This is a genomic window from Micromonospora sp. LZ37 (assembly GCF_059359015.1).
The window spans coordinates 57,672-115,342 of sequence record NZ_JCADBL010000014.1 but is presented as its reverse complement, the minus strand read 5'-3'; the positions used below and the strand labels follow the sequence as shown (position 1 = coordinate 115,342).

The 57,671-nt window shown below is 70.8% G+C and carries 32 protein-coding genes (2 of these 32 cut by a window edge); 22 read left to right on the top strand and 10 right to left on the bottom strand.

Going from position 1 to position 57,671, the window contains the following annotated elements:
• The 3 genes in view from AC5L3Z_RS25260 to AC5L3Z_RS25250 are tightly spaced (at most 22 nt apart) and all read left to right on the top strand, a layout consistent with a single transcriptional unit that may run on beyond the window.
• Nucleotides 1–342: the final stretch of a sugar transferase gene (locus tag AC5L3Z_RS25260; RefSeq protein WP_494845645.1), read on the top strand. The gene continues 345 nt to the left of window position 1, outside the view; 342 of the gene's 687 nt are visible here — the last part of the coding sequence; its start codon lies beyond the left edge, outside the window; the stop codon is at nucleotides 340–342.
• A 22-nt stretch (nucleotides 343–364) separates the two neighbouring features.
• Nucleotides 365–1,510: a DegT/DnrJ/EryC1/StrS family aminotransferase gene (locus AC5L3Z_RS25255; protein ID WP_494845520.1), complete on the top strand. Its 1,146-nt coding sequence runs from the start codon at nucleotides 365–367 to the stop codon at nucleotides 1,508–1,510.
• A complete protein-coding gene (locus AC5L3Z_RS25250) occupies nucleotides 1,507–2,151 on the top strand; it encodes a NeuD/PglB/VioB family sugar acetyltransferase (protein ID WP_494845519.1) in 645 nt (214 codons plus the stop codon). The genes AC5L3Z_RS25255 and AC5L3Z_RS25250 overlap by 4 nt, the downstream gene beginning before the upstream one ends.
• Before the next feature lie 82 nt (nucleotides 2,152–2,233).
• Here AC5L3Z_RS25250 and wecB read toward each other — a convergent pair whose 3' ends face one another.
• Entirely contained in the window at nucleotides 2,234–3,346 is a 1,113-nt protein-coding gene (gene wecB, locus AC5L3Z_RS25245) for a non-hydrolyzing UDP-N-acetylglucosamine 2-epimerase (protein WP_494845644.1), read from the bottom strand.
• Nucleotides 3,347–3,589: 243 nt separating this feature from the next.
• Here wecB and AC5L3Z_RS25240 point away from each other — a divergent pair, with 243 nt between their 5' ends.
• From AC5L3Z_RS25240 to AC5L3Z_RS25230, 3 genes are read left to right on the top strand one after another with little or no spacing between them, the layout of a single operon-like run.
• The gene (locus AC5L3Z_RS25240; RefSeq protein ID WP_494845518.1) at nucleotides 3,590–4,633 is read left to right on the top strand and encodes a polysaccharide biosynthesis protein; all 1,044 of its coding nucleotides are present in this window, start codon (nucleotides 3,590–3,592) and stop codon (nucleotides 4,631–4,633) included.
• Nucleotides 4,630–5,943 carry a glycosyltransferase family 4 protein gene (locus AC5L3Z_RS25235; RefSeq protein ID WP_494845516.1) on the top strand — a complete coding sequence of 438 codons (1,314 nt, stop codon included), beginning with the start codon at nucleotides 4,630–4,632 and terminating at the stop codon, nucleotides 5,941–5,943. Before AC5L3Z_RS25240 ends, AC5L3Z_RS25235 begins: the two co-directional genes overlap by 4 nt.
• Nucleotides 5,940–6,854 (top strand): dTDP-4-dehydrorhamnose reductase family protein, encoded by a 915-nt coding sequence (locus AC5L3Z_RS25230; RefSeq protein WP_494845515.1) that lies wholly within the window; start codon nucleotides 5,940–5,942, stop codon nucleotides 6,852–6,854. The genes AC5L3Z_RS25235 and AC5L3Z_RS25230 overlap by 4 nt, the downstream gene beginning before the upstream one ends.
• A 177-nt stretch (nucleotides 6,855–7,031) precedes the next feature.
• Here the strand turns inward: AC5L3Z_RS25230 and AC5L3Z_RS25225 are convergent, their stop codons facing one another.
• Nucleotides 7,032–8,681: a hypothetical protein gene (locus AC5L3Z_RS25225; RefSeq protein WP_494845514.1), complete on the bottom strand. Its 1,650-nt coding sequence runs from the start codon at nucleotides 8,679–8,681 to the stop codon at nucleotides 7,032–7,034.
• Nucleotides 8,682–8,724: 43 nt separating this feature from the next.
• On the opposite strand from AC5L3Z_RS25225, the gene AC5L3Z_RS25220 reads away from it, so the two are divergent.
• Together AC5L3Z_RS25220 and AC5L3Z_RS25215 are read left to right on the top strand one after the other, a co-directional pair.
• Nucleotides 8,725–9,936: a glycosyltransferase family 4 protein gene (locus AC5L3Z_RS25220; protein ID WP_494845512.1), complete on the top strand. Its 1,212-nt coding sequence runs from the start codon at nucleotides 8,725–8,727 to the stop codon at nucleotides 9,934–9,936.
• 187 nt (nucleotides 9,937–10,123) lie between these two features.
• Nucleotides 10,124–11,359: a polysaccharide biosynthesis protein gene (locus AC5L3Z_RS25215; RefSeq protein ID WP_494845511.1), complete on the top strand. Its 1,236-nt coding sequence runs from the start codon at nucleotides 10,124–10,126 to the stop codon at nucleotides 11,357–11,359.
• Between the two features lie 64 nt (nucleotides 11,360–11,423).
• Here AC5L3Z_RS25215 and AC5L3Z_RS25210 read toward each other — a convergent pair whose 3' ends face one another.
• Nucleotides 11,424–12,722, bottom strand: a complete 1,299-nt coding sequence (locus AC5L3Z_RS25210) for a phenylacetate--CoA ligase family protein (RefSeq protein WP_494845510.1) — start codon at nucleotides 12,720–12,722, stop codon at nucleotides 11,424–11,426.
• Nucleotides 12,723–12,993: 271 nt separating this feature from the next.
• On the opposite strand from AC5L3Z_RS25210, the gene AC5L3Z_RS25205 reads away from it, so the two are divergent.
• Nucleotides 12,994–16,104, top strand: a complete 3,111-nt coding sequence (locus tag AC5L3Z_RS25205; protein WP_494845509.1) for a M14 family metallopeptidase — start codon at nucleotides 12,994–12,996, stop codon at nucleotides 16,102–16,104.
• A 93-nt stretch (nucleotides 16,105–16,197) separates the two neighbouring features.
• Complete coding sequence (locus tag AC5L3Z_RS25200) at nucleotides 16,198–17,127, top strand: NAD(+)/NADH kinase (RefSeq protein ID WP_494845507.1); 930 nt, start codon at nucleotides 16,198–16,200, stop codon at nucleotides 17,125–17,127.
• A gap of 21 nt (nucleotides 17,128–17,148) precedes the next feature.
• On the opposite strand, the gene pgm is transcribed toward AC5L3Z_RS25200, so the two are convergent.
• Nucleotides 17,149–18,792, bottom strand: a complete 1,644-nt coding sequence (gene pgm / locus AC5L3Z_RS25195; RefSeq protein ID WP_494845506.1) for a phosphoglucomutase (alpha-D-glucose-1,6-bisphosphate-dependent) — start codon at nucleotides 18,790–18,792, stop codon at nucleotides 17,149–17,151.
• Between the two features lie 47 nt (nucleotides 18,793–18,839).
• Entirely contained in the window at nucleotides 18,840–20,072 is a 1,233-nt protein-coding gene (glgC, locus tag AC5L3Z_RS25190; RefSeq protein WP_334526289.1) for a glucose-1-phosphate adenylyltransferase, read from the bottom strand.
• A 72-nt stretch (nucleotides 20,073–20,144) separates the two neighbouring features.
• Between glgC and glgA the strand changes: the two genes are divergently transcribed.
• The 3 genes from glgA to glgB are packed head-to-tail and all read left to right on the top strand — an operon-like array spanning nucleotide 20,145 to nucleotide 25,580.
• The gene (glgA, locus tag AC5L3Z_RS25185; RefSeq protein ID WP_494845504.1) at nucleotides 20,145–21,356 is read left to right on the top strand and encodes a glycogen synthase; all 1,212 of its coding nucleotides are present in this window, start codon (nucleotides 20,145–20,147) and stop codon (nucleotides 21,354–21,356) included.
• A gap of 37 nt (nucleotides 21,357–21,393) precedes the next feature.
• Complete coding sequence (locus AC5L3Z_RS25180; protein ID WP_494845503.1) at nucleotides 21,394–23,490, top strand: alpha-1,4-glucan--maltose-1-phosphate maltosyltransferase; 2,097 nt, start codon at nucleotides 21,394–21,396, stop codon at nucleotides 23,488–23,490.
• Nucleotides 23,478–25,580 carry a 1,4-alpha-glucan branching protein GlgB gene (glgB, locus tag AC5L3Z_RS25175; RefSeq protein ID WP_494845501.1) on the top strand — a complete coding sequence of 701 codons (2,103 nt, stop codon included), beginning with the start codon at nucleotides 23,478–23,480 and terminating at the stop codon, nucleotides 25,578–25,580. The genes AC5L3Z_RS25180 and glgB overlap by 13 nt, the downstream gene beginning before the upstream one ends.
• A gap of 730 nt (nucleotides 25,581–26,310) precedes the next feature.
• Here the strand turns inward: glgB and AC5L3Z_RS25170 are convergent.
• Complete coding sequence (locus AC5L3Z_RS25170) at nucleotides 26,311–32,727, bottom strand: RHS repeat domain-containing protein (protein WP_494845500.1); 6,417 nt, start codon at nucleotides 32,725–32,727, stop codon at nucleotides 26,311–26,313.
• 423 nt (nucleotides 32,728–33,150) lie between these two features.
• On the opposite strand from AC5L3Z_RS25170, the gene AC5L3Z_RS25165 reads away from it, so the two are divergent.
• From AC5L3Z_RS25165 to AC5L3Z_RS25155, 3 genes are all read left to right on the top strand, one after another.
• On the top strand, nucleotides 33,151–37,494 hold the full coding sequence (locus tag AC5L3Z_RS25165; RefSeq protein ID WP_494845499.1) for a LamG-like jellyroll fold domain-containing protein: 4,344 nt from the start codon (nucleotides 33,151–33,153) through the stop codon (nucleotides 37,492–37,494).
• Between the two features lie 172 nt (nucleotides 37,495–37,666).
• Complete coding sequence (locus AC5L3Z_RS25160) at nucleotides 37,667–42,118, top strand: FG-GAP-like repeat-containing protein (RefSeq protein WP_494845497.1); 4,452 nt, start codon at nucleotides 37,667–37,669, stop codon at nucleotides 42,116–42,118.
• A 175-nt stretch (nucleotides 42,119–42,293) separates the two neighbouring features.
• Nucleotides 42,294–46,649 (top strand): FG-GAP-like repeat-containing protein, encoded by a 4,356-nt coding sequence (locus AC5L3Z_RS25155; RefSeq protein ID WP_494845496.1) that lies wholly within the window; start codon nucleotides 42,294–42,296, stop codon nucleotides 46,647–46,649.
• Between the two features lie 102 nt (nucleotides 46,650–46,751).
• Here AC5L3Z_RS25155 and AC5L3Z_RS25150 read toward each other — a convergent pair whose 3' ends face one another.
• Nucleotides 46,752–47,792 carry an App1 family protein phosphatidate phosphatase gene (locus AC5L3Z_RS25150; RefSeq protein ID WP_494845494.1) on the bottom strand — a complete coding sequence of 347 codons (1,041 nt, stop codon included), beginning with the start codon at nucleotides 47,790–47,792 and terminating at the stop codon, nucleotides 46,752–46,754.
• Nucleotides 47,793–47,916: 124 nt separating this feature from the next.
• On the opposite strand from AC5L3Z_RS25150, the gene AC5L3Z_RS25145 reads away from it, so the two are divergent.
• The 4 genes from AC5L3Z_RS25145 to AC5L3Z_RS25130 all read left to right on the top strand — a co-directional run bounded on the left by AC5L3Z_RS25145 (nucleotide 47,917) and on the right by AC5L3Z_RS25130 (nucleotide 52,171).
• Nucleotides 47,917–49,533: a glycosyltransferase family protein gene (locus AC5L3Z_RS25145; RefSeq protein WP_494845492.1), complete on the top strand. Its 1,617-nt coding sequence runs from the start codon at nucleotides 47,917–47,919 to the stop codon at nucleotides 49,531–49,533.
• 22 nt (nucleotides 49,534–49,555) lie between these two features.
• Nucleotides 49,556–50,350 carry a peroxide stress protein YaaA gene (yaaA, locus tag AC5L3Z_RS25140; RefSeq protein ID WP_494845491.1) on the top strand — a complete coding sequence of 265 codons (795 nt, stop codon included), beginning with the start codon at nucleotides 49,556–49,558 and terminating at the stop codon, nucleotides 50,348–50,350.
• Between the two features lie 101 nt (nucleotides 50,351–50,451).
• Nucleotides 50,452–51,117, top strand: a complete 666-nt coding sequence (locus AC5L3Z_RS25135) for a hypothetical protein (RefSeq protein ID WP_494845490.1) — start codon at nucleotides 50,452–50,454, stop codon at nucleotides 51,115–51,117.
• A 151-nt stretch (nucleotides 51,118–51,268) separates the two neighbouring features.
• Nucleotides 51,269–52,171, top strand: coding sequence for a TAXI family TRAP transporter solute-binding subunit (locus AC5L3Z_RS25130; RefSeq protein ID WP_494845643.1), 903 nt, complete (start codon nucleotides 51,269–51,271; stop codon nucleotides 52,169–52,171).
• On the opposite strand, the gene AC5L3Z_RS25125 is transcribed toward AC5L3Z_RS25130, so the two are convergent.
• The gene (locus tag AC5L3Z_RS25125; protein WP_494845489.1) at nucleotides 52,161–53,600 is read right to left on the bottom strand and encodes a sensor histidine kinase; all 1,440 of its coding nucleotides are present in this window, start codon (nucleotides 53,598–53,600) and stop codon (nucleotides 52,161–52,163) included. The two genes, AC5L3Z_RS25130 and AC5L3Z_RS25125, sit on opposite strands and share 11 nt — an antisense overlap.
• 10 nt (nucleotides 53,601–53,610) lie before the next feature.
• Nucleotides 53,611–54,267: a response regulator transcription factor gene (locus AC5L3Z_RS25120; RefSeq protein ID WP_494845487.1), complete on the bottom strand. Its 657-nt coding sequence runs from the start codon at nucleotides 54,265–54,267 to the stop codon at nucleotides 53,611–53,613.
• Nucleotides 54,268–54,380: 113 nt separating this feature from the next.
• Here AC5L3Z_RS25120 and AC5L3Z_RS25115 point away from each other — a divergent pair, with 113 nt between their 5' ends.
• Nucleotides 54,381–54,719: a DUF952 domain-containing protein gene (locus AC5L3Z_RS25115; RefSeq protein ID WP_494845486.1), complete on the top strand. Its 339-nt coding sequence runs from the start codon at nucleotides 54,381–54,383 to the stop codon at nucleotides 54,717–54,719.
• A gap of 64 nt (nucleotides 54,720–54,783) precedes the next feature.
• Here AC5L3Z_RS25115 and AC5L3Z_RS25110 read toward each other — a convergent pair whose 3' ends face one another.
• The gene (locus tag AC5L3Z_RS25110) at nucleotides 54,784–56,541 is read right to left on the bottom strand and encodes a CDP-glycerol glycerophosphotransferase family protein (RefSeq protein ID WP_494845642.1); all 1,758 of its coding nucleotides are present in this window, start codon (nucleotides 56,539–56,541) and stop codon (nucleotides 54,784–54,786) included.
• 445 nt (nucleotides 56,542–56,986) lie between these two features.
• Here AC5L3Z_RS25110 and AC5L3Z_RS25105 point away from each other — a divergent pair, with 445 nt between their 5' ends.
• Nucleotides 56,987–57,671, top strand: the 5' portion of a protein-coding gene (locus AC5L3Z_RS25105) for a DUF6541 family protein (RefSeq protein WP_494845484.1). The gene runs 1,427 nt beyond the window's last position; 685 of the gene's 2,112 nt are visible here — the first part of the coding sequence; it begins with the start codon at nucleotides 56,987–56,989; its stop codon lies off the right edge, out of view.

Below are 57,671 nucleotides of genomic sequence, written 5' to 3'. Positions count from 1 at the left end.
GTGCGTGGCGACATGAGTCTGGTCGGCCCCCGACCGCTGCTCCCCGAATACCTCGATCGCTACTCCCCCGCTCAGGCCCGTCGACACGAGGTGAGGCCGGGGGTCACCGGCCTGGCTCAGGTACGCGGCCGCAACAGCCTGAGCTGGGAGGAGAAGCTCGACCTCGACGTCCGGTACGTGGACGGCCGGAGCCTGCGGCTCGACCTGTCCATCCTCGTCGCGACCGTCCGGACGGTGCTGTGCCGGCAGGGAATTTCCGCCGAGGGCGCCGCCACCGCCCCGGAGTTCCTCGGCACGCCGCACAGGTCGGCGTCCCCTCGGCAGGATCCAACCTCGGCATGACGACCCGTCCCGGAGGTGCCCGATGAATCGGAACATCCACCTGTCACCGCCCGACGTCGGGCCGTTGGAGGAGTCGTACCTGGTCGCCGCCCTGCGGTCGGGGTGGGTCGCGCCGGTCGGTCCGGACCTCGACGCGTTCGAAGGCGAGGTCGCCGCGCGGGTGGGCACCCGGGGGGCGGTCGCGGTGAGTTCCGGCACCGCGGCCCTGCACCTGGCCCTGCTTGGTCTCGGAGTCGAGCCCAATGACCTCGTCGTCGTGCCGACGCTGACCTTCGTCGCCACCGCGAACGCGGTGCGGTACACCGGCGCCCGGCCGGTCTTCGTCGACTGCGACCCGCGCACCGGCAACGTCGATGTCGCCCTCGTGGCCGAGCTGCTGCACCAGCTACGGTCCCGCGGCCACCGGATCGGCGCGGTCGTGCCGGTCGACATGTTCGGCAGTTGCGTCGACTACACCGCGCTCCTGCCGGTCTGCGCCGACGCGGGCGTACCGGTGGTGGAGGACGCCGCCGAGGCTCTCGGCTCCACCCATGCTGAGCGGCCCGCCGGCTCGTTCGGCCAGATCGGCGCCTTCTCCTTCAACGGCAACAAGATCATGACCACTTCCGGAGGCGGGATGCTGGTCTCCGACGACGCGGCGCTGCTGGCTCGGGCCCGACACCTCGCCACTCAGGCCCGCGAGCCAACACCGCACTACGAACACCGCGAGGTCGGCTACAACTACCGGCTGAGCAACCTGCTGGCCGCGCTGGGCCGGGCCCAGCTGGTCCGGCTGGACGCGATGATCGCACGCCGCCGGCAGCTGCGCGACCGGTACGCGAAGCTCTTCGCAGCGGTGCCCGGAGTCGAGCTGATCGGCGCGGAGGACGCGGGATCGAACTGCTGGCTCACCGTCATCCGAGTCGAGCCGGAGCGGTCCGGCTGGGGGCCCGGAGACCTCGCCGCACATCTGGCCGTCCGGGGCATTGAGACAAGACCGGTGTGGAAGCCGATGCACCGGCAACCGGCCTACGCCGAGGCCGAGAGCCTGCTGACCGGGGCGGCCGACGGCCTGTTCGCCGACGGCTTGACCCTGCCGAGCGGCAGCGCCCTCACCGAGCGAGAGATCGCGACCGTGCTCGGCGCGATCGACGAGTTCCTGGCCGCTCGGAGCGGGGCGACGGCGTGACGATTCCACTGGTGGTCGTCGGCTGCGGTGGCCACGGCCGGGAGGTGTCGACAATCGCCCGAGCGATGGACGCCGGCGCCGGACAGCCACGCTGGCGCCTGCTCGGCTTCGTCGACGACCGCCCCTCCGAGGAGAACATCAAGCGGGTGCACCAACTGGACCTGTCCTACCTTGGCGGGATCGACTGGCTCCGCGACGCGCCCACGGACACCCACCACGTCATCGGCATCGGGGATCCGCGGGTCCGGCGTGCCGTCGGACGACGTGTCGACGGGTACGGCACGCCGGCGGCCAGCGTCGTCCACCCGGCCGCGACGATCGGGCCGGACACGGAGTACGGACCGGGGTTCGTCGCCTTCGCCGGGGCTCGGGTCACCACCAACGTCACCATCGGCCGCCACGTGCATCTCAATCAGAACGCCACCGTGGGCCACGACAGCAGCCTCGCCGACTACGTCTCGGTCAATCCGCTCGCCGCCGTCTCCGGCGACTGCCACCTCGCCGAGGGCGTGCTGATCGGCACCACCGCCGCCGTGCTGCAGGGCCTGCGCGTCGGCCGGGACAGCACCGTCGGGGCGGGCGCCTGCGTAGTCCGGGACGTGCCGGATGGCGCGGTGGTCAAGGGCGTGCCGGCCCGCTGATCTCGCAGGTGTCGGCGTCCGCGCCGGACCCGCTGCAGGCTCCGGGCCGGCAACCGCGTACCGGTTGCCGGTCTGCGTCCGGTCAGCGCCGGATGCCCGCCCAGTCGTGGTGCCGACGCACGGTCGAGAGGATGAAGTTGACCACCCGACGGGAGGTGTCGGTCACCTGGTAGTCCGCCGGACAGGGCACGCCGCCCACGCCGACCTGGTCGATCGCCACCCCGACCGCCTCGACCACGCCGGCCGGCTCGAGGCCGGTCATGATGATGCCACCGGCGTCGAGCGCCTCCGGTCGTTCCATCGCATCGCGCAGCGTGACCGCGGCGAAGCCGAGAATCGCCGCCTCCTCGCTGATCGTGCCGCTGTCGGACAGCGTGCACCGGGCCTGGGTCTGCAGGCGTACGTAGTCGAAGAGCCCGAACGGTTCGTGGAAGGTGATGTCGTCGGTGCCGAGATCAACGTCGGTCAGGGCCGCCAACCGCTTCCGGGTGCGCGGATGGGTGGAGACCAGCACCGGCAGTCCCCAGGTCTGGCGTACGGCGCGCAGACATTCCAGCAGCCGACGCAACCGGGCCGGCTGGTCGACGTTCTCCTCCCGGTGGGCGCTGACGACGAAGTAGCCACCGGGTTCGAGACCGAGCTGACGCAGGATCGACGACTCCTCGATGTCCGTACGGTAGTGGTCCAGCACCTCCCGCATCGGCGAACCGGTGTGCAGCACCCGACGCGGATGCAGTCCCTCGGCGAGCAGGTTGCGCCGGGCATGCTCGCTGTAGACGAGGTTGAAGTCGGCGATGTGGTCGACCAGGCGCCGGTTCGTCTCCTCCGGCACGTTGAGGTCGAAGCAGCGGTTGCCGGCCTCCATGTGGTAGACGGGCACCCGCATCCGCCGGGCCATCAGGGCGGCGATGCTGCTGTTGGTGTCCCCGAGCACCAGCAGCGCGTCCGGCCGCAGCTCGGCGATGGCCGCTTCCATGCCGACCAACACGCCGCCCAGCACCCGTCCCAGTGACGACGTGTCGACCCGGAGGAACCGGTCCGGCTCGCGCAGCCCCAACTCCTTGAAGAAGACGTCCGAGAGGGCGGTGTCCCAGTTCTGGCCGGTGTGCACGAGAACGTGCTCCACGGCGTCATCGAGTCGATTCACGATCCGGGACAACCGGATGATCTCCGGTCGGGTCCCTACCACCGTCATCACCCGTGTCATGTCTGCACCCCTTCGGCCCGGCGCCGGCTCGCCCCCAAGCCGGCACTCTGATCGTTGAAACAACGAATCGGGGCAGTCGACGGTGGCGGCCTTTTGATCGTAATTGATCTCATTTAAAATCCATGGCCGTTTTAGTGGTTTTGGGGCTCAAGGCCGTCATTCGGTTGTATCGTCCGGATCGACCAGAACCGCAATCTCCCCTGACCGTCGTCGGGGAGGACTGGAGGAGATGTGACTTCCTCGCTATCGGACCGACGTTTCCTGATCACCGGCGGGACCGGCTCCTTCGGACAGACGATGGTCACCCGCCTGCTGGACTCGGGCGCCTCCGAGGTGCGCGTCCTCAGCCGCGACGAGTCGAAGCAGGACGCCATGCGGCACCGGCTCCGCGACGACCGGGTCCGCTACTACGTCGGGGACGTCCGCGACTACGACAGCGTGCTCAAGGCCAGCCGGGGCATCGAGTTCGTCTTCCATGCCGCGGCGCTCAAGCAGGTCCCCTCCTGCGAGTTCTTCCCGCTCGAGGCGGTCCGGACGAACGTGGTGGGCAGCGCCAACGTGGTGGATGCCTGCGAGCGCAACGGGGTCGAGGCCCTGGTGCTGCTGAGCACCGACAAGGCGGTCTATCCGGTCAACGCGATGGGCATGACGAAGGCGCTGATGGAAAAGGTCGCCCAGGCCCACTCCCGCAACAACCCGGACGCCCGGACGCGGGTCTGCTGCGTTCGCTACGGCAATGTCATGTACTCCCGAGGCTCGGTCATTCCGCTCTTCATCGAGCAGATCAGGAACAGCGTGCCGATGACGGTGACCGAGCCGACGATGACCCGGTTCCTGATGTCGCTCGACCAGTCGGTCGAGCTGGTGGAACACGCGTTTCGACATGGCGAGCCGGGCGACGTCTTCGTCCGCAAGGCGGACGCCTGCACCATCGGAGACCTCGCCACCGCGCTGTGCAACCTGTTCGGGGTGCCGGCGAAGTTCGACGTCCTCGGGATCCGGCACGGCGAGAAGTTGTACGAGACGCTGGCCAGCCGGGAGGACCTGGCCCGTGCCCAGGACCTCGGCGAGTTCCTGCGAATCCCGGTGGACAGCAGGGACCTCAACTACTCCCTGTACTTCGACGAGGGCGACACCAGTCGCGGCCACCAGGTCGACTACAACTCGCACAACGCCCGGCGGCTCGACGTCCCGGAGATCATGTCGATGCTGTTGACCCTGCCCGAGCTCCGGGAACAGCTCGACGACATCCCGGCCCCCGTCAGCCTGGCGTGAGCGGGCGGACGGGGCAGCGCCCCGAGGACCGGGATCGGCCCGACCGGGTGGCCATGGTCAGTCAGTGGTTCCCACCGGAGCCGACCACCATCCCGCTGGGCATCACGCGCTCGCTACGCCAGCAGGGGTTCGCCGTGGACGTGCTGACCGGCGTGCCGAACTACCCGACCGGGAAGGTTCACCAGGGCTACTCGGCGCGCCGCAGGACCGTCGAGAGCCACGACGGGCTACGGGTGGTGCGATCCCCGCTCTACCCCAGTCACGACCACTCGACGATCGGTCGCGCCGCCAACTACCTGAGCTGGGCGACGACGTCGGCGCTCCTCGGCGCGCCCGTCCTGCGCACCGCGGACGTGGCACTCGTCTACTCGTCTCCGGCGACCGCGGCCACCGCCGCCATGGCGGCCCGGCTCCGGTGGCGGACGCCGTACGTGTTGATGGTGATGGACCTGTGGCCGGACTCGGTGTTCGCCACCGGTTTCCTCAACGACGGAACCACCCGTCGGCTGGCCGAGGCGGCGCTGGGCCGGTTCACCGACTGGACCTACCGCTGGGCGGACCATGTCACGGTTCCCTCTCCCGGGCTGCGCGAGACGGTCGTGGCTCGTGGCGTGCCCGCGGACAAGGTGTCGGTGGTCTACAACTGGGCCGACGAGAAGCTCATGCAACCGACCGAGCCCGACCCGGCGTTTCGGGCCCGCCTTGGCCTGGCCACCGAAGACTTCGTGATCATGTACGGCGGCAACCACGGCGCGGCGCAGAATCTGGATGTCGCCATCAGGGCGATGGCCGACCTGCGCGACCTGCCCGACGTTCACCTGGTGCTGGTCGGGGACGGGGTCAGCAAGCCCGCCCTGCGGTCCCTGGCCGGCGACCTGCGGCTGCGCTCGGTTCACTTTCTCGACCAGCTCGAGCCGCAGCGGATGCCGGCCGTGATGGCCGCCACCGACATCCAGCTCGTGACACTGGCGGACGAGGCACTGTTCCGGATCACCATGCCGAGCAAGGTGCAGGCGATCCTCGCCTGCGGCCTACCCGTCCTGTGCTGCGCGCCGGGAGACGCGGCGCGAGCCGTGCGAGACGCCGGCGCGGGATTCACGTCGCCACCGGGTGACCCGGTGCGGCTGGCCCAGGCCATCCGCCTGGCGCACGGGACACCGCGGCATCGCCTGCGGGCCCTGGGACGGGCGGGGCACGACTACTACCGGACGACCATGAGCGAAGCGATCAATTCGCAGGTACTCGCCGATCTGCTCGCGGCTGCCGCGCAGAGGGGCAGGAGCCTGCGGCGGAAGCGGGAGCGGACATGAGCCGAAGGGTGCTGGTCCTGGGGGCCACCGGGATGCTCGGCCACACACTGATGCAGGAGTTCAGCGGCGCCGCCGACATCGAGGTGTACGGTGCGGCGCGGCGCCCCGTACCGGCCGGCGCCTTCCCGGCCGACGTAGCGGCGCGGATCACCCCGGGCCTGGACGTCCTGGAGCGGGATCACCTCGGGCTGCTGCTGCAGGAGGTCCGGCCGGACGTGGTCGTCAACTGCGTCGGTGTGATCAAGCAACGGCCCGAGGCCCAGGACGCGGTGCGCACCATCGCCGTCAATTCCCTGTTTCCGCATCTCCTGGCGCAGGAGTGTCACGGCCGGGACGTACGCCTCATCCACGTCAGCACCGACTGTGTCTTCTCCGGAGACCGGGGCGGTTACGTGGAGACGGACATCCCCGACCCACCAGATCTGTATGGACGGTCGAAACTGCTGGGCGAGACGAGCGCCCCGCCTGCGCTGACCCTCCGCACCTCCATCATCGGTCACGAGCTCGAGAGCGCCCGTTCGCTCGTCGACTGGTTCCTGGCCCAGAGCGGCGTCGTCACCGGCTACACCAAGGCGATCTACAGCGGCGTCACCACCGTCGAGTTCGCCCGGCTGCTGCGGTCGATCGTGATACCGCGGGAGGACCTGGCCGGCCTGTACCACATCGCCGCCACACCCGTCTCGAAGTACGACCTCCTGCGCCTGATCGCACGGACGTACGGCTGGACGGGACGGATCGTCCCCCACGACGCGGTCGTCTGTGACCGTTCGCTGTCGGCCGCGGCGTTCTTCGCAATGACGGGTTACCGGCCTCCAGCCTGGCCGGAGATGATCGCCCAGCTCCACACCGCGGCGTCCGGGTGGGCGGGTGTCCGCGTCGGTATCGACGAACGGAACGCCGCCCACCGATAACCGGCCGGCGCCAGCTCCGTAGGCAGCCTGCCGTTCCAGGTACCGGTTCGTCGCACACGATCCACCGCCCGCCACTCGGCGGACGGTGGATCGCTTGTCTCACGCGCAGTTGTCCACAGCGGTCCGCCGGGCTTCACCCCCGCGGGACGTCGAGTCGCCGTCGCTCGAGCACGAAGATCAGGACCGTCGGTCGCCGGGGCCGGGGGCCGACGAGACCAACCGGGCGGTCGGCCGCTGAGTCCGCTGATCGAATCCTGGTCCGGCCCAGATCTCCGGTTCGGTCCGGCGCAGGGAGAGCCACCCCAGCGCCGCGACCAACACGGCCAGCACGACCAGGCGACCGCCGGTGCGCGCGACGTAGGTGAAGCTGCCGACCCAGACGAGGTCAAACAGCCCCACGACGGCGAGGACCGAGGCGACGTAGGCGCCCATCGCGCGGGGTGTGGCCAGCGGCCGGGAGGACGCCCAGGCGAGCAGCCGGTCGACACCTCTCACGGCGAGACCGGTCACCGGAATCATCAGTGCCAGGCCGAGCAGACCGAAGTTGAACAACCATTCCCCATGCCACAGCGCTGCCGAGGAGTGTTCCGTGCCGACCAGCTCGGGCGACAGGAACGGCACCAGATCAGCGCCGAAGCCGACCGGCTTGTCGGCCCAGAGCGAACGGGGAATCAGGGCGACGGACGAATTGAAGAAGGTCTCCCCCAAGCCACGGGGCAGCATCCCGGCCGCGTCCAGGTGCAGCAGCCGGGCGAACGAATGGATCGGGCTCACCGCGGACCCGAATCCGTCCGGGTCGACCGTGGGCGCCGGTCCGCCGGGGTCGCTGGCCCGAATCCCGGCGAGGAACAGCAGGACCGGTGCCGCCCCGAGGAGCACGGCCGCCTTCGTGTACCGCCGCCCGTCCCGGTGTGCCAGGACGACCAGCAACGCGAGCCCGAGGGTCCCGATGACGATCCGACCGAAGCCGTTGAACAAGTATGTGAAGTAGACACCGAAAGCCACGGCGACCAGGGCTCCACAGAACACTGTCCATCGTCCCAACGGACCACGCAGCAAGCCCGCTCCCAGGAGCAGGACGCCGACGAACCCCGCCGAGTCGACCAGGGGCACCATCTGCTGCGCCACCCTCGACGTGGCGACCGCGACGACCAGCAGGACGCAACCGTACGTCACCGCCCATCCCGCCGTCTTCGCGTCCGCCCGGGCGGCACCGGCAGGTGGCGGGGACGGCTCTCTGCCCCAGAAGAACAGCCACGTCGTCACCTGGCCGAAGAAGCAGATGGCCGCAACGGTGAACAGCGGGGCACCGGGGTCGTTCGTCGATGCCTTCATGGCCTGGTACAGACCGCCGAAGCCGACGAAGAGCGCGAAGGCGAGGCTGTAGACCCCCACCGCCGTTATCCGGCTACCTCCATGACGGTAGAACAGCCAACCGCCGAACATGATCGCCAGCACGCTCAGTGCCGCCGCTCCGTCGTGCCCCCAGCCGGTCGGCGTGACCGGATCGAGGACGACACATGCCACGCCCGCTCCGAGCCACGCCACGCCGGTGAACACACGTCGGGCCGGGCCGGGCTGGTGTCCCCGGGCGGGCCCGCCGCCAGCGGGACCATGCCCGCGGTGCGAACGCGCATGCCGAGTTGCGCCCACCACGGAGGGCGCGCCGATCAGTGGCTCCATGGCAGTCGAGCCTATACGGGCAGGCATCTCGCGATATTGTCTTCCGGCGATTCCGCACGGAGCAGTTCCGGCGTCACCCGCGCGCGCATAGCGTCGTTGGGCAGGCATGGCTGAACCCTCCGGCATCCCCGTCGACAACAGCATGGAATCAGCCTCGAACAATACTCGCGGTCCGGCGGGGTCGACCGTGACGCTCCGCCAATGGCGATCGACCGGCCAACCCGGGGAGAAAGGCGAATCGCCGGCCCCTTCCCGGCCGTTCCGGGTGCTGTTGGCGTGCGAGTTCTTCGAGCCGGGATTCCGCGCCGGAGGGCCCGTCCGGTCCATCGCGCAACTGCTCGACGTCGTGTCGCCATCGGTAGAGGTGACCCTGGTGACCAGGGACCGGGACCTCGGCTCGACGGAGCCGTACGCTGGTCTTTCCGGCCGGTGGGTCCGGCGCGGTCGGACGCGGGTCTACTATCTCGACCCGGCTCGTCCACGGCACTGGTTCGCGCTGGCGCGGGACCTCCGGTCCAGCCGTTTCGATCTCTTGTACGTCAACAGCCTCTGGGCGACCTCCTCGATACTGCCGATCCTCGCGGCTCGGTTCCACCTCATCCGTGTCAAGCAGATCCTCATCGCGCCGCGGGGCGAACTCGCCCAGAGCGCACTGAATGCCAAGGCCAGCAAGAAAAGGCGGTTCCTGCGGGTGTGGCGGCCATTTCTCAGATGGTCCCAGGTGCTTTGGCACGCCACCAGCGCACACGAGGCGACGCTGATCCGGAGCGCCTTTCCCTGGGCCCGGATAGAGATCCGCCAAAATGAGGTCTCGCTCCCCGCCGAGCCGATGCCGCCGGTCGAGACCGGCGAGCCGGTGCGGCTCGTCTTCGTCGGCCGGGTCAGCCCGGTCAAGAACCTGGCGATGGTGGTCGCCGCGCTCGCTCAGATGACGCGGCCGGTGGTGTTCGACGTCTACGGCCCCCTGGAGGACGAGAGCTACTGGTCCGCGTGTCGCACACTCGCCACGCAACTTCCCCCGGTCGTGACCTTCACGTACCGGGGTGAGTTGACACCGGATCAGGTCCGCCCCACGTTCGCCCGGTACGACGCGTTCGTCTTTCCGACCCGGGGAGAGAACTTCGGACACGTCATCGCCGAAAGCCTGTCCGCGTGCTGTCCGGTCATCTGTTCGGACCAGACGCCATGGAGCCCGGTGCTCCGGACCGGTGGGGGAACGGTGCTGGCGGACCTCACGCCGGCCGCCCTGGCCGAGCAGCTCGACCGGGTGGCGAAGTCGACGGCGGAGGAACGGCTTCGCGCCCGCCGTGCGGCGGGCGAGGCGTACCGGTCCTGGCGCACCAGGGCGGCGGGCCCGAACATCCTCGATCAAGTCAGGTTGACCGCCGGAGGCCAGTGACGCCTGAGCGCCTGGCCGACCGTCCACCGCCTCACCGGCGATCGACCAGCCCACGGCTGTCAGCCTCCGGAGCGGTTCGCCGAGAAAGGACGACTGGTTGACGCGGGAGCGGACAATTCCCTCACCCACCGCACCTCCCCGGTTGGGCCGCCGGGCCCGCCCTGGAGGAGTCCGCTCGAACGCCATCGTGGCGTCGGCGGCGAGCCTGGTCAGTGGCGTGCTCAACGCCGGGATACTCGCGTACAGCGCCCGGCAGGGGCAGACCGGCGAGATCGCCGCCTACAGCGTCATGACCGCCGCCCTGACCTGGGTGGCGATTCTCATCATGGGTGGCTCGTCACTCCTGTACGCCACGGGGGACGAGGACGAACGTCGGAGCGTCCGCAGTCAGCGCCTGCTGCTCGCGGTGCCGGCCATGGCCGGCGCCACCGTGCTGCTCGCCTGGCTGTACGGCGGCCGAGGGTACGCAACGGCAGCCCTGCTGAGCGGCGGGGGCGTGATGATCCTGAACAGCCTCGCCGAGCTGCGCTTCAGCGATCTCGTCCGCCAGATGAGGTTCCTCGCGGCTTCGGCCGCGCTGACCGCCACCCGACTCTTCGCGCTGCTGCTGCTGATCGCCGGCGCGCCGCTGACGATCGCCCTGGCGGCCGGCGCAGCCGCCTACCTGCTCACGACCGAGGCGCTGGTCTGCCGCGGCTCGTCCAGCGCCCGCCCGCTGTGGAGCGGGCTGTCGCTCTCGTCGGCGGGACGGGCCTTCCGGTTGAACCGCCAACTGTTCACCTACAGCCTCGCGGACGCGTTTACCGGGCGAGCCGCCACGATCGCGCTCTCGCTGGTCGCCAGCCCGCTCGTGGTGGGCTGCTTCGGTGCCTTGACGAGCATCTACCAGGCGCTGGTCGCCGTCGTCTTCAGCGGGCTCCGGGTGCCGATGGCGGTCCGTACGCGACGGCGGCACAAGCTGGGGCCGACCGGAGCGGTCAGTCGGGACGCCGAGGTGATCTCCGTGACCGCCGCGACGCTGATCGCCGTGGGCGTCGTCGCCTGGGCTCCCTGGATCGCCACCACTCTGCTCGGCCTGCCGATTCCCGAATCGGCGGTCTGGTTGCAGCTGTTGGCGCTCGCCCTCCCGTTCGCCACGGTCAACCGGGCCGTCGCGCTGAACCGCATCGGCGACGGCAGCTACCCTGCCGCCACCCGGGTGGCTCTGTCCATCGCACTTCTCGTCGCCGGAGGGCTGCTCGTCCAAGCTGTGACACTCGCTCCCGCGGGTGCGGCCGTGACGACCAGCGTCGCGGAAGCACTCGTCGCGGCTGCTCTCCTCGGGCTGGCCGCCTTCCGGCGGTACGGACGAAAAAGCAGGAGAGGACGCCGGACCGACGATCGGGAAAGCCGACCACGGCTGGCCCGGGCGACCGGCCGGTGACGAGCGGCGCCCGTGCCGGCCATGCCCGCCGAGAGTCAGCCCGGCGACCCGCGTGCCGGCCGGGTCAGGGCACGAACAAGGCGTGCTTTCCGGCCCGGGTTCGTGCCTGTTCGGCGACCTGGTGGAACGTGATCGAGTCGGCCCGGAGATCCGGGTGGTCCTTGCGCAGTTCACGAACGAAGAACCGGCTCACCGCGTCCAGGTCCAACTCCTGGTCCGCCTGCACGTAGATGTGCAGGGCGTCCGGCCGCTCCTGACGGAACTGGACTCCGACGATCCCGGGATAGGTCTTGAGGATGTGGACCGGCAGGATCGGGGAGAGATCGAGGATCCGTTGCGCGGCCGCCACCTGGACGATCTCCTGCCGCCGGCCCAGTATCGAGCGGAACTCCAACGCGTTCCCGTCGACGACGTCGGTCGGCTCGACGCAGTCGCCGATCGAGTAGTTGATCAGAGGAAAGAGGCGGTCGTCGAGGGTGGTCACCACCAGTGACCGGCTCTCCGGCACCAGGCAGATGAAGCTGTCCCAGATGACGCGGATGGCTCTGGACCTCTCCCGGGACATCGCCATGACGCCGGTCTCCGCGGCGCCGTACTCGATGACGGCGTGGGCTCCGAAGACCCGCTCGATCATCGCGAGGTCGGCGTCGCTGGCCGTCTCCGCACAGAGGATCACCGAGCGGAGCCGGCTCTTGTCGCCCAGGTCGAAGCCGTTCCGTTCGATGTATCGGGCGAGTTTGAAGACCGCCGAGGTGTATCCGACCAGTGCCACCGGGTTCCGGTCCCGAAGGGCCAGGTGGTGCGAGCGCAGCGCGGGCTCGCTGAGGTCGTAGGCGTTCAGGCGGGTCATGTTCACCAGCCGATCGGCGGCTGCCCGCTCGGCCTGGGCGACCCGAGCACGCAGCCCACTGCCGAACAGGTGCGCGTGCCCCCAGAGCAGCACCTGCGGCTCGAACGGCTGGATTCCCCACCAGGACCGGCCGAGGTAGTTGTTCACCCATCGGCCGATCACCTCGTTCGCGGCCTTCGGAAAGCGGGTCGGCTGACCGGTGCTCCCGCCGGTGCTGTAGGCCTGTCTGATCGACCCGCCCTGGAACACCTCCGCGGACCGACGGATCAGCACCTCTTTGTCGAGGATCGGAAAGTGACGGAGGTCAGAGGGGCGGCGGATGCGCTCGGGCAGATCGTGCTCCCGACGCCACGACCGGTAGAACGGCACCTGCGTCGTGCAGTACGCCCACACCTTGTTGAATCGCTCGACCTGGATCTGCTCGATGTCCGCACGGGACAGCCGCTCGTCGTGCAGGGCGATCTTCCGGGCGAGTTGCCGACGACGCTCCGCGAACATCACCTTCGACCGCATCAACGCATACACCTTCGATCGCTCCCTAGGTTGGCTGCCGACCGTCGGGGGCGTCCTGATCTTCGTCGCGCCCACCCATTCGTCAGCACCTCCCTCAACGAGGCGACAAAATGCGGGTTACGAAGGCCGGCCGGCCGGTTGGACCACCACCGACGACAGTGACGACAGCGACGGCATCCCGGCACACCGACGGAGCCGAGTGCCCCATTGACACGCGTGAGTCAAGTTGGGAAGGCTCTCCGTTACCGGTCCTTCCACCAAAGGGGATGCGATGAGACCAACACGGCTGGCGATCGCCGGCGTGTTCACCCTGGTCGGCGCGTTGACGCTGACCGCTCCGGCGGCAGCCCGGCCCCCGTCCGAGCCGGGCGGCCGCGACAAGCTCGAGGTGTACGTCGGCACGCTCGACGCGCAGCAGTTGGAGAAGTTGCGGGCCGCGGGCGTCGACCTCGGTCACGACCACCGCGGCACCGACCCCGCCGGCTCCACCGAGGTGGAGACGGTGCTCAGCACCCGGCAGGCGGAGCGCCTGGCCGGCCAGGGCGTCAAGCTCGACGTCAAGAAGGTGCGCGGCAAGGCCGCCTCCCAGGCGCTGCGGGAGCAGGCCGCGGCCGGCTGGGACGCGTTCCGCCCGTACAGCGCGCCGGGCGGCCTGCGGGACGAGATCACCGCCACCGCGGCCCGCTTCCCCAGACTGGCCAAGCTGGAGACCATCGGCCGTACCTGGCAGGACAAACCGATCCTCGCGGTGAAGGTCACCAAGAACGCGCGGAGCGTGCCGGACGGCACGCGCCCGGCGGTGCTCTACGGCAGCGCCCAGCACGCCCGGGAGTGGATCACCCCGGAGATGACCCGCCGGCTGATGCACCACGTGCTGGACAACTACGGCAGCGATCCGCAGATCACCCGCCTGGTCGACACCACCGAGCTGTGGTTCCTGCCGGTGGCCAACCCGGACGGGTACGACCACACCTTCACCCCCGGCAACCGGCTGTGGCGCAAGAACCTGCGCGACAACGACGGGGACGGGCAGATCACCACCGCCGACGGCGTCGACCTCAACCGCAACTTCAGTTACAAGTGGGGCTACGACGACGAGGGCTCCTCGCCGGAGCCGAACAGCGACACCTACCGGGGGCCGGGCCCGAACTCCGAGCCGGAGACGAAGGCGCTGGACCGGCTCTTCAAGCGGGTCGGCTTCGAGTTCTTCGTCAACTACCACTCGGCCGCGCAGCTGCTGCTCTACGGCGTCGGGTGGCAGGTGAGCACCCCCACCCCGGACGACGTGATCTACGAGGCGATGGTCGGCGACGACGCGCACCCGGCGGTCCCCGGCTACGACCCGGACATCTCCGCCGAGCTGTACACCACCAACGGCGACACCGACAGCCACGCCACCGTCCGGTACGGCACCCTCGGCTTCACGCCGGAGATGTCCACCTGCCAGTCGGCCGCCGCGTCGGACCCGGACGACCAGTGGCGCCCCGAGGACTGCGTCAGCGGCTTCATCTTCCCCGACGACGAGAAGCTGATCTCGGCCGAGGTGGCGAAGAACGTGCCGTTCGCCCTGGCGGTGGCGAAGTCGGCGGCCGACCCGGACGACCCGGTGTCGGTGGTCGGGCGCGCCACCCCGGACTTCGTGGTGGACGCCTTCGACACCTCCTACGGGCGCGACCAGCAGGTCGCGTCGATCACCCGGCGGGCGTTGAAGAACGTGCGGATGCACTACACCGTCAACGGCGGCCGGCCGAAGACCACCAAGGTCCGCGAGTGGCGCGGCGGTGAGCGGTACGGCGACACCCACGACGACTACTACGCCGAGCTGCGCGGCACGGTGCGCGGCGCGAAGCCGGGCGACCGGGTCGAGGTCTGGTTCACCGGGGTCAAGCCCCGCAAGGGTCCGGTGGCCAGCGAGCACTTCACCTACCGGGTGCACGGCGACATCGGCGGTGACGTGCTGGTCCTCGCGGTGGAGGACGTGACCGGGCTCAGCCCGGCGCAGAACGCCACCGGCGCGAAGTACGCCGACGAGATCGCCGCGTCGCTGGCGAAGGCCGGCCGCAGCAGCGACGTGTACGACTTCGACACCATGGGCCGCAAGGCGCCGCACCCGCTGGGGGTGCTCTCGCACTACCGGACGGTGGTCTGGGAGACCGGCGACGACATCATCCTGCGCTCCCCCGGCCAGGTCGGCGGCACCGCCGCCCGGGCGGCGCTGGAGACCGAGCTGGCCGTGCGGGACTACCTCAACGAGGGCGGCAAGCTGCTTGTCAGCGGCAAGTACGCGCTCTTCGCCCAGGCCGCGAACGGCTCGTACGTCTACCAGCCGAACCCGGGGGCGGAGTGCACGGACCCGGACGACGCCAGCTGCCTGCCGCTGCTGAACGACTTCCAGCAGTACTACCTGGGGGCGTACAACTACGTCAGCGACGGGGGCTCCGCCCCGGACGGCACGCCGTACCCGCTGCGCGGCGCCGAGGGGGCCTTCGCCGGCTTCTCGGGGCAGCTCAACGCGGAGGGCTCCGCCGGCAACCAGGACCACACCGCCTCGTTCCTGTCCACGTCGAGCTTCCTCACGCCGGACCGGTTCCCGCAGTTCGCCAGCTCGGCGACGGTGGACTGGGCGCGGCCGGGCAGCGCGCCGTTCGACCCGCGCACCGGTGAGTGGTACCTCTACAGCGGGCGGGCCGACGAGTCGTACAAGCGGCTCACCCGGACCGTCGACCTGACCTCGGCCTCCAGCGGCGAGCTGCGCTTCTTCACCTCGTACGACATCGAGCAGGACTGGGACTACCTGTTCGTGGAGGCGCACGAGGTGGGCAGCGACGACTGGACCACGTTGCCGGACAAGAACGGCCGCACCGGCACCGGGACCGGGGAGAGCTGCGAGTCCGGCTGGGCGGCGACCCTGCACCCGTTCCTCGCCCACTACCAGGGCGCGGACTGCTCCCCCACCGGCAGCACCGGTAGCTGGAACGCGGCCACCGGCGCCTCCGGGGGCTGGCAGGAGTTCGCCGTCGACCTGTCGGCGTACGCCGGCAAGAAGGTCGAGCTGTCGATCACCTACGCCTCCGACTGGGGCACCCAGGGCCTGGGCGTCTTCCTGGACGACGCGCGGGTGTACGCCGACGGCGTGGTCGTCTCGGAGACCTCCTTCGAGGCCGCCGACCTGGACGGCTGGACGGTGGCCGGGCCGCCGGCCGGCTCCGCCCCGGCCGCCAACGACTGGGCCCGCAGCCAGCAGGCCTTCGAGGAGGGCGCGGCGGTGGTCACCGACGACACCGTCTACCTCGGCTTCGGCCTGGAGGGCCTGGCCCCGGCGGCCCGGGACGACCTGGTCGCCCGGTCGCTGGCCCACCTGACCGGAGCGGCGCGGCGCTGACGCCGCGGACCGGGCGCGCCGGCGGTGGGGACACCGCCGGCGCGCCTTCCGGTACGCCCACCGCCGACCCGGCGGATGTGGTGAGCTGTAGCGGTGGCGGCGTACCTGATCGGTCTGGTGCTGCATCCCACCCGGGACGTCTCCGAGGTGGTCGAGATCATCGAACGGTGGGCCGCCCGGCACGGGAAGTCGCTGGCCGTCCGGGTCGACGACCGGCACCGGGTGCCGCCGACGGTGGAACCGGTCCCGGCGGAGGAGCTGGCAGCCCGGTGCGACGCGCTGATCAGCATCGGCGGGGACGGCACCATGCTGGGTGCGCTGCGCTCGGCCGTGCGCCACCCGAAGCCGGTGCTCGGGGTGCACCTGGGGCGGCTGGGCTTCCTGGTCGAGGTGGAGCCGCCCGACCTGCCGCGAGCGCTGGCCCGGCTGGTCGCACGGGACTTCACCGTCGAGTCGCACGCCTGCCTGGCCTGCGACATCTGCGGCGACGACATGGTCGCGTTCAACGACGTCGCGCTGGTCCGCCAGCCCGGCTCCGGCTTCGTCACCGCCACCCTCGCCGTCGACGGCCAGCAGTACGGCTACTACCGCTGCGACGCCCTGGTGGTGAGCACGCCGACCGGCTCGACGGCGTACAGCTACGCCGCGGGCGGCCCGCTGATCTCGCCGGCCGCCGACGCCGTGGTGGTGACGCCCTCCGCGCCGATGTCCGGTATCTCCCGGTCGGTGGTGCTCTCTCCGGACGAGACGATCCGGTTGGAGCTGCGCGCCGAGTCGGCGCCGGTGGCCGTGGAGATCGACGGCATGGTGATCCAGGAGGCGGCCACGGAGGGCGCGGTGCACGTGCGGTACCAGCGCGACGCCGGCCTGGTGGTACGCCTCGACCCGCGCCGCTACCAGGAGCGCAACCAGCTCAAGCTGGGCCTGCTCGACCTGCCGCTGCTGCCGGAGCAGCTGCGCGAGCTGCTCCCCGCGGGGCTGCGCGAGCAGCTCAACCGCCGGGAGCTGCCCCCGCCCCGCTGACCGTCCGCCCCCGCCCCGGCGTCAGGCGGTGGCGAGCACCCCGTCCACCAGCGCCTTCGCCTCCTCCTGGATCCGCTTCAGGTGCTCCGCCCCCTGGAACGACTCGGCGTAGATCTTGTAGACGTCCTCGGTGCCCGAGGGGCGGGCGGCGAACCAGCCCGACTCGGTGGTCACCTTGAGCCCGCCGATCGACGCGCCGTTGCCCGGTGCGGCGGTGAGCGTGGCGGTGATCGGCTCGCCGGCCAGCTCGGTGGCGCCGACCTGCTCCGGGGAGAGCTTGCCGAGCACCGCCTTCTGGGCCCGGCTGGCCGGGGCGTCGATCCGGGCGTACGCGGGGGCGCCGAAGCGCTCGGTCAGCTCGGCGTAGTGCTGGCTGGGGGTCCGGCCGGTGGTGGCGATGATCTCCGCGGCGAGCAGGCAGAGCAGGATGCCGTCCTTGTCGGTGGTCCAGGTGCCCCCGTCGCGGCGCAGGAAGGACGCGCCGGCGCTCTCCTCACCGCCGAAGCCGACCGCCCCGTCGAGCAGCCCGGGCACGAACCACTTGAAGCCGACCGGCACCTCCAGCAGCGGCCGGCCGAGGTCGGCCGCGATCCGGTCGATCATGGAGGAGGAGACCAGCGTCTTTCCGACGGCCGCCGCCGGGCCCCACTGCGATCGGGTACGGAACAGGTGGCCGATCGCCACCGCCAGGTAGTGGTTGGGGTTCATCAGGCCACCGTCCGGGGTGACGATGCCGTGCCGGTCGGCGTCGGCGTCGTTGCCGGTGGAGACCGCGTAGTCGGCGCGGGCGGCGATCAGGGAGGCCATCGCGTTCGGCGAGGAGCAGTCCATCCGGATCTTGCCGTCGCCGTCCAGGGTCATGAACCGCCAGGTCGGGTCGACCGTGGGGTTGATCACGGTCAGGTCGAGCCGGTGCCGCTCGGCGATCTCGCCCCAGTAGGCGACGCTGGCGCCGCCGAGCGGGTCGGCGCCGATGCGCACCCCGGCGGCGCGGATCGCGTCGATGTCGAGCACCGCGGGCAGGTCGTCGACGTAGTTGGCGAGGAAGTCGTACCCGCCGGTGGTGTCGGCGGCGCGGGCCCGCGCGTACGGGATCCGCCGCACCTCCTTGAGCCCGGCGGCCAGGATCGCGTTGGCCCGGTCCTGGATCCATCTCGTGACGTCGGTGTCGGCGGGCCCGCCGTGGGTGGGGTTGTACTTGAAGCCGCCGTCGTCGGGCGGGTTGTGCGACGGGGTGATCACGATGCCGTCGGCGAGCCCGCTGGTCCGCCCCCGGTTGTGGGTGAGGATGGCGTGCGACAGCGCCGGGGTCGGGGTGTAGCCGTCGCGGCTGTCCCGCAGCACGGTGACGTCGTTGGCGGCGAGCACCTCCAGCGCGTCCGCCTCGGCCGGGGCGGAGAGCGCGTGGGTGTCCCGGGCCAGGAAGAGCGGACCGTCGAGGCCCTGCTCCCGCCGGTAGTCGCAGAGCGCCTGGGTGACCGCGAGGATGTGGTCGGAGTTGAAGGCGTTCCGCAGCGACGACCCCCGGTGCCCGGAGGTGCCGAACGAGACCTGCTGCGCCGGGTCCGCCGGATCGGGGTGCTCGGCGTAGTAGGCGGTCAGCAGCCGGGGCACGTCGACCAGGTCGGCGGGCTCGGCGGGCTGTCCGGCACGGGGGTGGGACACTGCGGGATCCTCCTCGGTTCAGGCGCTGGCTGCTGGCGGGGCAGGGCTCAGGGCTCGACGCGCTGGCCCTTGCCGATGACCACGATGCCATTGTCGGAGACGGTGTAGCGCTGCCGGTCCTTTTCCAGGTCGACGCCGATCTCCGCGCCCTCGGGGACGAAGACGTTCTTGTCCAGGATGGCCCGGCGCACCACGGCGTGCCGGCCGATCTCCACGCCTTCCATCAGCACCGCGCCGTCCACGTGCGCCCAGGAGTGGACCTTGACCTTCGGCGAGACGATCGAGTTCTCCACCAGCGAACCGGAGATCACCGCGCCGGGCGAGACCATCGAGCCGACCGCCCGGCCGACCCGCTCGCCCCACTGGTGGACGAACTTCGCCGGCGGGAACGGCGGCTGGGCACTGTAGATTGGCCAGTCGAAGTTGTAGAGGTTGAACACCGGGTGGACGTTGATCAGGTCCATGTGGGCGTCGAAGAAGGAGTCCAGCGTCCCCACGTCACGCCAGTAGCCCCGGTCGCGGTCGGTGCTGCCGGGCACCTCGTTGTCCTTGAAGTCGTAGACGTTGGCGTCGCCCCGCTCGACGAACATGGGGATGATGTTGCCGCCCATGTCGTGCTTGCTGGTCTTGTCCTCCGCGTCACGCTCGACGGCCTCGCAGAGCGCCTTGGTGGTGAACACGTAGTTGCCCATCGAGGCGTAGATCTGGTCCGGGGCGTCGGGCAGGCCCACCGCGTCGGTGGGCTTCTCGCGGAACGCCCTGATCCGCCGGCCGTCCTCGCCGACCTCGATCACGCCGAACTGGTCGGCCATCGACAGCGGCTGGCGGATGCCGGCGACGGTGACCCCGGCGCCGGAGGCGATGTGGTCCTCCACCATCTGCCGGGGGTCCATCCGGTAGATGTGGTCGGCGCCGAAGACGATCACGTAGTCCGGCTGCTCGTCGTTGATCAGGTTGAAGCTCTGGTAGATGGCGTCGGCCGAGCCGGCGAACCACCAGGGACCGCGCCGCTGCTGGGCCGGCACCGGGGTGACGTAGTTGCCCAGCATGGTCGACATCCGCCAGGTCGTGGTGACGTGCCGGTCCAGTGAGTGGGACTTGTACTGGGTCAAGACGACCATCTTCAGATAGCCGGCGTTCGCCAGGTTGGAGAGGACGAAGTCGACCATGCGGTACATCCCGCCGAACGGGACGGCCGGCTTGGCCCGGTCCGCGGTGAGCGGCATGAGGCGCTTGCCCTCTCCACCGGCCAGGACGATCGCGAGCACCTTGGCAGCCATGCACCGACGCTATCCATCCGGCTGCCACTTCACCACTCGTACGGGCACAGTTCTGCACTAGGGTGCGGGGGCATGACGGACTCCGCACCCTCGCTTCGCGTCGACCTGCTCACCCGGGAGTACCCGCCGGAGGTCTATGGCGGCGCCGGGGTGCACGTCGAGTACCTGGCCCGGGAGCTGCGCCGACTGGCCGACGTGCGGGTGCACTGCTTCGGTGCGCCGCGCACCGGACCGGGCGTCACCGCGTACGCCGAACCAGCCGGCCTGGCCGGCGCGAACGCCGCGCTGCGCACCATGGGGGTCGACCTGGAGATGGCCGCGGGGTGTGCCGGCAGTGACGTGGTCCACAGCCACACCTGGTACGCCAACCTGGCCGGGCACACCGCGAAGCTGCTGCACGGGGTGCCGCACGTGGTGACCGCGCACAGCCTGGAACCGCTGCGGCCGTGGAAGGCCGAGCAGCTCGGCGGCGGCTACGCGCTCTCCTCCTGGTGCGAGCGCACCGCGGTGGAGGGCGCCGACGCGGTGATCGCGGTCAGCGAGGGGATGCGGCGCGACGTGCTCACCGCCTACCCGGCGGTCGACCCGGACCGGGTCCGGGTGGTCTACAACGGCATCGACACCGCGCAGTACGCCCCGGACCACGGCACCGACGTGGTGGACCGGCTCGGCATCGACCCGTCCCGCCCGAGCGTGGTGTACGTGGGGCGGATCACCCGGCAGAAGGGCCTGCCGTACCTGCTGCGCGCGGCCCGCGAGCTGCCCGCCGACACCCAGCTGGTGCTGCTCGCCGGGGCCCCCGACACGCCTGACATCGCCGCCGAGGTGGAGGAGCTGGTCGCCGAGCTGCGGGCGAAGCGCTCCGGGGTGGTCTGGGTCGCCGAGATGCTGCCCAAGCACGAGGTGATCCAGGTGCTCACCCACGCGACGATCTTCGTCTGCCCGTCGGTCTACGAGCCGATGGGAATCGTCAACCTGGAGGCGATGGCCTGCGAGACGGCCGTGGTGGCGACCGCCACCGGTGGCATTCCCGAGGTGGTCGCCGACGGGGAGACCGGGCTGCTGGTGCCGATCGACCAGGCGACCGACGGCAGCGGGCGGCCGCTGGACCCGGAGCGGTTCGTGGCCGACCTGACCGCGGCGATCAACGGGCTGCTGGCCGACCCGGCACGGACCGGGGCGTTCGGCCTCGCCGGGCGGCGGCGGGCCGTCGAGCACTTCTCCTGGGACGCCATCGCCGCACGCACGCTGGAGGTCTACCGGTCGGTGGGCGCGACGGGCTGACCGAGCACGAAGCGATCTCGCACAGTAGGTTGGCGATGTGAGCGGACGGTTCCCGATCGAAGACGTCTCCCCCGTGGTCGCCTGCGGTCGCTATCCCGCCAAGGCGGTGGTCGACGAGGTGGTGCCGGTGTCGGCCCGCGCCTACCGGGAAGGGCACGACGCGCTCGGCTGCAACGTGGTCTGGCTCGGCCCGGACGGCGCGGCGCGGCCGTTCACCCGGATGCGCCCGGGTGAACCGGGTCAGGACCGCTGGCACGCGGCCATCCGGCCGGACGCGGTGGGCGAGTGGGTCTTCACCGTCGAGGCGTTCCAGGACCCCTACCTGACCTGGCAGAACGCGGTCACCAAGAAGATCGCCGCCGGGCAGGGCCCGGAGGACCTGGCCAACGACCTGGCCGAGGGCGCCCGGGTGCTGGAGGCGGCGGTCGCGCTGGTCCCGGCCGGCGAGACGGAGCGGGTGCGGACGGCGGTGGCGGCGCTGCGCGACGAACGGCTGGCGCTGCCCCACCGGGTGGCCCCGGCGTTGGACCTGGCCGACCTGCTCTGGGCGCACCCGGTGCGGGAGCTGGTCACCACCGGTGACGAGTACCGGCTCTGGGTGGACCGCCCCCGCGCGCTCTTCTCCGCCTGGTACGAGTTCTTCCCCCGCTCCGAGGGGGCGGTACCGGCCACCGTGGACGCCCCGGCCCGCTCGGGCACCTTCGCCACCGCGATGGACCGGTTGCCCGGGGTCGCGGCGATGGGCTTCGACGTGCTCTACCTGCCGCCGATCCACCCGATCGGCCGGGTCAACCGCAAGGGCCCCAACAACGCCCTCACCGCCGGGCCCGACGACGTCGGCTCGCCGTGGGCGATCGGCGCCACCGAGGGCGGCCACGACGCCATCCACCCCGACCTGGGTGAGCCGGAGGACTTCCGCGAGTTCATCGCCGCCGCCGCCGAGCAGGGCCTGGAGGTGGCGATGGACCTGGCCCTGCAGTGCGCCCCCGACCACCCCTGGGTGACGCAGCACCCGGAGTGGTTCACCACCCGCGCCGACGGCAGCATCGCCTACGCGGAGAACCCGCCGAAGAAGTACCAGGACATCTACCCGCTGAACTTCGACAACGATCCCGAGGGCATCCGCGCCGAGGTGCTGCGGGTGGTGCTGCACTGGGTCGGCGAGGGCATCCGCATCTTCCGGGTGGACAACCCGCACACCAAACCGTTCGACTTCTGGCACTGGCTGATCGGCGAGGTCAAGAAGGTCGACCCGGACGTGCTCTTCCTCGCCGAGGCGTTCACCCGGCCGGCGATCATGCACGGGCTGGGCAAGATCGGCTTCACCCAGTCGTACACCTACTTCACCTGGCGCACCTCGGCGGCGGAGATGCGGGCGTACTGCGAGGAGCTGGTCGCGGCGGCCGACTACATGCGGCCCAACTTCTGGCCCAACACCCCGGACATCCTGCACGAGTCCCTGCAGCACGGCGGCCCGCCGATGTTCAAGATCCGGGCGGTGCTGGCCGCGCTGCTCTCCCCCTCGTGGGGCATGTACGCCGGCTTCGAGCTCTTCGAGCACGTGGCCCGCCCCGGCGCCGAGGAGTACCTCGACAACGAGAAGTACGAGCTGCGCCCCCGGGACTGGGCCGGCGCGCAGGCCCACGGCCGCTCCCTGGCCCCCTTCATCGCCACCCTCAACCGGGTACGCCGGGACAACCCCGCCCTGCACCGGCTGCGCAACCTGCGCTTCCACGACATCGACAACCCGGCCCTGCTCTGCTGGTCCAAACACGACCCGGACACCGGCAACACCGTCATCGTGGTCTGCTCGTTCGACTCGCACACCGTGCAGTGGGGCAACACCACGTTGGACATGCCGGCGCTGGGCTTCGACTGGCACGAGCGGTTCACCGTGCACGACGAGCTGACCGGAACCAGCTACGAGTGGGGGCAGCGCAACGCGGTCCGCCTCGACCCGTACCTGCAACCGGCGCACGTGCTGACCGTGCGCCGGCCGCACGCCGCCGACGCTCCGGCGCCCGCGACGACGGTCCCGGCCACCCTGACCGTGGCAGACGTACCCACCGACCTCTCGGGCGGCACCGCCCCGACCGCTCCGGCCCAGAAGGACGACGACCGATGGACCAGCTGATCGCCGGCGAGACGCACGACCCGCACGCCGTGCTGGGCGCGCACCCCGCCGACGGGCGCACCACCATCCGGGCGATGCGCCGGGGGGCCGGCGACGTGGCCGTGCTCGTGGGCGCCGAGCGGCACCCGATGAAGCGGGTGCACGACGTCGGGATCTTCGAGGCCGTCGTCGACGGCACCGTGCTGGACTACCGGGTCGACGCCGACGGCCGGGTCACCGACGACCCGTACCGCTACCCGCCCACCATCGGCGAGCTGGACCTGCACCTGATCGGCGAGGGCCGGCACGAACGGCTCTGGGAGGCGCTCGGCGCGCGCGTCTTCGACGAGGGCGTGGCCTTCTCCGTGTGGGCGCCCAACGCCCGCGGGGTGCGGGTGATCGGCGACTTCACCGGCTGGGGCGCCGACGACGGCTGGCCGATGCGCTCGCTGGGCTCCAGCGGCGTGTGGGAGATTTTCGTGCCCGGCGCGCAGGTCGGCGCCCGCTACAAGTACCGCGTCCTCGGCGCCGACGGGCAGTGGCGGGACAAGGCCGACCCGCTCGCGGCGTACGCGGAGGTGCCGCCGGCCACCGCCTCGGTGGTGCACCACTCCACCTACGAGTGGAACGACGCCACCTGGCTGGAACGGCGGGCGCGGCGCCAACCCCACCAGGAGCCGATGAGCGTGTACGAGGTGCACCTCGGCTCGTGGCGGCCCGGCCTCGGCTACCGGGAACTGGCCGAGCAGCTCACCGCGTACGTCACCGAGCTGGGCTTCACCCACGTGGAGTTCCTGCCGGTGATGGAGCACCCCTTCGGCGGATCCTGGGGCTACCAGGTCACCGGCTACTACGCGCCCACGTCCCGGTTCGGCAGCCCCGACGACTTCCGCTACCTGGTGGACCGGCTGCACACCGCCGGCATCGGGGTGATCCTGGACTGGGTGCCGGCGCACTTCCCCAAGGACGAGTGGGCCCTCGCGCGCTTCGACGGCACCCCGCTCTACGAGCACCCCGACCCGCGCCGCGGCGAGCACCCCGACTGGGGCACGTACGTCTTCGACTTCGGCCGCCGCGAGGTCCGCAACTTCCTCGTCGCCAACGCGCTCTACTGGTGCGAGGAGTTCCACGTCGACGGGCTGCGGGTCGACGCGGTCGCCTCGATGCTCTACCTGGACTACTCCCGCCAGGACGGGCAGTGGGCGCCCAACCAGCACGGCGGCCGGGAGAACCTGGAGGCGATCGCGCTGCTCCAGGAGGTCAACGCGACCGTCTACCGGCGTCACGCCGGGGTGGTGATGATCGCCGAGGAGTCCACCGCCTGGCCCGGGGTGACCCGGCCGACCACCGAGGGCGGCCTCGGCTTCGGGTTCAAGTGGAACATGGGCTGGATGCACGACACCCTGCTCTACACCTCCAAGGACCCCATCTACCGCCAGCACCACCACCACCAGCTCACCTTTTCCCTGGCGTACGCCTGGAGCGAGAACTACACGCTGCCGATCAGCCACGACGAGGTGGTGCACGGCAAGGGCTCGCTGGCCGGAAAGATGCCCGGCGACACCTGGCAGCGGCTGGCCAACGTGCGGGCGCTGCTGGCGTACATGTGGGCGCACCCGGGCAAGCAGCTGCTCTTCATGGGCTCCGAGCTGGCCGACGACCGGGAGTGGAGCGAGGAGCGCGGCCTCGACTGGTACCTGCTGCACGACCCGGCCCGGGCCGGCGTGCAGCGCCTCGTCGGCGACCTGAACACCGTCTACCGGGACACCCCGGCGCTCTGGGCGCAGGACACCGAGCCGGCCGGGTTCCGCTGGATCGCAGGCGACGACGTCGCCAACAACGCGGTCTCGTTCGTCCGGATCGCCCCGGACGGCGCGACGCTGGTCTGCGTGGCGAACTTCTCCGCCCTGCCGTTGGAGGACTACCGGGTGGGGCTGCCGGCGGGCGGGACGTGGACCGAGGTGATCAACACCGACGCGCGGCACTACGGCGGGTCGGGGGTGGGGAACCTGGGGACGGTGCAGGCGCAGGACGTGCCGTGGCACGGGATGGTCGCGTCAGCGGCGCTGCGGGTGCCGCCGCTGGGGGTGCTCTGGTTCCGCCCAAGCTGATTACGGGGCCACCCTGCGATCGGAACGGTCAACGGCCACGCCGACGCCAGCAGTGGCGAGGTATTAAGGCGGCCGTTGCTGTGTGGCGCGCGCCGGCTAGGACGGCACCACGGTTGTCGGATACATACGTGGACATCGGTTGTTTCGCAGCTTCTTCAAACATGACTGGCTAGCCGGTGCCACTAGACGGTCGTGCGACTGCCGGTCGACACGACAAGAGGCAAGGGTAGAGCGGGGTCGGGCAACGACTCTGATCGCCGCCCGAACCCCGATCTCCGGTTCTGACTCTGAAGGATCAAGTCGGCCGAGGCTCGACTGCAGGCGCAAGGCCTTCCGTCACGTAAATTTCCCAGTCCGTGACGGCACCACGAAAGTGAGGATCAACGGTGATCTCGCCGAGCCTTTCGGAGGCGATCTCCAAGCCCGCTCCCCGCCTTCCGTTGCAGCGGTAAGAGGTCCGCCCTCGTTCACCACCTCGATCGTCGGTTGCCACAATCTCCATGACACCCCCACCCAGGCACGATCCAAACATCGTGAGAGGACGTCCGCGATCCCGTACCGGCCCTAGCGCGACCGGCCCATCACCGTGACCGACATGGCTCGCGACTACGGATTGGGTATTCGTCACGGCCTCACTCAGGCCCGGCAGATCTGGCTGATCTGCCGTGCAGCCCGCCACCACGAGAGGAACTAATACCAGGATTGGTCTCATCATGTCAGTAGCTTGCGCTCACTTGAACATCTCGGGGAACGGGTCGGCACCGATGGCGGGAAGGTTTCCGTAACCGGTCGACTTTCCTGCACCATAGCCGTAATGGTCGATCTTCAGATCGTAAGCCTCGTACTTTTCAGTCCGACCATCCTCGTACCGCACCACGGCTGTGGTCTTCTTCCATTGGTAGGCAATTTTAGGCGATATGTAGGCGTCCGTGGAGGTGCCGTTACTCTTCGCGGGGAAGCTCGCGCCCATGTTCTGTCCGGTCGAGAATTCCACAGAGCCACCGACTCCCACGCCACCATGAGCGCCGCCCAACTCGATGCTGGCTTCTAGTCCGCGTGACATGCCCTCGTAGTCCTCGACGTAGACGCTCGGAACCTCTTCGTCGTTCCGGTCGAGGTTCACTGTCTTGCTGAGTCGGATTCCGGAGACGAGGCCCAGATCGACATCCTCACCTTCACTGACGGTTACAGCGACGTCGGCTATGCCACATACGCCGTAAGCCTTGCATGCGTGAGAGGAGGCCAGGGCAGGCCGAGCCCAGCTCGCGAACAGGATCTGAGCCATAACAGGTTTGATCCGCATCCCCAGGCGCTTCTTCGCGCATGCCGCGTCGCAGTGGCGATTCACGTCATGCCGCCGATCGGTGATCTTCCCGTTCTTCGGCTTGGTGGTTTCCTTCGACCCCCCGCCGTTACCACCTCCGACGTTCGGGGGTGGAGTGTAGGTCAGCTTGCATGCATCGTCGCCACAGAAGATGAGGCCGGTCGGGTCGCTGTAGTGAATTGGGCTGTTGTGTCCGTAGGCGTAAGGGCTCCACTGTTGTGGGTCCGCAGAGTCGATGATCGGGTCAACGGAGACGAAACGTCCGGTGGCGGGGTCGTAGGCGCGGGCACCAATGGTGGTCAGGCCGGTGGGGCTCATCGGCTTGTTGAGAAAGCCCCGGTTGTCGACATAGGTGGCACCGGCACCGCGGGGCCCGCCGTAAGGGGTGTACTGCCGCCAGGTCGGGGTTTGCGCGGTGCTATCCAAGTAGAGAGTCGGCGTTCCCTGATGGTCCGCGACGGCGAAGGTGTAGTTGCTTCCACTACCGGAGCGGATGCCGGTGCCGCCGCCGGGCAACGTGTAGTGACGATCGCCGTCGATGATGCCGGTGGCGGTGTTGAGGGTGAGTTGTTGTCCGGGTAGGTAGAGAGTGTTCTTGCCGGGTTCTTTTTGGATGAGCAGGTTGCCGTCGGCGTCGTGGATGAAGGTGTTGTCGCCGCTGGTGCCGCCGGTGACGCCGGTGAGTTTTCCGGCGTCGTCCCAGCTCAGTGTCTGAGCGCCTTGGGCGGCGTTGCGGCCGGTCATGTTGCCGGCGGCGTCGTAGGTGTAGGCGGTGCTGCCGGTAGCGCCCCCGGTCTTGGTGGTGGCGGTCAGGGTGTGGGGTTTGCCCTGGCCGTTGCCGTCGTAGGTGTAGGTGGTGGTGATGTCGGTGCCGCCGGTGAGGTTGCGGTCGATCTGTTCGGTGCGGTCGCCGATCGCGTTGACGTCCCAGCTGGCCCAGTAGGCGCTGCCGGAGCCGATGCTGTTACCAACCATTGACCGGTTGGCTGTGGTGGGGGTGACCGCGCAGTTGTCGGTGGCGGTCCAGGCTTCGGTGAGCCGGTTGAGGCCGTCGTAGCCGTAGCACTGGGTTTCGGCGGTGGCGCCGTTGCGCTTGCTGATCTTCCGGTTGATCTTCCCGAACGCGTCGTAGCGGTAGTCCTGCTCGTCGACCGCGGTCGCCGTGGTGGTGCTGGTGGCTTTGCTGACGAGTTGGTTGGTCAACCGGCCGGTGTGGGTGTCGTAGGCGTTGGTGACCAGCGCGAAGCTGGTGGCGGAGCCGATCTTCTGCTGGTTGACCCGGCCCCAGGCGTCGTAGGTGACGCTCTGGGTGTAGCCGGCGAGCCCACCCAACGTGGTGGGTAGGTCGAGGACCCCGGCGTAGCCGTGCAGCACGGTCTCGGCGGGGAGGCTGCCCTTGGCCGGATACGTTTCGGTCAGGGGGAGGCCGAGAGCGCTGGTGTAGGTGTGGCCGAAGACGTAGGAGCCGGCCAGCAGGCCTTCGCTGTCGGGGATGGTGACCGTCACCCCGAGGCTCTTGCCGAAGACGTTGAAGGCCTTCTGCTGGGTGGTGTAGGCCTGCCCATCCCGGTAGGCGATCGTGGTGGTCAACTGTCCGATCGGGTTGGTGACGCCAGCGACGTCGTTGCTGTTGTCGTAGATCCACTTCGCGCGTTGGTTGGCCGCCGTCTGGCTGGCGACCGCAGCGGCGTACTCGCCGGTTTTGCGGTTGAGCGCGTCGTAGGTGTAGGACAGGGTCTTGCCGCGCCCGTCGGTGGACTGTTCCAGGTTGCCGTTGGCGTCATACCGCAGGCTGCTGCTGCCGGCGTCGGGGTCGGTCTTGGCGACCACCTTCCCGAGCAGGTTGTAGGTGGAGGTCCACACGTTGCCCGCGGCGTCGGTCAACGTCGACTGGTTGCCGCGGGCGTCGTAGCCGTAGCTGCTGCTGGTGGTGGTGCCGCCGGTGACGGTGAACGTGCCGGTGAACGTGTCCGCCGGCACGGTCACGGTCGGACGGGCCGTGTACTCCACCAGCTGGCTCTTGCGACCCAACGCGTCAGTCATGGTGGTGGCCACCGTGCCGCCAGTCGGCGGGACGACCGTGGTGCGGTCGCCGTGATGCACCGTCGTTGTCGACGAGACGTCCAGGCCGTTCTTCGCGGCGGTGACGATAACCGCCCGGCCGAGACCGTCGTAGGTGGTGAACGTCTGGTTCGGCACCTGCTTGTTCAGATCCGCCGCCGACACCGGAGCACTCACGGTGGGCAGGTTGGTGTCCTCCCACCACCCGTTGTAGGACGCCCGTGTCCAACCCCGGGTGTCGTAGAACGTGTCGGTGATCATCCGACCGCCCTGCGGGGTCACCGCCTGCGTCTGCCGCGTGCGCAGCAACGCGTCGTAGAGGGTGACCGATGTCTGGTAGCCGTTGGAGTTGTTCAGCTTGCGGCTGGTCACCGCCGTCACGCCGGTCTTCGACACGGTGTAGGCGAATGTGTGATTCGCCGGGCTGCTCGTCGCCCGTGAATGGGTCCACACCGCGGTGGAGCGGCCCAGCGCGTCGTACTGCTGCCGAGTGACGACACCGTTGGCATCGGTAGCCGTCAGCGTGCCACCCCGGCGCGGGTTCACCGTGGTTGACGCGCTCTGCAGCAACGCGTTCGTGGTGGTCGTGCCGGTGACCAGGCCCACGGCGTTCATGGTGTAGCCGGCGGTCGACTTGTTGCCCCGGGCGTCGTAGCTGTCCACCACCCGCCCGTACGAGTCGTAGGTGGAACGCCCGGCCGTCTGCCACACGTAGGCACCCGAGGTGTAGTCCTTCGCCGCCCGCGTCATCGTGACGTCACCCTTGGTCGGCGCCGCCGCCTGCGGGAACGTCTCACTGAACGTAGTGTCGTCGTAGAAGGTCCGCTCCACCTTCACCACCTGCGCCGGCCGGTTCACCGTCGCCGGGCCGGTCAGCGTGTTGACGCTGCCGGGCTTGGAGGCGGGGCTGCCCTGGGTGAACCCGCCGCACGCTACGGCGACGGTTTCGGTTTGGGAGACCAGGCCGATGAGGTTCTTGCTGGTGTTCGCCGGGGCGTAGGTGTAGCTGGTGCACTGGTCAAGCGCCGCGTTGATCGGCACGGTGTAGGTGTAGGTGTGCTTGAGCGATCCGAGGGTGGCGCTGGTGGTGTTCGCGTCGTAGCTGTGTTCCGTGGCGGTATACCGCCAGGTCGGTGACGCCCCGCTGGTGACGGCCTGGCGGGTGTACGTCTTGACCGGCTGCACCCACTGCGCGGTCATCGCCGGCAGGCCCGTGCGCGAGCGGGTCGCGGTCGCGCCGGACGCCCAGTACGAGGTAATCGTCGAGGAGTCGATCCGGCCGTTCTCACCCAGGTACTCGGTGGTTTCCAACACCCGCCCGGCGAACTCGTCCACATCCTCGTGAACTCCGTTTGCCGAGTCGGTGACGTTCACGACGGTGGTGTTGTTGTTCTTCGACATGCCCCGGTAGTAGGCGGTCTCGGACTGGGTGCGCCGGTCGTTGACACCGTCACCGCTGAAGGTCTGCACCTTGCCGTAGCCACGGAACTGCCCGTAGGTGCGGTACTTGGCTTTGACGACCTCGTTCTCGTCGTACCGCCACGCCGCGCCACCCAGATACTTGTAGCTGGTCGACAACGCCGCCGCCCCACCCGTCGGGTCCGTCGACGTCACCCTCGTGACCGCGTACTTGTGGAACCAGTCCAGATACGGATTCACATACCCGTCCGGCGTCCAGTACACGGGATAACACGACTTGGTGTTCGACGCCGGGGACTGCGACACCGGCGCCGTGCACGGCACCGGCAACTCGTAGCTCGGGGAGATCACCGACCCGGTCTCGGTGGTGATCGCCGAGATACGCTGCCGGTAGAACGACGGCAGACCCCCGGCCGTGTCCACCCGGTTGGCCAGCTTGATCCCACTGAAACTCACCGACGGCAGACCGATCGCCGCCGTCGAGCCGCCCGCGCTCACATCGTGGCCGGTGCGGGTGACCGACGACAGCCACAACGTCGGCGACGTCCCATCCCCCGTCGCCGGCATCGTGTGCGCAAGCGCGTAGGAGTCGACCGGCTCGTGCTGCGTGGACGCCGTGTTGTACTGCTGCGTCTCGATCGACGTCAGCCGGACCGTCGAGAAGAATGACGGACTCCAGTCATCACAGTCCGTCCCCGACGCGCAGATCAGGTCGAACGGCACGTCCGGCCAGTTCGCCTTGTTCGCCGAGTTCAACGGCTGGCAGGTTCCCGCAAGGCACCGGTCCCCGGTGTGGAACACCACCCGGTTCGGCACCGTCCCATACGCGCCACCGTCGCGGAAGCCGTAGTCGATCCGCTTCAACCACGAGTCGCGGACGTAGGAGACATTCGTGGCGCCCTTGTTGCGGCCGTAGAAATTCGTGTCCTGCCCGTAGTAGTACGCCATCGCGTTACCGTGCACGTCCACCACATGGTCGAGATTCCACCGGTAGGCCATCGTGCACACCGACGCCGAAAACCCCGCCGAGTCGTAACACGGATCCCCCGCATGCGGCGAATACACCGGCGTGGAATCCACCGACTTCGTTTCCGCCTTCCCCGAGGACCACCCCGGCAACCGGTTACGCCCGAACTCGTACACCGTGCCGTCACGCAACGTCACCCGCCAGTAGTCGGTGTGCTCCGTGCCCGACCCGTTGTTCGAACCCGTCACCCTCGTGACAACCTCACCGCTGTCCGCCTCCGGCTTCCACACCTGCTTGGTGGCGTCCCACACCAACGACGTCGACGACCCGTTCAACGACATCGTCAGCACCGGACCGTCATAACACCGGTCATACGTCTTCACCGGCGACGCCTTACCACCCGGATCATCCTGACACGACGCGAACGACTGCTCGATGAACGACCGACCAGTCGACCACCCATCACCCACCCACGACGACTGCGCATTCGTCGACGCCGTCTGACCATCCACGCTCGCCGAGTCATACGACAGGCTGACCGTCGGCACCAGCTCGGACGCTGCCGGCGGCACGGTGATCGGATACGAATACGTGAAGGAACCGGTGCTACCCCCACCCGTCCACGAACCCGACGGCTTCAAGTCGGTCGCCGCGTACGTGCCGCCCTTGCCGCCCTCCTCCCCCGCCGCCGCCACCGCCGCGAGCACGGTCGTCATGCCGCCCGCAGCGGCCTGCGTCCGAGAAGCTGAGGGAGCCAACGGCACCTCCGCCGAGACAGACCTCGCCGCCGCGTCGTTCGTGGACGCCAGCGGCGTCGCCGTCCGACACGCCGCCACGGCGGGCGTGGTCAGCGCACAGACCGGCAGCTGCACCAGCCGCAACCGCGACCCGTAGTTGCCGCCGTACGCCTCGGCGAACCCCGCGTAGTCCACGCCCACCCGGACCGCGCCGGAGGCCACGTCCGGGCTGACGGAGAGCAGCACGCCGTCCACCCCGGCCGCTTCCGCCGCCTTGCGATCGGCGACCTTCACGTCCAGGCTCCGCGGGCCGACCGCTCCGCCGGCCTTCGCCGCGACCGGCTGCGCCCACACCGGCGTCCCTGCCGCCCGCACCTTGCCCGGCGCGGCAACCCGCGCGCCCGCCGGGGAGAGGTCGACCCGCGCGGACGTGGCCTTCGGCCACGACACCCGGGTCGGCTTGAAGTTCGACTTGGCGTCGTCCGGCGGCGTGACGAACTTGGTCGGCAACGGCTTCACGCCCTTGACCGACCGACCCGGCGACGTCGCCGGGGCCTTCGCCAGCTCTCCACCCCTGGGTTTCGCCGACACCGGCGATCCCGACAACAAACTCGCCACCAGTGACGTCGCCGCGATCATCGCGACCACATACCTGGGACGAGTCAGGCGTATGCCCCCGTGCCCGACCATACGGACCTCACCTCTGCGAGAAGAGACAGGAGCCACGCAGAGTGTCCAGTCGCGCACCCCCGTGGCGCGATCAATGTTTCATGCCATCGGTCATCGATGGTAACGAAACCATAACGATAGACACCCGTCGCAGCCCCAAATCCATCGCAGTGAGTGCGAAAGGGACAACGTCGTGTGACCGAAGACGTTCCCCGGACACCGCGACGGCTGATTCACTGTGGCCGCTCAACCGGACGCGCGACGCGCGTCCGTCGGACTTGCACACGGGGGAGTCAATTCGTCATGTCATCCAGACGGAGTCCACAAGGGACTCGATCGGTCGCGGCCGGGACGGCGGTCAGTCTCGCCGTCGCGTCCACGGCATTCACCCTGGTGGCGGGGCCGGTAGCCGCCGCGCCGGCGAAGCCGGCCCCGAAGCCGGCCGGTGGCGCGCTCAGCGTCGACCAGGCCATGGCCCAGGCCAAGCGCACCGGCAAGCCGGTCGAGGCGACCGCGGCCGGCACCTCGACCTCGACGTACACCGCCCGCCCCGACGGCACCGTCGAGCTGACCCAGTCCGCCGTACCCACCCGCACCCGGGTCGACGGCCGGTGGAAGGACCTCGACCCGACCCTGGTCCGGCAGGCCGACGGCAGCATCACCGCCGCCGTCACCACCAACCCGATCCGCATCTCCGCCGGCGGCACCGGTCCCCTCGCGCAGATGACCAGCGGCGACCGGGCCCTGTCCATCACCGCACCACTGGCCCTACCCGCGCCGACCCTGTCCGGGCCCACCGCCACCTACCCCGAGGTACTGCCCGGGGTCGACCTCACCGTCCGGGTCAGCAGCGAGGGCGCCTTCTCCCACGTCTTCGTGGTCAAGAACCGCGCCGCCGCCGCCAACCCCAAACTCGCCGCCCTCGACCTGACCACCCGCACCAAGGGCGTCACCCTCGCCGCCGACACCGCCGGCAACATCACCGGCCGCGACCGCGCCGGCAAGACCGTCCTCACCGCCCCCGCCCCCGCCATGTGGGACTCCACCGCCACCGTCGCCCAGGCCGCGGCCTCCAGCGCCGCCGCGCCGGGCCGCGCCGCCCGCACCGCCTCCATCGGGGTGCGGGTCGCCGCCGGGAAGCTGCGCCTGACCCCGGACCGGGCGATGCTCGCCGATGCGAAGACGGTCTACCCGGTCTACGTCGATCCGACCTTCACCTGGACGCCCGTCGGGCCGAAGATGTCCGGCTGGGCGACGATCTCCTACCAGCACCAGTCGACCAACTACTGGAAGAACACCCCGGACCTGATCGGGCGGATGCAGGTCGGCAACTCCGGCAGCCAACGCTCCAACACCCTGATCAACTTCCCCGTTCCCCACAGCACCCTCACCGGGGCGACGATCAACTCGGCGACCTTCAAGATCACCAACACGAAGTCGTGGAGCTGCACCGACAAGACCGTCAACGTCTACGCCCCCAACACGGTGCTCACCTCCGGCAACGCCACCTGGAACTACTGGGAGACCCAGAGCAACGGGCCCCTGGCCGCCTCCAAGAGCTTCGCCTACGGCTACAGCGGCTGCGACGCCGCCGGCGTCTCCTTCGACATCACCGGCCAGATCAAGGCCGACGTCACCAACAAGAAGGACACCCGCACCCTGCGGATGATCGCCGCCAACGAGGCCAGCGACACCCAGAGCTGGAAAGAGTTCCTGGAGACCAGCCCCACCCTGACCATCCAGTACAACCACAAACCCAACACCCCGACGGGGATGACCACCTCACCGAAGACCGCCTGCACCGCCACCACCCCCACCGTGGTGGGCGACGGGTCGGTCACCCTCTACGCCCCGGTCTCCGACCGCAATGGCGGCACCCTCGGCGTCGCCTTCAAGCTCTGGAAGTCCTCGGACACCACGCAGACGGCCCTCGCCTCGTCCAACCCAAGCCTGCTGACGTACTCCTCCGGCTCGACCGCGGTGCTCGTCGTCCCCGCGACCACCCTGCGTACGGCGGCGGCCGGCGCCATCACCAACTTCTCCTGGAAGGTCCAGGCCACCGACTTCGGCGCCACCGGCGACTGGTCGGCCACCTGCACCTTCAAGTTCGACCCCACCCGCGCGGGTGCCCCCAACGTCGGCCGGCCGCAGACGCAGCCGGCCATCGGTAAGCCGGTCTCCCTCGCCGTGACGCCACCCGACACCGGCACCACGCCGAGCAGCTACGTCTACCAGCTCAACGGCCTGCCACCGTCGACCGTCACCGCCACCTCGGGCAACGCCACCATCACGGTGACCCCGCCGCGCTTCACCAACACACTCACCGTCACGAGCCTGTCGGCCGGCGGGAACGCCGGCGAGTCGGCGAGCATCACCTTCAACGCCGACCCGGCGGCTGTCGCCGCGGACGGCGACCTGACCGGCGACGACACCACCGACCTGCTCACCGTCGGCGGCGTCAACGGCGTCCCGGCCGGAGTGTGGCTCGCCACCGGCATGAACAGCGGTGCCGTCCGGACCGCGATGACCAACGTCGGCGCCCTCGGCAACGGGACCTCCGGCACCAACTCCCCCACCGACTTCAACGGGGCCCAGGTCGTGACGGGCAGGTTCTTCGGCTCGGGTCTCCAGGACCTACTCGTCTACTACCCGGGTGGAGTGAACCCCGGTGCCGCCGGCATCCTGCGGGGCAACGGAGACGGCTCGGTCATCCAGTCACAGCTCAGCGGAAACCAGCAGAGCGTGATGCGCGAGCAGCTCCTCGACGGCACGGGCAACCAGCCGCTCCAGCTCGCCAACGCCGGTGACTCCCGGCGGCTCGGTTCCGTCTACCCGGACCTCATCGGCATCAGCGGGGACCCGGCCAACGGGTTCCACCTGTCCTACTACCCGAACCTGGGCATGACCGGCGGGTACATCGGCACCTTCGACCTCTCGGCGGCGACGCCGACGGGCGGTAGCGACTGGAACAACTGGACCATCGCCACCACCCAACTCGCCGGCGGGACCGCGATGTTCCTCTGGAACCGCACCACCGGCGCGCTGCACCTCTGGACGAACCTCACCGTCAACCCGGACACCGGTCAGCTCACCTACACGCCGTACACGGTGTCCAGCAACTGGAACGCGGGCGCGGCCCTCACGCTGCGCGCGGGCGACATCAACAGCGACGGTACGCCTGACCTCTGGACCATCGGGACCGCCGGCGCGACCCGGGCCCACCTCGTCGACCTGTCGCCGACGCCCACCATCACGGCCCAGCAGCCGCAGACCCTGTCCACCGCCACCCACACGTACCCGCTCAACGAGGGGGTGGGCGGTGCGACGGTGACCACCGTGGCCGACACGACGGGCACCAAGCCCCTGACCGCCGCCGGCAACGTCCGGTGGCACGAGGGTGACCTGTTCGACCCCTCCATCCGGATGAACACCGATGCCGGCGCCACCGTGGGTGACGCCACCGGCACCGGCCACCTCGCCAGCAGCGGAACTCTCGTCGACACGACGAAGTCCTTCAGCCTGTCGGTGTGGGCGAAACCCACGGCCGCCGGCGGCATCATCCTCTCCGAGGACGGGGCGCGCTCCGGCCGGTTCATCCTCTGGCAGGAGGACACCGACAAGACGTGGCGGTTCGGCATGGCCCGGTCGGACGGGCCCGGTTGGGCGTACGACCAGGCGGTCAGCTCGACGCCGGTGCAGCTCGGGGTCTGGAGTCACCTGGTGGCGGTCTACAACGCCTCCACCGCCACCATGGCCCTGTACGTCAACGAAGTCCTCGCCGGCACGGCCTCGCACGCTGCTGCGGTGGCGTGGCCCACGACCGGCAACTTCGTGGTCGGTCGCTACCTCTACAACAGCGCACCGAGTTCGTACTACAAGGGCCAGATCAGCAACGTCCAGATCTGGAACCGCAGCCTGGACCCGGCCGAGGCGACGGCGCCCGGCAACTACTCCCAGCAGAGACCGGCACCGAACCTGCGCGACGTGACCGGCGACGGTCGTACCGACATGCTCATCACCCAGGCCAACGGCGACGTCGTCCTGCGTCGCGGCACCAACCTCGACGGCGTCGGGACGTTCGACACCGGCATCGTGGTCTGCGGTGGCTGCTGGCGGTACGACTCGTTCACGCTGGCCGACGCCAACAACGACGGCAAGATCGACCTGTTCATGCGGTACACCAGCACGGGCGACATGTACGTCTACCCGAACACCGTGGCCACCGGCGATCCGGTGTGGGGAAACCGGGTCCTGGTCTGCGGCGGATGCGACAACTTCACGCTCGCGGACCTGGACGACATCACCCGGGACGGCAAGACCGACCTCTTCGTCCGCGAGACCAGCACCGGGAACATGTACCTCTACCCCGGCAACGGGACGGGAGGTGCCATCACCTGGGGCAGCCGCTCCCTGCTCTGCGGGTTGTGCACCGGCTTCGACATCGCGGGCGTCGAGGACGTGAACAACGACGGCAAGGTCGACCTGTTCGTGCGTCAGGCCAGCACCGGGGACATGTACGTCTACCCGAACACCGCGGCCTCCGGGAACCCGGTGTGGGGGCCCCGGGTGCTGGTATGCGGGCTGTGCCGGGACTTCGGCGTGGCGAGCCTGGGCGACGTGACCAACGACGGAAAGACCGACCTGGTGGTCCGCCGCAACAGCGCGGGCACGATGCTCCTCTACCCGGGTACGGCCCCCGTGGGCTCGATCACCTGGGGAAGCCCCTCATTCCTGTAGCAGCGAAGCGGTGTCCGGGCAGCCCGTACGCAGCTGCCCGGACGCCATCGGCACCTGGACCGCTGTGGCCGCTCTGGTCCGGGCGATGAGCCCGGACCGGACCGGCCGCGTACGTCTCCACCTCGACCGGGCGCTGTCCGCGCGCCTGTCTCACCCACGGGGAGTTCTCTTCATGCCTGACAGTCGACCTCCGCAGCGCCGACGTGTGATCGCGTTCGGCGCCGCGGCCACCGCCGTGGTCGCCACAGCTGCGGTCTCGCTGACCCCGCCCGCCGGTGCCGCACCCGCGCCACAACCCGAATCCGCCCCGGCCCCCGCCACCTCGCTCGGGGTCGACCAGGCCATGGCCCAGGCGAAGCGGACCGGCAAGCCGGTCGAGGCGACCGCGGCCGGGACCTCGACCTCGAGGGTCACCGCCCGCCCCGACGGCACCGTCGAACTGACCCAGTCGGCCGTGCCGACCCGCACCCGGGTCGACGGGACGTGGAAGGACCTCGACCCGACCCTGGTGCGGCAGGCCGACGGCAGCATCACCGCGGCTGTCACCACCAACCCGGTGAAGCTGTCGCCCGGCGGCACCGGACCCCTGGCCGAGATGACCAGCGGCGACCGCGCCCTGTCGGTCACCGCACCGCTGGCCCTGCCAAAGCCCACCCTGTCCGGGCCCACCGCCACCTACGCCGAAGTCCTGCCCGGCGTCGACCTGACGGTCCGGGTCACCGGCGAGGGCGCCTTCTCCCACGTCTTCGTGGTCAAGAACCGCGCCGCCGCCGCCAACCCCAAACTCGCCGCCCTCGACCTGACCACCCGCACCAAGGGCGTCACCCTCGCCGCCGACACCGCCGGCAACATCACCGGCCGCGACCGCGCCGGCAAGACCGTCCTCACCGCCCCCGCCCCCGCCATGTGGGACTCCACCGCCACCGCTGGCGCCACCGCTGGCGCCCAGGCCGCCCCGACCGAGCGACACACCACCTCCGGCCCGGACGCCCCCGGCGAGAACGCGAAGACCGCCCCCATCGGCGTGAAGATCGCCCCCGGCAAGCTGCGCCTCACCCCGGATCGGGCGATGCTCGACGACGCGAAGACGGCCTACCCCGTCTACGTCGACCCGACGTTCACCTGGACGCCCGTCGGCCCGAAGATGTCCGGCTGGGCGACGATCTCCTACCAGCACCAGTCGACCAACTACTGGAAAGACACCCCCGACCTCATCGGACGCATGCAGGTCGGCAACTCCGGCAGCCAACGCTCCAACACCCTGATCAACTTCCCCGTCCCGCACAGCACCCTGACCGGGGCGACCATCAACTCGGCGACCTTCAAAATCACCAACACCCGGTCCTGGAGCTGCACCGACAAGACCGTCAACGTCTACGCCCCCAGCACCGTGCTCACCTCCGGCAACGCCACCTGGAACTACTGGGAGACCCAGAGCAACGGACCCCTGGCCGCCTCCAAGAGCTTCGCCCACGGCTACAGCGGCTGCGACGCCGCCGCCGTCTCCTTCGACATCACCAACCAGATCCGCACCGACGTCACCAACAAGAAGGACACCCGCACCCTGCGGATGATCGCCGCCAACGAGGCCAGCGACACCCAGAGCTGGAAGGAATTCCTGGAGACCAGCCCGACACTGACCATCCTCTACAACCACAAGCCCAACACCCCGACGGGCCTGACCACGTCGCCGAAGACCGCCTGCGCGGGTGGCAGCATCGTCGGCGACGCCTCCGTCTCCCTCTACGCCCCGGTCTCCGACCGCAACGGCGGCCCCCTCGGCGTCGCCTTCAAGCTCTGGAAGACCACCGACACCACGCAGACCGCGCTCGCCTCGTCCAACCCGAGCCTGCTGACGTACCCCTCCGGCTCCACCGGGGTCCTCGTCGTACCCGTGACCACCCTCCGCAACGCGGCCGCCGGCGCCATGACCAGCTTCTCCTGGAAGGTCCAGGCCACCGACTTCGGCGCCACCAGCGACTGGTCGGCCACCTGCACCTTCAAATTCGACCCCACCCGTCCGGGTCAGCCGTCAGTGAGCGACGCGCCGGCCGGGGTCACCATCGGCCAGCCGGCCACCTTCACCATCACCAAGTCCGAGGCCAGTAGCGGCACCACGCCGAGCGGGTACGTCTACCAGCTCAACGCCGGTCCGCCGGTCGACATCTCCGCCGACGCGACGGGTGCCGCCACCATCGCGGTGTCACCGACCCGGTTCACCAACACGCTGACCGTCACCAGCGTCTCCGCCGGCGGCAACTTCGGCGACAGCGCCAGCAAGGTCTTCAACGCCACTCCCGCGGCCACCGCGGTGGACGGCGACATGACCGGCGACGATGTCGCGGACCTGCTCACCGTCGGCAAGGCGAACAACCTGCCCTCCGGGCTCTGGCTCGCCGCCGGCAGGAACGGGACCGGCGTGGACCGGATCACGGCGAACATCGGCGCGCGGGGTAACGGGGTCACCGGCAACAACGTCCCCGCCGACTTCGACGGGGCCCAGGCGATCAGCGGCCGGTTCACCGGCACCGGCATCCAGGACGTCCTCGTCTACTACCGCGGCGGCACCAACCCCGGCGGCGCCGGCATCCTGAACGCCAACGGCGACGGCTCCATCATCCAGGCCCAACTCAGCGGCAACCAGCAGAGCATCGACCCCGGCCAACTCCTCGACGAGTTCGGCAACTCCCCCCGGCAGGTCGCCAACGCCGGCGACAGCCGCCGCCTCAACTCCGCCTACCCCGACCTCATCGGCGTCAGCGGCGACCCCACCAACGGCCACCACCTCACCTACTACCCCAACCTCGGCATGACCGGCGGCTACATCGGCGCCACCCGCCTGAGCACACCAACCCCCACCGGCGGCACCGACTGGGACAACTGGACCATCACCACCGCCCAGCTCGCCGACGGCACCGCCATGTTCGTCTGGAACCGCACCACCGGCGCCCTGCACCTCTGGACCAACCTCACCGTCAACCCCGACACCGGACAACTCACCCACACCCCGTACACCCTCCGGACCTCCGGCTGGAACACCGGCGCCACCCTCACCCTCCGCGCCGCCGACATCAACACCGACGGCACCCCCGACCTCTGGACCGTCGGCGCCGGCGGGCTCGCCACGACCTGGTTGGTCACCGGGCTGTCCGCGGGTGCTGGCAGCGTCACCGGGCAGCCGGCCCGGAGCCTCATCACGTCCAACCACGCCTGGCAGCTCGCCGACGCCGAGAGCGGCCCCGTGACGGGGGCCGACGTGGCGAAGGACGCTGTCGGCGCCCTGCACGCCACTGGCGCCGGAAACAGCATGTGGAACGCCGGTGATCTCTTCGACCGGGACGTCCTGTTCGACGGTACGACCAACAGCGCGCTCGCCACGACCGGGCCGGCGGTGAGCACCGACGCCGACTTCACGGTCTCCGCATGGGTCAAGCCGACCGCCGCCGGCGGCACCGTCTTCTCCCAGGACGCGACGAACACGGCCGGCATCAGGCTCTGGATCGACGCTTCGGACAGCAGCTGGCGGGCCGCGATGGCGCAGAGCGACGTGGCGAACCCGGTCATGGATGTCGCCACCGCCGGCGCGAACAGTGCCCGGCTGGGCGTCTGGACCCGGGTGACGGTCAGCTACGAGAAGGCCAACGGTCGTCTCGGGCTCTACCTCGGCGCGCTGAACAAGGGGGTGGCGACTCACTCCGGCAGCTGGAACGCCGCCGGCCCGTTCCGGATGGGCGCGCACCGGACGTCGGCCGCCGGGCATGGCGGCTGGTTCAAGGGCCAGCTCAGTGAGGTGCTCGCCTGGAACGCGGTGGTGAGCCCGGTTCAGCCGGTTCCCGCCGGCCCGCGCCGGGACTTCAGCGGAGACGGCTACCCGGACGTCATGGCGCGGTACACGCCCAACAGCGACATCCTGCTCTACAAGGGCAACGGCGCCGGGACGTTCCAGTCCGGCTCGACGATGATCGGCGCGGCCTGGTCCGCGTTCGACACGATCTTCTCGCCGGGCGACTTCAACGGTGACGGCATCACCGACGTGATCGCCCGGCACGGCACCAACAAGGACCTCTACCTCTACCGGGGCAGCGGCACCGGCAGGTTCCTGTCCGGCTACACCGTCATCGGCGACAACTGGGTCGCCTTCGACCAGATCCTCTCCCCCGGCGACTTCGACGGCGACGGGAAAGCCGACGTGATCGCGCGCCATGCCACCAGCAAGGACCTCTACCTCTACCGGGGGAACGGCACCGGGAGCTTCCTCTCCGGTTCCACCATCATCGGCGACAACTGGGCCGCCTTCGACACGATTCTCTCGCCGGGCGACTTCGACGGCGACGGAAAGACCGACGTGATGGCCCGCCACGCGACCAACAAGGACATCTACCTCTACCGCGGCAACGGCACCGGCAGGTTCCATCCCGGCTCCACCGTGATCGGCGACAACTGGGCCGCCCTGGACCGGATCTTCTCGGTCGGCGACTTCAACATGGACGGCAACACCGACGTCATCGCCCGCCACGCGACCACCAAGGATCTCCACCTCTACCAGGGCAACGGGGTGGGACGGTTCAAGTCCGGCTACACCGTCATCGGCGCCAACTGGTCGACCTTCAACATCCTCTTCTGATCACGGCCGGTCCGGTCCGGGTGATGAGCCCGGGCCGGACCGGGCCGGTTTGTTTCCACCCCCACCAGGCGCGAATCCGCGCGCCTCTGTCACTCACGGAGAGTGCCTCGTCATGCCCGACAATCAACCTCCACAGGCCGGACGTGTGATCGCGGCCGGTGCCGTGGCCACCGTCATGGCCGCCGCAACCGCGGTGTCGCTGACCTCGCCGGTCAGCGCCGCACCGGCGCCGCAACCGAAACCCGCGCCGAGCGCGGCAACCTCTCTCGGCATCGACCAGGCGATGGTCGAGGCGAAGCGGGCCGGTAAGCCGGTCGAGGCGACCGCGGCCGGCACCTCGACCTCGACGGTCACCGCACGCCCCGACGGCACGGTCGAGCTCACCCAGTCCGCCGTGCCGACCCGCACCCGCGTGAACGGGCAGTGGAAGAACCTCGACCCGACCCTGGTCCGGCACGCCGACGGCAGCATCACCGCAGCCGTCACCACCAACCCGATCCGCCTCTCCCCCGGCGGCACCGGTCCCCTCGCGCAGATGACCAGCGGCGACCGGGCCCTGTCCGTCACCGCACCACTGGCCCTACCCGCGCCGACCCTGTCCGGGCCCACCGCCACCTACCCCGAGGTGCTGCCCGGCGTCGACCTCACCGTCCGGGTCAGCAGCGAGGGCGCCTTCTCCCACGTCTTCGTGGTCAAGAACCGCGCCGCCGCCGCCAACCCCAAACTCGCCGCCCTCGACCTGACCACCAGCACCAAGGGCGTCACCCTCGCCGCCGACACCGCCGGCAACATCACCGGCCGCGACCGGGCCGGCAAGACCGTCATCACCGCCCCCGCCCCCGCCATGTGGGACTCCACCGCGAACGCACAGGCCGGACCGGACCGCCGGGCCACGGCCTCCAGCGCCGCCGCGCCGGGCCGCGCCGCCCGCACCGCCCCCATCGGGGTGCGGGTCGCCGCCGGAAAGCTGCGCCTCACCCCGGACCGGACGTTGCTCAACGACGCGAAGACCGTCTACCCGGTCTACGTCGACCCGACGTTCACCTGGACGCCGATCGGGCCGAAGATGTCCGGCTGGGCCAGCATCTCCTACCAGCACCAGTCGACCAACTACTGGAAGGACACCCCCGACCTCATCGGGCGGATGCAGGTCGGCAACTCCGGCAGCCAGCGCTCCAACACCCTGATCAACTTCCCGGTCCCCCACAGCACGCTGGCCGGGGCGGAGATCTACGACGCGTTCTTCAAGATCACCAACACGAAGTCGTGGAGCTGCACCGACAAGACCGTCAACGTCTACGCCCCCGGCACGACGCTGACCTCGAGCAACGCGACCTGGAACTACTGGGAGTCACAGAGCAAGGGCCCACTGGCCGCCTCCAAGAGCTTCGCCTACGGCTACAGCGGCTGCGACGCCGCCGGCGTCTCCTTCGACGTCACCGGCCAGATCCGCACCGACGTCACCAACAAGAAGCCCACCCGCACCCTCTGGATGGTCGCCGCCAACGAGGCCGCCGACACCCAGAGCTGGAAGGAATTCCTCCAGACCAGCCCGACCCTGACCATCCGCTACAACCACAAGCCCAACAAGCCGGCGGGAATGACCACCTCGCCCAAGACCTCCTGCACCGGCTCGACCGTCGGTGACGGCGCGGTCTCGCTCTACGCCCCGGTCTCCGACCGCAACGGTGGCACCCTCGGCGTCTCCTTCAAGCTCTGGAAGACCGCCGACACCACGCAGACGGCGATCGCCTCCTCCGACCCCAACCTGCTGACCTATTCCTCGGGCAGCACCGGGGTCCTCGTCGTGCCGGTGGACAAGTTGCGCACCACCGCCGGTGGGGCGATCACCAACTTCTCCTGGAAGGTGCAGGCCACCGACTTCCGCACCCCGAGCGACTGGTCGGCCACCTGCACCTTCGCCTTCGACCCGACCCGCCCCGGCGCGCCGAACGTCCCGCACCCGGGTGACGGAACCACCACCGTGAACGAACCGGCGCCCTTCACGATCACCCCGGCCTCCGGCACCACTCCGAGCGGGTACGTCTACCAGCTCAACGCCGGCCCACCGACCGACATCCCCGCCGATGCGACCGGCGCCGCCACCATCGAGGTCTCCCCGACCCGGTTCACCAACACTCTCAGCGTCACCAGCGTCTCCGCCGGCGGCAACATCGGTGAGACGGCCAGCGTCACCTTCAACTCCCAGCCCGCCGCCACCGCGGTGGACGCCGACATGACCGGTGACGGTGCGGCGGACCTGCTGACCGTCGGGTCGGCGAACGGCCTGCCGTCCGGGCTCTGGCTCGGCGCCGGCAAGACCGAGGGCGCCGCCCTCGCCGGCACCAACATCGGCGCCCGTGGCAACGGGGTCACCGGCAACAACGTCCCCGCCGACTTCGACGGGGCCCAGGCGATCAGCGGCCGGTTCACCGGCACCGGCATCCAGGACGTCCTCGTCTACTACCGCGGCGGCACCAACCCCGGCGGCGCCGGCATCCTGAACGCCAACGGCGACGGCTCCATCATCCAGGCCCAACTCAGCGGCAACCAGCAGAGCATCGACCCCGCCCAGCTCGCCGACGAGTACGGCAACTCACCGTCGCAGGTCGCCAACGCCGGCGACACCCGCCGCCTCAACTCCGCCTACCCCGACCTCATCGGCATCAGCGGCGATGCCACCAACGGCCACCACCTCACCTACTACCCCAACCTCGGCATGACCGGCGGCTACATCGGCGCGTTCCGCACCACCGCAGCGACCCCGAGCGGCGGCGCCGACTGGAACAACTGGACCATCACCACCGCCCAGCTCGCCGACGGCACCGCCCTGTTCCTGTGGAACCACACCACCGGCGCCCTGCACCTCTGGACCAACCTCACCGTCGACCCCGACACCGGCCAGCTCACCCACACCCCGTACACCCTCCGGTCCTCCGGCTGGAACACCAACGCCACCCTCAGCCTGCGCGCCGCCGACATCGACGCCGACGGCACCGCGGACCTGTGGACCGTCGGCGCCGGCGGGCTCACCACCGCCTGGCACGTGACCGCCCTCGCCGCCGGCAGCAACGGGGCCAGCGGCACCGGCACGCTCACCGCCCAGCCGAACCAGACCCTCATCACCGCCGACCACACCTGGCAGCTCAACGACGCCGAGACCGGCGCCGTCAGCACCGCCCGGGACACCGCCGGCACCCTGCACGCCACCGGCAACGCCGGCGTCAGCTGGAGCACCGGCGACATGTTCGACCCCGACGCCGTCTTCAACGGCAGCAGTGGCACCCTGACCACCGCCACGTCGGCCGTGAACACCGGTACCGACTTCACCGTCTCCGCCTGGATCAAGCCCGCCGCCCTCGGCGGCACCGTCGTCTCCCAGAGCGGCGCCAACACCGCCGGCTTCAAGCTCTGGACCGACGCCAGCGACAAGTCCTGGCGCTTCGCCATGCCCCGCACCGACGCCGCAGCGCCGACGTACGACACGGCGAGCGCCGGCGCGAACAGCGCCCGGGTGGGCGTGTGGACGCAGGTCACCGTCAACTTCCAGAAGTCGTTGAACCTGATGACCATCTACGTCAACGGGGCGAACGCCGGCCGGGCCAGCCACAGCACCGTCTTCAACGCCACCGGCGGGCTGCGGATCGGTAGCCACCGGACCGCCGCGACCACCTACGGCGGCTGGTTCAAGGGGGAGCTGGCCTTCGTCCAGACCTGGAACCGGGCGTGGAGCATCGCGCCCGCTCCCAGGGCGCGCCATGCCAACATCGTCGCCACCAAGACCGACGGCTCGCTCTGGTACTACCAGAACAGCGGCGTCATCGCCCAGCCGTACGGTTACGGCAACCTGATCGGCAGCGGCTGGACCGGCTTCGACCGGGTGACGACGGGCGACATGAGCGGCGACACGTACCCGGACATCGTCGCCACCAAGCCCGACGGCACGCTCTGGTACTACGGCAACAACGCCAATCTGAACCCGGGCAAACCCTATGGTTACGGCCGGAAGATCGGCACCGGCTGGAACGACTTGGCGAAGACCATGGCCGGGGACATCAACGGCGACGGGTACGCCGACATCATCAGCATGCGACCGGACGGCGCCCTGATCTGGCACCACAACCGGTGGGCGACCAACTCGGACGCCCCGCTCTACGGCAGTGGCGTCACGATCGGGAACAGCTGGACCGTGTTCAACCGGCTCATGGCCGGTGACATCAACGGCGACGGGTACGCCGACATGATCGCCACCAAGTCGGACGGGACACTCTGGTACTACCAGAACAACTACGTGAACAGCCCGAACTGGCCGTTCGGCAGTCCGGTCCAGATCGGGTCGAGTTGGGCCAAGTTCGACCGGATCCTTCCGGCGGACGTGAGCGGTGACGGCTACGTGGACCTGGTGGCCACGAAGCCCGACGGCACGCTCTGGTACTACGGCAACAACATCAACACGAGCAGCGACGGGAAGCCGTACGCGTACGGCCGCCTGATCGGCACGGGCTGGACGAGGTACAACCGGATCTTCTGATCCGTACCGGGGAAGGGCCGGTCGTGGCGCGCGCCGCGACCGGCTCTTTTCGCGCCGCCGACCGCGGGCCGGCCGGCCGACCCGAGCGCGGCCGGTCGTCCGTCAGACCAGGCCCGCGTCCCGCAGCAGTTTCCAGAGCCCGGCGCCGTCCGGCGCGGAGAGCCACTTCTGCCCCACCGGCCCCGCCGACGGGCGGTCCTCGGGGGTGGGCAGGCTACCCGCCAGCACCGACTGGGTCGGCGAGAGCCGGCGGATCGCCACCCCGGCGACGTTCTCCGGGTGGGCGACGGCGAACTCGCGGTAGATCTCCTGGTCGTGCTGCCCGTCGTCGCCGATCAGCAGCCAGCGGACGTCGGGGAACTCCTTGGCCAGCCGGGCGAGGGTGGCCCGCTTGTGCTCCCGGCCACTGCGGAACCAGCGGTCGGCGGTCGGTCCCCAGTCGGTGAGCAGCAGCGGCCCCGCCGGGTAGAGGTGCCGGGACAGGAACCGGGTCAGCGTCGGCGCGACGTTCCACGCCCCGGTGGAGAGGTAGAAGACCGGCGCGCCGGGGTGCGCCGTGGCCAGCCGCTCGTAGAGCACCGCCATCCCGGGCACCGCGGCCCGGGCGTGCTCGTCGAGGACGAAGGTGTTCCAGGCGGCCAGCAGGGGGCGGGGCAGCGCGGTCACCATGACGGTGTCGTCGATGTCGGAGAGGACGCCGAAGCGGACCTCCGGGTCGAGGATCCGCACCAGCGCCTCCGCCGGCTCGGCGTCGGGCACGCTGAGGCGTACAGAGGCCCAGCCGGGGGTGAAGTCGGCCTCGATCACGGTGTCGACGAAGCCGCTGCGGTCGGCGCGGGCCTCGTGCCGGACGCCACCGGCCTCGATGGTCACCGTGACGTGCTTGGCGGGCAGGGTGGTGAAGCTCCGCCAGCCGCGGACCTTGTCCAGTCGGCCCCGCTGGCGGGTGTCCGGCCGGCCGAGCAGCACCCGGCACAGCACCCGCGCCCAGCCGGGCGCGCCGTAGCCGGCGTAGGCGACGATGTTCATCTGCCAGCCGGTGCGCCGTAGCCGGCGTTCCACCAGCTGGTGCACGGCGTCCTCGATCCGTGCGGCCCGGTGCAGGTTGGGGATGGCCAGCTGGCCGGCGGGAGTGGGTGGCACGCTGCAACCCTGCCACACGTGGGCGGAAGCGGCCAGGCGAGCGGGGGCCGGCTGCGCGGATCCGCCCCGGGGGCCCCGGCGACCGTGACAGACTCCGGTCGGGACGACGACGGGGGCGTTGGTCGTGTCGACATCTGGGCAGCAGCAGCGCGCGGCGCGTCCGCGGCTGGACCGGCCGGCGTTCGTCGCGCTGCTGCTCGGGCTGGCCGCGGTGGCCTACCGGCTGGTCCTGACCGCGCTGACCGTCCCGCCGTCGAACAGCGACGAGGCCACCTTCGGCCTCGCCGCGCTGCACATCGCGGCCGGCCGGGAGCGCCCGGTCTTCCTCTACGGCCAGCACTACATGGGGATGATCGAGTCGTACCTGGCCGCGCCGCTGGTGGCGCTGGTCGGACCGAGCTGGCCGGTGCTGCGGCTACCGCTGGTCGCCCTGTACGCGATCTTCCTCTGGTTGGCGTACCGGCTGACCCGCCGGCTCTTCTCCCCCTGGTTCGCCGTCGGAGTCGTCGGCCTGTTGGCGCTCGGCACCGAGCGGGTGGTGCGCGACCAGTTGACCGTGGTGGGCGGGCGGCCGGAGGTGAAACCGGCGGTGCTGGCGATGCTGCTGATCGCGGTCGGGCTCGCCGAGGGCCGGCTGCGCTGGCGGCGGGCCGCCGTGGGCCTGGCCGGGCTGCTGGCCGGGTTGGCGCTCTGGTCGGACTGGCTGATCGTGCCGTACCTGGCGACGGCGGGCCTGCTGCTGCTCTGGGCGGCCCGCCGGGAGCTGTTCGGCTGGGCCGGCGTGCTGCTGGTGGGCGGCTTCGCGGTGGGCGTGGCGCCGGTGGTGCGGGACAACCTGATCGCCCCGCCGGGAAAGGACTCCTGGTCGGTGTTCCGCGAGGTCAGCGCCGTCGACGGCCCGCCGCCGCCCTGGTCGGAGCGGCTCGGCGGCGGGCTGCTGGAGGGGGTGCCGTTGGCCTCCGGCCTCTGCCCGGTCACCGGCTGCGCCCGCTGGCAGGAGTGGTTCGGGCTGCTCTACCCCGTCCTGCTGGTGGCCGCCGCCGCGCTGGCGCTGGTCGCGTACCGGCGCGGCGCGGGGGCGCCGACCGCCGTCCGGGTCCGGCCGGTCGCGCAACTGGCCCTGGTCGCCGGGGCGGCCCTGACCCTGCTGGCGTACGTCCGCAGCCCGGTCACCGTCACCGATCCGCTAGGCAACGCCCGCTACCTGTCGGTGTTGCAGATCTCGCTGCCGGCGGTGCTCTGGCCGCTGTGGGTGGCCGCGGTCGCCTGCTGGCGGGGCACGGTGGGGGTGGCGGGACGGCTGGCCGGGGCGGTCGCCACCGCCGCGCTGGCCGGACTGGTCGCCACCTCGGTCGTCGCGACCGGCCTCTTCGTGACGGCGCTCGACGCGCCCCGGACCGACGAGCGGGAGGCCCGGGAGCTGGCCAACGCGGTCCGCGGCACCGGCCTGCGCGAGGTGTACGGGGACTACTGGACCTGCAACCGGCTGACCTTCAACACCGGCGAGGAGGTGGTCTGCGCGGTGCTCGACGACGGCCTGACCCCCGGCCAGAACCGGTACCGCCCGTACTGGCGGCAGGTGGGCGGGGCCGAGCGCCCCGGGTACGTGCTGCCGGTCGGCTCCGCGGCGGAGCGGCGGCTGCGCCGGCTGCTCGGCGACGGGGCGGACGCCGCCATCCTGGTCGAGGTCGCCGGGTATCGCCTGTACCACCCGCCGACCGCCGTGCGGCCGTGGCGCTGACGACGGCCCGTACGCTTTCCGGGTGCTGATCCTGCTGCCGCCCTCCGAGGGCAAGGCCGACACCGGGACCGGTCGGCGACTCGACCTGTCCCGGCTCTCCCTGCCCGAGCTGACCGCGGCCCGCGAGGAGGTGCTGGGCGCGCTGACGGCGCTCAGCGCCGGCGACGAGGAGACCGCGCTGGCGGCGCTGGGACTCAGCGGCGGCCAGCGGGGCGAGCTGACCCGCAACGCCCGGCTGGCCCGGGCCGCCACCGCGCCGGCCGGTCAGGTCTACACGGGGGTGCTCTACGAGGCGCTCGACCTGGCCACCCTGCCGGCGCCGGCGCAGCGGGCGGCACGCCGGTCAGTGCTGATCAGCTCCGGCCTCTGGGGCGCGGTACGGCTCGCCGACCGGATCCCGCCGTACCGCTGTCCGATCGGCGCGAAGCTGCCCGGGGTGGGCGCGTTGTCGGCGTACTGGCGGCGGGTGCTGGCGCCGGTGCTGGAGGCGACCGCGGGTGAGGGGCCGGTGCTGGACCTGCGCTCCGGCGCGTACGCCGCGACCTGGACGCCGCGTGGCGGGTCGGCCGGCCGCACGGTGACGGTGCGGGTGCTGCACGAACGCCGGGTCGACGGCCGGCCGGTGCGGACGGTGGTGAGCCACTTCAACAAGGCCACCAAGGGCCGCCTGGTCCGGGACCTGCTGGTGGCCGGCGCCCGGCCGCGCACCGCCGCCGGGCTGGTCTCCGCGCTGCGCGACCTGAAGTACACCGTCGAGGAGCAGCCGACGGCCGCCGGGCGGCCCCGGCAGCTCGACGTGGTGGTCACCGAGCTGTAGGCCAGCCGCAAGATTTCCTCAAGGCTGGACCGGATCGGTGGTACCGCGCCGCCCGGCGGGTCACGGTTAAGGGGACCCCGACGCCGACAAGGAGCGGTCCGATGGCCCCCGAACCCACCCTGCTCGACCGGCCCCGCGTGCCGTCGCCCCCACCGCCGTTGGACTGGCTGACCCTGGCCGACGCGTTCGAGGTGGCCTGCCTGGTCCGTTGCACGCCCCCGCCGGCGGTCGCCGCGCGCGCCCCGGTCGGGCCGTACCGGCCGGTGGCGGAGTTCAACCGGGAGGACGCCGCGCTGCGGATGCGGCAGCTGCTGACCCGGCTGGACGTGCCGGTGGAGCACGAGGTGACCGGTGGCGGCCTGCGCCGCCGCTACGAGCTGCACCGGCTGCACGTGCCCCGGGAACACCGGGCGACGTACGCGGCGCTGCGCGAGACGGGCTGGCGGCAGGGGCGCCGGGAGCTGCTCGGCGGCCCGGTGGGCGCGTCGACCGCCCGGGCGCTGTGGCGGTCCCGGCTGGCCGCGGCGGCCTGGCGGTCCGCGCTGCTGGCCGGCGGGCGACACGTCCGCCGGCACATCCTGGGCATCCGGCTGACCGACCGGGAACTGGCCGCCGTGCTGGTCCGCAGCGCCGCCCTGCTGGAGGTCCCCGCCCTGCTCCGCCCGGGGGCGGGCTGCTTCGTGGTGAGCGTGGCCGACGGCCCGGACCGTTCGAAGATCATGAAGCGGGCCGCCCTGGCCCCCGCCCGGGCGGCGGCCGGGGCATGATGAGCGCCTGACCATCACCTTCGACCCGCCGCCGGCCGAGCCGGGTGCCTGAGCTTGCGCCGGGGGCGGTGCACGGCGCACAGTGCTGCCCGTGAACCGTTACCGGTCCGCGCCCGGCCGGCGGCGCGTCGCCGCCCCGACCGCGCTGCTGATGCTGCTGGTCGTGGCGGCCGCCGGGCTCGCCGGGTGCCGGGACGAGTCGACCGAGCCGGTGCGGCTGCGGATCGCCACCGGCAGCCCCACCGCGGTCTACCACGCCTTCGGGCAGTCCCTGGCCGCCGTCCTCAACCGTGAGCTGCCGAGCGTGCGGGCCAGCGTGGTGGTCACCGCCGCCTCCGCCGAGAACGTCCGCCTGCTCCGCGCCGGCGAGGCCGAGCTCGGTTTCACCCAGGCCGACGTGCTGCCGACCGGGCCGGCCGGGGAGCCGTCGGTGCTGGCGGTGGCCCGGGTCTACGACGACCTGCTGCACCTGGTCACCACCGCCGGCGGCCCGGTCCGGACGGTCGCCGACCTGCGCGGCCGCCGGGTCTCGGTGGGCGCCGCCGGCTCCGGCACCGAGGTCACCGCGACCCGGCTGCTGGCGGTCGCCCAGCTCGGCGGCGACCGGGTACGCCAGGAACACCTCGGCCTGGACGACTCGGTGGCCGCGCTGCGCGCCGGACGGATCGATGCGTTCTTCTTCTCCGGCGGGCTGCCGGTGCGGGCGGTGGACGAGCTGGCCGGGGCCTCGGCGATCCGCGTGGTCGACCTGGGCGACTGGACGGAGCCGCTGCGCCGCAGCTACCGCGAGGTGTACGTGTCCCGGGACATTCCCCGCTCGGTGTACGACGTGGACCCCGTCACCACGGTCGCGAACCCGAACTATCTCATCGCCCGGGCGGGCCTGCCGGAGCCGCTGATCCGGGACGTCACCCGGCTGCTGATGGAACGCCGGGCGGAGCTGGCCGCCGCCCATCCGGCGGCCGGCCGGATGAGCCCCCGGTCGGCGATCGCCACCACGCCGCTGCCCCTGCATCCGGGCGCGGCGGCCTGGTACCGCTCCGTCAAGCCCTGACCGGGTCGGCGTCCGCCGGGCCGCTCTCCGCCGCCGCGGTCCGCGGCTGGGGGGCCGTGGCGCCGGGCGGGGCGGGGAACCACAGCTCCGCGACCAGCCCGCCCGGCTCCCCCGACCGCATGGTGAGCCGCCCGTCGGAGGCGTCGACCAGCACCGCGACGATGGTCAGCCCCAGTCCCGCGCCGTCGATGTTCTGCACGTCCGGGGCCCGCCAGAACCGCTCGGTGGCCTGGTCGAGCTGCCCCGGGGTCATGCCCGGTCCGGTGTCACGCACCGCCAGGGCGGTCCCCCCGTCGGCCGGTCGCACGGTCACCGTCACCTCGCCGCCGTCCCCGCTGAACTTCACCGCGTTGTCGATCAGCGCGTCGAGGGCCTGGTCGACGGCGGTCGGCACGGTCCGGGCGTACGCCGGGCCGGAGCTGACCAGGCGCAACGTGACCGAGCGGTGCCGGGCCAGCGGCTGCCACGCGGCGACCCGGGAGGCGGCGACGGCCGCCGCGTCCACGGTGACCCGCTCGTTCTCCTCCCGCTCGGCCCGGGCCAGGGTGAGCAGCGCGTCGAGCACCAGCGCCAGCCGGTCGGTCTCCTCCAGGGCCAGCCGGTGCTCGGCCCGGCCGTCCGGGTCGGTGAGGCTCGGTCCCAGCTCCTCCACCCGCAGCCGCAGCGCCGTCAACGGGTTGCGGAGCTGGTGGCTGGCGTGCGCGACGAAGGCGCGCTGCCGGTCCATCACGTCGGAGACCACGTCGGCCATGTTGTTGAAGCTCGCCGCGAGCCGGCGCAGCTCCGGCGGGCCCAGCCGGTGCTGCACCCGCGCGCCCCGGTCGCCCTCGGCGATCTCGTGGGTCACCGCGTCCAGCTCCGTGACCGGGCGCAGCACCCAGCCGGCCAGCCCGAACGCGGTGGAGACGCAGGCCAGCACCGCGAGCAGGCCGATCCCGGCCAGCAGCAGCCACCAGGCGGTGACGGTGCGGCGCACCTCCCCGACCGGGGTGGCGGTGACCACCGCGCCGAGCACCTCCCCGCCGTCGTTGATCGGCACCGCCACCACCAGCGGGCCGTCCACCCACGGCCAGACCGACTCGGGGCCGCTGGACTGCTGCCCCGACAGCGCGGTGTCCAGCGCCGCCTCGGTGGCCGGGCCGGCCCGCCACCCCGCGGAGGTGACCACCGTGCGGCGGTCCCGGTCGACCACCGCCGCGCCGATGCCGTACAGCTCGTGGTAGCTGTCCAGCTCCCCGGTGAGCGGCCCGGGTACCCCGCCGCGGAGCGCCGGCCCGGCCAGCGAGGCGAACCGGGTCGCGTCGGCCAGCCGGTCGGCCCGGACCCGGTCGGTCTCCCGGGAGGCGAGGGTGGCCGCGAGCGGGGTCTCCAACGCCATCAGCACCAGCACCATCAGCAGCAGGTAGCTGATGACGAGTCGGCGGCGCACCGGCGTCCCCTCACTCGCCCCGGAGCCGGTAGCCGACCCCGCGTACGGTCTCCACCAGCCGGGGATCGCCGAGCTTGCCGCGCAGCGAGCCCACGTGCACCTCGACGGTGTGCCGGTCGGCCCAGGTGGTGCCCCACACGTCGAGCAGGATCCGGTCGCGCGGCACCGCCACTCCGGGCTGGCGGGCCAGGGAGAGCAGGATGTCGAACTCCTTGCGGGTCAGCGCCACCGGCCGGGCCGCGACGGTGACCGTGCGGCCGGCGACGTCGATGCGGACCGTCCCGACCTCGATCAGGTCCCGCTCCGGCACGCTGTGCGCCGCCCGCCGCAGCACCGCCTCGATCCGGGCCTGGAGCTCCACCATGGAGAACGGCTTCACCACGTAGTCGTCGGCGCCCAGCCGCAGGCCGGCCACCCGGTCCCGCTCCTCGCCCCGAGCGGTCACCGCGATGATGCCCAGTTGGCTGCTGCGCCGGCGCAGCTCACGGCAGACCTCGGTGCCGTCCCCGTCGGGCAGGGTCAGGTCGAGCAGCACCAGGTCGCAGGGGGCGGCCGAGAGGGCGGCGGCGACGGTGGCCGCGTGCTCGACCTCGTACCCGCGCCGGGTCAGCGCCGACGAGAGCGCGGCGGCCACCCGTCGGTCGTCCTCGACCAGCAGGATTCGCACCCCGTACCCCCGTCCGTTGCCGTGTCGACCTGCGAATGGTGGCAGAAGCGCCGGCGCGGCGGAAAGGCCGGTGGGTGTCCGGCCCCGGCCGGGTGCGACCGTAGGCTGCCGACGTGATCTACAAGATTCTGCCGACCGGCGAGTGGGAGCAGGCCCGAGCTGCGGGACAGCTCACCGGCACGCCGATCGACCACCAGTCGGGGTTCATCCACCTCTCCGGGGCCGACCAGGTGGTGGAGACGGCACGCCGGTTCTTCGCCGGCGTCACCGGGCTGACGCTGCTCACCGTCGACCCGACCCGGCTCGGCGACGAGCTGCGCTGGGAGCCGTCCCGGGGCGGCGTTCTCTTCCCGCACGTCCACGGTGTCCTGCCGGTGACCGCCGTGGTGGCGGCGCAGGCGCTGCCGGTGGACGTCCCGGCCGCCGACGCGGTGGCGGCGCTGCTGCCCTGAGCGGGCCGGCAACGACGAACGGCGGTGGACGGGAGCTCCCGTCCACCGCCGTTCGCGTCACCACTCAGCGGCAGAGCCGCGCGATCTCCTCCCGGAACCGGTCCATCGGGTTCGCCTCGGCCGGCCCGAGCAGGTAGGTCTTCAGCTCCCGCCGGGCCTCGGTCATCGGGTCGTCGCCGGCCCGGGTCACCGCGACGACCTTCTCCAGCTCGCCGCAGTCCCGGGAGAGCAGGTACGCCGCCCGCGACGTCGGGTAGTCCCGGCGGAACTCGTCCTCGGAGAGGCCGCCCGGGTTGGCCACCACGTACGGTCGCTGGCTCTGCACGAAGTCCGAGACCACACTGGACACGTCGCTGATCAGCAGGTCGGTCTGGTTGAAGCAGTCGAACAGCGCCGGCGTGCGGCCGGTGACCACCAGGTGGCGGGTACCGTCCAGTGAGGTGGCGTCGGTGTCACCGCCGGCGGCGCGGATCCGCTCCACCACCCGCTGGTGCACCGCCTTGGCCTCCTTGGACCGGGTGCCGGTGAGCGGGTGCGGCTTGTAGACGAGCCGGACGGCGGGCGTGGTGGCCAGCAGCCCCGCGACGATCTTCTCCCCCATCAGCACCAGCGAGGTGTGGTACGGGTCGTCGTCGAGCCACCCCTCCCAGGTGGGGGCGTAGAGCACGGTGAACGGCCGGTCGACCGACTCCGCGCCGAAGGTGTGCACGCCGGCGAGCTGCGGCCGGCCGATCTCGGTGATGTCCGCGTCGAGCACACCCACCCCGGCGCGGGCGTACCGCTCGCGGCCGGCGAGGCCGGCGACCCAGACCTCGTCGTACACCTTGCTGTACGGGTTGACGCTGGCCTGCTTGTCGCTGTCGCCGTGTCCCACGAAGACGTGCTTCATGCCCGGCTCGCGGAGCATGTGGATGTTCGCCCCGACGTTGGCGGCGTAGAGCGCCGCGCGCACGCTGCCGAACTCGAGGTTCATGAAGTCCACCCCGGCGGGCACGCAGATCACCGGCAGCCGCGTGTCGGCGAGCTCCTTGAACGCCTCCTTGCTGCGCATCAGCACGACCGCCGGGCGCCCGAGCGCCTCGGTCGGCGCCAGCCACATGTTGGCCTGGTAGACGTCCTTGGCCGGACCGGCGAAGTAGAACGCCACCTCCGGCCGGTACGTGTCCAGCCAGGCCTGCACGGCGGGCAGCAGCGAGGGCTGCCCGGTGCCCCGGCCCCGCAGCCAGGTGATCGCGATGATCAGGCCGACCACCGCGGTCGCCAGCACGGCCACCGCCCCGGCGACGAACACCGGGATGATGTCGTCGGTCACCGCCGCCACCACCGCGGCGGGTACCAGCAGCACGTTCGTGAAGGCCAGCCGGTCGCCGGCGAGCTGGGCCGACCACTCCGGCGGCCGGGGCGCCGAACGCACCGGGCCGAGGTCGATGTTGCGGACCAGCGCGGACACCGGGTTACGCCGGTCGATCATCTTGGAGAGCGCGCCGGCGAAGATGGAGATCACCCAGACGACGGCCGGCAGGACCATGACGGCGAGGGTCTGCGGCGCGTCGAGTCGCACGGTGGCGATGACCAGCAGCACCGTCGCGAGGTCGCGAGTGAGCTGACGGTAGGCCCGCCCGAGGCCGACCTTTTCCAACAGGGTGACGGAGGGCGCCGACCACCGGTCCACGACGTACTCGCCGACGACGGCGGCGAGTCCGGCGAGGGCGTACACGACCACCCCGCCGAGGGCGCCCGCGACCAGCATCACCAGGTAGAACAGCAGCAGCAGCGCACCGCGGGCAGCGACCCCCAGCCGCTGAAATAACGTGCCGAACAAGGACTGCACTCCCTACGAGATCAATGGCGGGCGGGGCCCGGCCAGGCATCGGCGTCACACCGGGCCGTGCGGGCCCGGTGAGCCGCCGGAATGATGTGATCCTCTTCCTGCCACCGGTGCGACCCGGTCTGCGAACGTGGTGCCGGCGCAGACCCCTGAATTCAGTCTGTCATCCTGGCGGCGGACTGGCCGCTGCGACCTTAACGCGAGCCGTCGGCGGGTCGCTGCTCGGGTATCGCATGACACTCCGGTCACAAGACCCCGTACCGGCGTGGACGAGTCTTCCAGGGCGAATATGCCCCTGGATCGGGCGAATCGGCTGATCCGCCGCCGCAATGTGTGCCGGCGCGGTCACCGAGCCCGCAGGGAGCAACGGGACCTCGACATTGTTCTATTGTTTCCCCGAGGGGCGGCGTCGCCGGCTCCCTGCCGCGAGGAATCTCTCTTGACGACTCTCATCGCGCTGGCCGTGGCGGTGCTGCCCGGGATGCTGCTCGGGTTCGTGCTCCCGCCGGGGCGCTACCGCTGGGCCGCGTGGGCGGCAGCCCCCGCACTGACCCTCGGGCTCACCACGGTGGCCATGGGCTGGCTGCCCAAGCTCGGGCTGCCGGAGAGCGCCTCAGCGGTCCTGGTCGCCGAGTTGGTCCTGGCCGGCGCGGCAGTCCTCGCCTCCCGTCTGGGTTCCCGGGGCCGAACGGACGGGGACGGGCAACGTGCGGAGCCGGCCCACGACCCGGGGCGAGCGTTCGAGGGCGACGCTTTACCGGCAGCACCGCCGGCAGGACCGGGATGGACGGCGGCGGTGCTGTCGCGCCTCGGACTTCAGCCGGCCCGACGGGCGTGGGCGGACATGTTCGGCCTGGCGGTGCCGGCAGTGATGACCGTCGGCTACGGCTGGCTACTGCTCGGTCGGCTCATCGCGCCGCCCGGCTGGGACGGCATGAACCACGGATACTTCACCCGGCGGATCCTGGACACCGGTAGCGCCACGATCGCGTCCGCCTGCAGCACCGGATCCACCGAGAGCGCGCTCAGCTGTTCCTTCTACCCACTGGCCACGAACGTCTCCTGGGCGCAGGCCGCCGAACTCTCCGGCGGACGGATCAGCACCACGATGACCGCGTGGTCGA

Coding starts and splice junctions, on each gene's coding strand:
- AC5L3Z_RS25255 (WP_494845520.1), top strand. CDS start 365: ATGAATCGGAACATCCACCTGTCACCGCCCGACGTCGGGCCGTTGGAG.
- wecB (WP_494845644.1), bottom strand. CDS start 3,346: ATGACGGTGGTAGGGACCCGACCGGAGATCATCCGGTTGTCCCGGATC.
- AC5L3Z_RS25230 (WP_494845515.1), top strand. CDS start 5,940: ATGAGCCGAAGGGTGCTGGTCCTGGGGGCCACCGGGATGCTCGGCCAC.
- AC5L3Z_RS25225 (WP_494845514.1), bottom strand. CDS start 8,681: ATGCTGTTGTCGACGGGGATGCCGGAGGGTTCAGCCATGCCTGCCCAA.
- AC5L3Z_RS25210 (WP_494845510.1), bottom strand. CDS start 12,722: ATGCGGTCGAAGGTGATGTTCGCGGAGCGTCGTCGGCAACTCGCCCGG.
- AC5L3Z_RS25205 (WP_494845509.1), top strand. CDS start 12,994: ATGAGACCAACACGGCTGGCGATCGCCGGCGTGTTCACCCTGGTCGGC.
- glgC (WP_334526289.1), bottom strand. CDS start 20,072: ATGGCTGCCAAGGTGCTCGCGATCGTCCTGGCCGGTGGAGAGGGCAAG.
- glgA (WP_494845504.1), top strand. CDS start 20,145: ATGACGGACTCCGCACCCTCGCTTCGCGTCGACCTGCTCACCCGGGAG.
- glgB (WP_494845501.1), top strand. CDS start 23,478: ATGGACCAGCTGATCGCCGGCGAGACGCACGACCCGCACGCCGTGCTG.
- AC5L3Z_RS25170 (WP_494845500.1), bottom strand. CDS start 32,727: ATGATCGCGGCGACGTCACTGGTGGCGAGTTTGTTGTCGGGATCGCCG.
- AC5L3Z_RS25160 (WP_494845497.1), top strand. CDS start 37,667: ATGCCTGACAGTCGACCTCCGCAGCGCCGACGTGTGATCGCGTTCGGC.
- AC5L3Z_RS25155 (WP_494845496.1), top strand. CDS start 42,294: ATGGCCGCCGCAACCGCGGTGTCGCTGACCTCGCCGGTCAGCGCCGCA.
- AC5L3Z_RS25135 (WP_494845490.1), top strand. CDS start 50,452: ATGGCCCCCGAACCCACCCTGCTCGACCGGCCCCGCGTGCCGTCGCCC.
- AC5L3Z_RS25130 (WP_494845643.1), top strand. CDS start 51,269: ATGCTGCTGGTCGTGGCGGCCGCCGGGCTCGCCGGGTGCCGGGACGAG.